The organism is Fusobacterium sp., from assembly GCF_032477075.1.
Classification (GTDB): Bacteria; Fusobacteriota; Fusobacteriia; order Fusobacteriales; family Fusobacteriaceae; genus Fusobacterium_A.
On the sequence record NZ_JAWDXO010000005.1, the window covers coordinates 57,672 to 115,342 of the forward strand.

Annotated in this window: 53 protein-coding genes (2 of these 53 cut by a window edge); 45 read left to right on the forward strand and 8 right to left on the reverse strand. The window is 30.9% G+C overall.

Annotated elements, in window-relative coordinates; genetic code table 11:
- The 20 genes from E6771_RS03775 to E6771_RS03870 form a co-directional block, all read left to right on the forward strand.
- Positions 1 to 1,605, forward strand: partial view of a chromosomal replication initiator DnaA gene (locus E6771_RS03775; protein WP_316089767.1) — the 3' portion only. It extends 186 nt beyond the left edge of the window; only the last 1,605 of its 1,791 coding nucleotides appear in the window; the start codon falls outside the window, past its left edge; it ends in the stop codon at positions 1,603 to 1,605.
- A 185-nt stretch (positions 1,606 to 1,790) separates the two neighbouring features.
- Positions 1,791 to 1,997 (forward strand): S4 domain-containing protein YaaA, encoded by a 207-nt coding sequence (yaaA, locus tag E6771_RS03780; RefSeq protein WP_316089768.1) that lies wholly within the window; start codon positions 1,791 to 1,793, stop codon positions 1,995 to 1,997.
- A gap of 30 nt (positions 1,998 to 2,027) precedes the next feature.
- Positions 2,028 to 3,155: a DNA replication/repair protein RecF gene (gene recF, locus E6771_RS03785; RefSeq protein ID WP_316089769.1), complete on the forward strand. Its 1,128-nt coding sequence runs from the start codon at positions 2,028 to 2,030 to the stop codon at positions 3,153 to 3,155.
- Positions 3,109 to 3,651, forward strand: coding sequence for a DciA family protein (locus E6771_RS03790; protein ID WP_316089770.1), 543 nt, complete (start codon positions 3,109 to 3,111; stop codon positions 3,649 to 3,651). The genes recF and E6771_RS03790 overlap by 47 nt, the downstream gene beginning before the upstream one ends.
- 3 nt (positions 3,652 to 3,654) lie before the next feature.
- Positions 3,655 to 3,924 (forward strand): extracellular matrix regulator RemB, encoded by a 270-nt coding sequence (gene remB / locus E6771_RS03795; protein ID WP_316089772.1) that lies wholly within the window; start codon positions 3,655 to 3,657, stop codon positions 3,922 to 3,924.
- On the forward strand, positions 3,917 to 5,824 hold the full coding sequence (gene gyrB / locus E6771_RS03800; protein WP_316089773.1) for a DNA topoisomerase (ATP-hydrolyzing) subunit B: 1,908 nt from the start codon (positions 3,917 to 3,919) through the stop codon (positions 5,822 to 5,824). Before remB ends, gyrB begins: the two co-directional genes overlap by 8 nt.
- A 112-nt stretch (positions 5,825 to 5,936) precedes the next feature.
- On the forward strand, positions 5,937 to 8,444 hold the full coding sequence (gyrA, locus tag E6771_RS03805) for a DNA gyrase subunit A (RefSeq protein ID WP_316089774.1): 2,508 nt from the start codon (positions 5,937 to 5,939) through the stop codon (positions 8,442 to 8,444).
- Between the two features lie 24 nt (positions 8,445 to 8,468).
- Positions 8,469 to 9,239 carry a hypothetical protein gene (locus E6771_RS03810; protein WP_316089775.1) on the forward strand — a complete coding sequence of 257 codons (771 nt, stop codon included), beginning with the start codon at positions 8,469 to 8,471 and terminating at the stop codon, positions 9,237 to 9,239.
- 20 nt (positions 9,240 to 9,259) lie between these two features.
- A complete protein-coding gene (locus E6771_RS03815) occupies positions 9,260 to 9,718 on the forward strand; it encodes a metallophosphoesterase (protein WP_316089776.1) in 459 nt (152 codons plus the stop codon).
- Between the two features lie 49 nt (positions 9,719 to 9,767).
- Complete coding sequence (gene pheS, locus E6771_RS03820) at positions 9,768 to 10,784, forward strand: phenylalanine--tRNA ligase subunit alpha (protein WP_316089777.1); 1,017 nt, start codon at positions 9,768 to 9,770, stop codon at positions 10,782 to 10,784.
- A 14-nt stretch (positions 10,785 to 10,798) separates the two neighbouring features.
- Positions 10,799 to 13,186, forward strand: a complete 2,388-nt coding sequence (pheT, locus tag E6771_RS03825) for a phenylalanine--tRNA ligase subunit beta (RefSeq protein ID WP_316089778.1) — start codon at positions 10,799 to 10,801, stop codon at positions 13,184 to 13,186.
- An 18-nt stretch (positions 13,187 to 13,204) separates the two neighbouring features.
- Positions 13,205 to 14,413 (forward strand): L-serine ammonia-lyase, iron-sulfur-dependent, subunit alpha, encoded by a 1,209-nt coding sequence (locus tag E6771_RS03830; RefSeq protein ID WP_316089779.1) that lies wholly within the window; start codon positions 13,205 to 13,207, stop codon positions 14,411 to 14,413.
- A 123-nt stretch (positions 14,414 to 14,536) separates the two neighbouring features.
- Complete coding sequence (gene pth, locus E6771_RS03835) at positions 14,537 to 15,097, forward strand: aminoacyl-tRNA hydrolase (RefSeq protein ID WP_316089780.1); 561 nt, start codon at positions 14,537 to 14,539, stop codon at positions 15,095 to 15,097.
- Positions 15,098 to 15,195: 98 nt separating this feature from the next.
- Positions 15,196 to 16,506 (forward strand): electron transport complex subunit RsxC, encoded by a 1,311-nt coding sequence (rsxC, locus tag E6771_RS03840; RefSeq protein ID WP_316089781.1) that lies wholly within the window; start codon positions 15,196 to 15,198, stop codon positions 16,504 to 16,506.
- Between the two features lie 37 nt (positions 16,507 to 16,543).
- Positions 16,544 to 17,488 carry an RnfABCDGE type electron transport complex subunit D gene (locus E6771_RS03845; RefSeq protein WP_316089782.1) on the forward strand — a complete coding sequence of 315 codons (945 nt, stop codon included), beginning with the start codon at positions 16,544 to 16,546 and terminating at the stop codon, positions 17,486 to 17,488.
- Positions 17,478 to 18,011 (forward strand): RnfABCDGE type electron transport complex subunit G, encoded by a 534-nt coding sequence (locus E6771_RS03850; protein ID WP_316089783.1) that lies wholly within the window; start codon positions 17,478 to 17,480, stop codon positions 18,009 to 18,011. Before E6771_RS03845 ends, E6771_RS03850 begins: the two co-directional genes overlap by 11 nt.
- A complete protein-coding gene (locus tag E6771_RS03855) occupies positions 18,011 to 18,622 on the forward strand; it encodes an electron transport complex subunit E (protein ID WP_316089784.1) in 612 nt (203 codons plus the stop codon). Before E6771_RS03850 ends, E6771_RS03855 begins: the two co-directional genes overlap by 1 nt.
- Before the next feature lie 3 nt (positions 18,623 to 18,625).
- Positions 18,626 to 19,210 carry an electron transport complex subunit RsxA gene (gene rsxA, locus E6771_RS03860; protein WP_316089785.1) on the forward strand — a complete coding sequence of 195 codons (585 nt, stop codon included), beginning with the start codon at positions 18,626 to 18,628 and terminating at the stop codon, positions 19,208 to 19,210.
- A 17-nt stretch (positions 19,211 to 19,227) separates the two neighbouring features.
- Positions 19,228 to 20,229, forward strand: coding sequence for an RnfABCDGE type electron transport complex subunit B (locus E6771_RS03865; RefSeq protein ID WP_316089786.1), 1,002 nt, complete (start codon positions 19,228 to 19,230; stop codon positions 20,227 to 20,229).
- Positions 20,230 to 20,565: 336 nt separating this feature from the next.
- Entirely contained in the window at positions 20,566 to 21,762 is a 1,197-nt protein-coding gene (locus tag E6771_RS03870) for an MFS transporter (RefSeq protein WP_316089787.1), read from the forward strand.
- A gap of 38 nt (positions 21,763 to 21,800) precedes the next feature.
- Here E6771_RS03870 and E6771_RS03875 read toward each other — a convergent pair whose 3' ends face one another.
- From E6771_RS03875 to E6771_RS03890, 4 genes are all read right to left on the reverse strand, one after another.
- Complete coding sequence (locus E6771_RS03875; RefSeq protein WP_316089789.1) at positions 21,801 to 22,667, reverse strand: MurR/RpiR family transcriptional regulator; 867 nt, start codon at positions 22,665 to 22,667, stop codon at positions 21,801 to 21,803.
- Between the two features lie 66 nt (positions 22,668 to 22,733).
- Complete coding sequence (locus E6771_RS03880) at positions 22,734 to 23,576, reverse strand: DMT family transporter (protein ID WP_316089790.1); 843 nt, start codon at positions 23,574 to 23,576, stop codon at positions 22,734 to 22,736.
- Between the two features lie 21 nt (positions 23,577 to 23,597).
- Positions 23,598 to 25,268, reverse strand: a complete 1,671-nt coding sequence (locus E6771_RS03885) for an amidohydrolase (protein WP_316089792.1) — start codon at positions 25,266 to 25,268, stop codon at positions 23,598 to 23,600.
- Entirely contained in the window at positions 25,265 to 26,812 is a 1,548-nt protein-coding gene (locus E6771_RS03890; protein WP_316089793.1) for a Na+/H+ antiporter NhaC family protein, read from the reverse strand. Before E6771_RS03890 ends, E6771_RS03885 begins: the two co-directional genes overlap by 4 nt.
- Positions 26,813 to 27,163: 351 nt before the next feature.
- On the opposite strand from E6771_RS03890, the gene E6771_RS03895 reads away from it, so the two are divergent.
- A complete protein-coding gene (locus E6771_RS03895) occupies positions 27,164 to 27,616 on the forward strand; it encodes a GNAT family N-acetyltransferase (protein ID WP_316089794.1) in 453 nt (150 codons plus the stop codon).
- Positions 27,617 to 27,778: 162 nt separating this feature from the next.
- Here the strand turns inward: E6771_RS03895 and E6771_RS03900 are convergent, their stop codons facing one another.
- Positions 27,779 to 29,041 (reverse strand): Glu/Leu/Phe/Val dehydrogenase, encoded by a 1,263-nt coding sequence (locus E6771_RS03900; RefSeq protein ID WP_316089795.1) that lies wholly within the window; start codon positions 29,039 to 29,041, stop codon positions 27,779 to 27,781.
- A gap of 524 nt (positions 29,042 to 29,565) precedes the next feature.
- On the opposite strand from E6771_RS03900, the gene E6771_RS03905 reads away from it, so the two are divergent.
- The 20 genes from E6771_RS03905 (at position 29,566) to E6771_RS04000 (ending at position 51,712) form a co-directional block, all read left to right on the forward strand.
- Complete coding sequence (locus tag E6771_RS03905) at positions 29,566 to 30,561, forward strand: 2-hydroxyacid dehydrogenase (RefSeq protein ID WP_316089796.1); 996 nt, start codon at positions 29,566 to 29,568, stop codon at positions 30,559 to 30,561.
- Between the two features lie 207 nt (positions 30,562 to 30,768).
- Positions 30,769 to 32,271 carry a S8 family serine peptidase gene (locus tag E6771_RS03910; RefSeq protein WP_316089798.1) on the forward strand — a complete coding sequence of 501 codons (1,503 nt, stop codon included), beginning with the start codon at positions 30,769 to 30,771 and terminating at the stop codon, positions 32,269 to 32,271.
- A 153-nt stretch (positions 32,272 to 32,424) separates the two neighbouring features.
- The gene (locus E6771_RS03915) at positions 32,425 to 34,413 is read left to right on the forward strand and encodes a BglG family transcription antiterminator (protein ID WP_316089799.1); all 1,989 of its coding nucleotides are present in this window, start codon (positions 32,425 to 32,427) and stop codon (positions 34,411 to 34,413) included.
- Positions 34,414 to 34,438: 25 nt separating this feature from the next.
- A complete protein-coding gene (locus E6771_RS03920) occupies positions 34,439 to 34,759 on the forward strand; it encodes an OadG family protein (RefSeq protein WP_316089801.1) in 321 nt (106 codons plus the stop codon).
- A gap of 30 nt (positions 34,760 to 34,789) precedes the next feature.
- Positions 34,790 to 35,179 (forward strand): biotin/lipoyl-containing protein, encoded by a 390-nt coding sequence (locus tag E6771_RS03925; RefSeq protein WP_316089802.1) that lies wholly within the window; start codon positions 34,790 to 34,792, stop codon positions 35,177 to 35,179.
- Positions 35,180 to 35,193: 14 nt separating this feature from the next.
- Positions 35,194 to 36,336 carry a sodium ion-translocating decarboxylase subunit beta gene (locus E6771_RS03930; protein ID WP_316089803.1) on the forward strand — a complete coding sequence of 381 codons (1,143 nt, stop codon included), beginning with the start codon at positions 35,194 to 35,196 and terminating at the stop codon, positions 36,334 to 36,336.
- 71 nt (positions 36,337 to 36,407) lie between these two features.
- Positions 36,408 to 37,373, forward strand: a complete 966-nt coding sequence (gene gctA, locus E6771_RS03935) for a glutaconate CoA-transferase subunit A (protein ID WP_316089804.1) — start codon at positions 36,408 to 36,410, stop codon at positions 37,371 to 37,373.
- A gap of 1 nt (position 37,374) precedes the next feature.
- The gene (gctB, locus tag E6771_RS03940; RefSeq protein ID WP_316089805.1) at positions 37,375 to 38,172 is read left to right on the forward strand and encodes a glutaconate CoA-transferase subunit B; all 798 of its coding nucleotides are present in this window, start codon (positions 37,375 to 37,377) and stop codon (positions 38,170 to 38,172) included.
- Between the two features lie 22 nt (positions 38,173 to 38,194).
- Positions 38,195 to 39,952 (forward strand): acyl-CoA carboxylase subunit beta, encoded by a 1,758-nt coding sequence (locus E6771_RS03945; RefSeq protein ID WP_316089806.1) that lies wholly within the window; start codon positions 38,195 to 38,197, stop codon positions 39,950 to 39,952.
- A 24-nt stretch (positions 39,953 to 39,976) separates the two neighbouring features.
- Positions 39,977 to 41,197, forward strand: a complete 1,221-nt coding sequence (gene gltS, locus E6771_RS03950; protein ID WP_410054664.1) for a sodium/glutamate symporter — start codon at positions 39,977 to 39,979, stop codon at positions 41,195 to 41,197.
- A 28-nt stretch (positions 41,198 to 41,225) separates the two neighbouring features.
- On the forward strand, positions 41,226 to 42,020 hold the full coding sequence (locus E6771_RS03955) for an acyl-CoA dehydratase activase (RefSeq protein WP_316089808.1): 795 nt from the start codon (positions 41,226 to 41,228) through the stop codon (positions 42,018 to 42,020).
- 77 nt (positions 42,021 to 42,097) lie between these two features.
- On the forward strand, positions 42,098 to 43,423 hold the full coding sequence (locus E6771_RS03960) for a 2-hydroxyacyl-CoA dehydratase subunit D (protein WP_316089809.1): 1,326 nt from the start codon (positions 42,098 to 42,100) through the stop codon (positions 43,421 to 43,423).
- Between the two features lie 10 nt (positions 43,424 to 43,433).
- The gene (locus E6771_RS03965; RefSeq protein ID WP_316089811.1) at positions 43,434 to 44,582 is read left to right on the forward strand and encodes a 2-hydroxyacyl-CoA dehydratase subunit D; all 1,149 of its coding nucleotides are present in this window, start codon (positions 43,434 to 43,436) and stop codon (positions 44,580 to 44,582) included.
- A gap of 14 nt (positions 44,583 to 44,596) precedes the next feature.
- The gene (locus E6771_RS03970; RefSeq protein ID WP_316089812.1) at positions 44,597 to 45,187 is read left to right on the forward strand and encodes a leucine-rich repeat domain-containing protein; all 591 of its coding nucleotides are present in this window, start codon (positions 44,597 to 44,599) and stop codon (positions 45,185 to 45,187) included.
- A 103-nt stretch (positions 45,188 to 45,290) separates the two neighbouring features.
- On the forward strand, positions 45,291 to 46,271 hold the full coding sequence (locus E6771_RS03975; protein ID WP_316089813.1) for a biotin--[acetyl-CoA-carboxylase] ligase: 981 nt from the start codon (positions 45,291 to 45,293) through the stop codon (positions 46,269 to 46,271).
- Between the two features lie 54 nt (positions 46,272 to 46,325).
- The gene (gene bioB / locus E6771_RS03980; protein WP_316089814.1) at positions 46,326 to 47,309 is read left to right on the forward strand and encodes a biotin synthase BioB; all 984 of its coding nucleotides are present in this window, start codon (positions 46,326 to 46,328) and stop codon (positions 47,307 to 47,309) included.
- Entirely contained in the window at positions 47,299 to 47,985 is a 687-nt protein-coding gene (bioD, locus tag E6771_RS03985; protein ID WP_316089815.1) for a dethiobiotin synthase, read from the forward strand. The genes bioB and bioD overlap by 11 nt, the downstream gene beginning before the upstream one ends.
- Complete coding sequence (gene bioA / locus E6771_RS03990) at positions 47,978 to 49,315, forward strand: adenosylmethionine--8-amino-7-oxononanoate transaminase (RefSeq protein WP_316089816.1); 1,338 nt, start codon at positions 47,978 to 47,980, stop codon at positions 49,313 to 49,315. The genes bioD and bioA overlap by 8 nt, the downstream gene beginning before the upstream one ends.
- Positions 49,316 to 49,334: 19 nt before the next feature.
- Positions 49,335 to 50,150 carry an EFR1 family ferrodoxin gene (locus E6771_RS03995; protein ID WP_316089818.1) on the forward strand — a complete coding sequence of 272 codons (816 nt, stop codon included), beginning with the start codon at positions 49,335 to 49,337 and terminating at the stop codon, positions 50,148 to 50,150.
- A 410-nt stretch (positions 50,151 to 50,560) separates the two neighbouring features.
- A complete protein-coding gene (locus tag E6771_RS04000; protein ID WP_316089820.1) occupies positions 50,561 to 51,712 on the forward strand; it encodes an antiporter in 1,152 nt (383 codons plus the stop codon).
- A gap of 109 nt (positions 51,713 to 51,821) precedes the next feature.
- Here the strand turns inward: E6771_RS04000 and E6771_RS04005 are convergent, their stop codons facing one another.
- On the reverse strand, positions 51,822 to 52,343 hold the full coding sequence (locus tag E6771_RS04005; protein WP_316089821.1) for a GNAT family N-acetyltransferase: 522 nt from the start codon (positions 52,341 to 52,343) through the stop codon (positions 51,822 to 51,824).
- A 104-nt stretch (positions 52,344 to 52,447) separates the two neighbouring features.
- A complete protein-coding gene (locus tag E6771_RS04010) occupies positions 52,448 to 52,933 on the reverse strand; it encodes a GNAT family N-acetyltransferase (protein WP_316089822.1) in 486 nt (161 codons plus the stop codon).
- Positions 52,934 to 53,157: 224 nt separating this feature from the next.
- Between E6771_RS04010 and E6771_RS04015 the strand changes: the two genes are divergently transcribed.
- Entirely contained in the window at positions 53,158 to 54,381 is a 1,224-nt protein-coding gene (locus E6771_RS04015) for a Fic family protein (protein ID WP_316089823.1), read from the forward strand.
- 64 nt (positions 54,382 to 54,445) lie between these two features.
- On the opposite strand, the gene E6771_RS04020 is transcribed toward E6771_RS04015, so the two are convergent.
- Positions 54,446 to 55,549 (reverse strand): replication initiation protein, encoded by a 1,104-nt coding sequence (locus tag E6771_RS04020; RefSeq protein ID WP_316089826.1) that lies wholly within the window; start codon positions 55,547 to 55,549, stop codon positions 54,446 to 54,448.
- Positions 55,550 to 55,805: 256 nt separating this feature from the next.
- Between E6771_RS04020 and E6771_RS04025 the strand changes: the two genes are divergently transcribed.
- The 3 genes in view from E6771_RS04025 to E6771_RS04035 are tightly spaced (at most 13 nt apart) and all read left to right on the forward strand, a layout consistent with a single transcriptional unit that may run on beyond the window.
- Complete coding sequence (locus tag E6771_RS04025; RefSeq protein ID WP_005951865.1) at positions 55,806 to 56,126, forward strand: PTS lactose/cellobiose transporter subunit IIA; 321 nt, start codon at positions 55,806 to 55,808, stop codon at positions 56,124 to 56,126.
- Positions 56,126 to 57,088 (forward strand): N(4)-(beta-N-acetylglucosaminyl)-L-asparaginase, encoded by a 963-nt coding sequence (locus E6771_RS04030; RefSeq protein WP_316089829.1) that lies wholly within the window; start codon positions 56,126 to 56,128, stop codon positions 57,086 to 57,088. Before E6771_RS04025 ends, E6771_RS04030 begins: the two co-directional genes overlap by 1 nt.
- 13 nt (positions 57,089 to 57,101) lie before the next feature.
- Positions 57,102 to 57,671, forward strand: the beginning of a protein-coding gene (locus E6771_RS04035; protein ID WP_316089830.1) for a PTS sugar transporter subunit IIC. The gene runs 741 nt beyond the window's last position; the window shows 570 of its 1,311 coding nt (coding positions 1-570); it begins with the start codon at positions 57,102 to 57,104; the stop codon falls past the right edge of the window.

A 57,671-nucleotide genomic window follows, 5' to 3' on the forward strand; every position in this document is an offset into this window, starting at 1 on the left:
ATAAATATTCCTGTAGAGATGATTGTATTTCCTTTTTTTACTCCACAAAAACAAAATAAAAGAGTAAACTTTCAATATTCTTTTGAAGATTTGGGAGTTACCATGTATTGTACCCTTGTGGCTAAGGATAATGCTGATAAGGTTTTTCAACCTTCAACATTTGAAGAAAAAATATATACATATCTTATATCAATGTATGAGATAAAAAAAGAGATAGAAGATTCAGATGAATATATAGAATTTGAAATTTCAGATTTTATAGTGAGTTTTCTTGGAAATAAAATGAACAGAACTTATTATTCAAAAGTGGAACAAGCTTTAAAGAATCTAAAAAATACTGAATATCAATTTATAGTTTCCAATCATACAAAGCTTGGGAAATATAAATTTGAAGATGAAGAATTCAAATTGTTAACTTATCAAAAACTTAAAAGAGGAAAAAAAATATATTATAGAGTTACTTTAAATAAAAATATCAGGCAGAAGATAAAAGATAAAAGATATATAAAATATAATTCTAAATCCCTTTTGGAGATATTGACAAAAGATCCTATTGCTGGAAGAATATATAAATACATAAGTAAAATAAGATATGAAAGTATGGATGGAAGAATAAATCTTAGAACTCTTGCAGCAATAATACCCCTGAAAACAGAGCAGATTACAGAGAGAGTAAACAAGAATGGAGAAATAAAACAGTATATATTATGTAGAGTTAAACAAGTATTAAAAAGAATAGAAAAAGCTTTTGATGTACTTGTAGAAATGGGATATATTATTAAATATAATTCAGATTATGTAAAAGAAGAGGACAACTATTATATCAATTATATCTTTAATAAAGAAAAAGATGGAGAGTGTCATGTATCTTCATTCCTTGAGAATAAAATAGGCAGAGATATGGGAAGAAAAAGGCCAGCAGCTGTTGCAGCCAAAAATAATCTGGAGATAGAAGACGCTGAAGTAGTAGAATATAATTCAGGAGAAAAAATATCTAAACCTGAAATTAAACATAAAGAGCCAGCTGTGGAATTTCCAAAAGGAATAATGGAAAAAGTACAGAAAGCTAAAAGAAATATTTTTGTACAGAGGGCCTGGGATAGAAGAACTGACAATAAAATAAAGAAAATATATAGAGAAGAGGGAGAAACAACAGCAAAAGAAGTACTTTCTATTTTATATAAAAATCTTAATGGAAATATAAAGACAACCCTTGTACAATATATCAATGGCATACTTAAAAATATATCTACTGATGAAAGCAGCAGTAACAAACAAAATCTTACTCTTTTCAATAATATAGTAAAAGAAAAAGGATTAAAAAGTAAAAAGAAAATTAATCAAGCCAGAAGAAGTGTCAAAAAACCTGTTATAAGCAGTATAAAAGATATAATAACTGATACTGATATTCCTAAAGATTTAATGGCAGAATATAATAATTATGATGAATTTGAAAAATTAAAAATAGAAGAAAAAGCATTAAAAATATGTTCACAGGAAGAGGGAATAGATGTTAATTTTCTTCTTACTATGAAATCAAAATCTAAGAATATATACCTAAATACTATAAAAAGATATATTGAAAGAGTTATAAAAGATGAATAAACAAATTAGCTGATCATAAGGTTTTAAAGACAGATTATTGATCAGCTTTTTTATTAAAAATGATATTTTTATTATTGTGTATATACATATTTTTGAAATATTAAATCTATCAAAATATTAAAAATTATGGTATTATATATAGTGGCATCTTGTTGCTTAAGTATGAATTTTTTAAGGGGGAGAAAATGGAAGAGGTAAAAATATCTACTGAATTTATTAAACTTGACCAATTTTTAAAATGGACTGGGATATGTGATACTGGAGTAGATGCTAAATTTTATATAAATGAAGGAAATGTAAAAGTTAATGGAGAATTAGAGATAAGAAGAGGAAAAAAACTTTACCCTGGAGATAAAGTTGAGGCTGAGGGAAAAGTTTTCATAGTTAAATAGTAAGATATTGATTGGCCTGAGGTGAAAGGGTTGGAAATACTAGAGATAAATTATGTAAATTTTAGAAATCTTCAAGATGGAAATGTAAAATTTTTTCCAAAAATTAATCTTTTTTATGGAAAAAATGGTCAGGGAAAAACAAGTCTATTGGAAGCTTTGTATTTTAACTCTACAGGCAAAAGTTTCAGAACTACTAAAAGCAGTGAAATGATGAAATATGGGCATAAACGAACAGGAGTTTATATAGTTTACAAAGATAATATAGGAGAAAAAACCCTTACTGTAAAGTTCAATAATGAAGATAAAAAAGAATACAGCTACAATGGGAAGAGAGTACAGTATGATGAATTTTATGGAAAACTCAATGTAGTGACATATATTCCTGAAGACATAGTACTGATAACAGGTTCTCCTTCTGTCAGAAGGAATTTTTTTGATGGTGAAATAGCCCAGACTAGCAGTGAATATTTTCAAGAATTGAAAAATTTTAATAAGATCTTGAAAATAAGAAATAAATATCTTAAAGAAAAAAAACATAAAGAACCTGAATTTGCCATATATCAGGATGAGTTTATAAAATATGGAGCTAGAGTAATAGAAAAAAGAATGGAATATGTAAAAAAAATATCCATTATACTTAATCTTAATTATAGAAAACTTTTTGATGACAAAAAAGAATTGAGTATTCAATACCAGTGTCATCTTGGGAATACTAAAAAGATGAATCTGAAAGAAATAGAAGATACTCTCAGAAAAAGAACAGAGGAAAGATTAGCACAAGAATTAAGATATGGATTTTCGCTTTCAGGGCCACAAAAAGATGATTTTTTATTTTTTCTAAATTCTTATGAAGCTAAGTCAACAGCTTCACAGGGAGAGAAAAAATCAATTATTTTTTCTCTAAAACTTTCAGAGATAGATATGGTACTGAGAGAGAAAAAAGAGAGTCCAATACTTATAATTGATGATATATCTTCATATTTTGATTCTAATAGAAAAGATAGTATATTAAATTATCTGGAAAAGAGAAATATACAGGTATTTATAAGTTCTACAGGTGGACTTGGAATAAATACAGAAGATTTCTATGTAGAAAAAGGTGAGATCAGCTATGATAGAGATAGAAAACATAGGGAGAATGATAGAAAGGACAATTGAAAAGAGCAGAAGATTAAAAGAAGGAATTCTCAAAGCTCAATGGAAAAAGATAGCAGGAAAACTTTCTGAAAAAAGTCAGGTCCTTTATATAAGAGAGGATATACTTTATGTTGTTGTAGAAAATTCATCAGTACTTCATTTTATGGAGCTGAATAAAAAAAAATATATAAATAAAGTTAATGAAATATTAAATGGAAATATAATAAATAATATATTGTTTCGTATCTCTAAAATAAATGAAAATGAGATATATGATGATATGTATATAGATAATAATAATTTATCTGAAGAGGAAATTTTAGAGGATAGATGTTCAAATATAGATTTTAATGAAATGGACATATTTCAAAAAATAGAACATTTAAAGAAATCTGCTGAGAAAAAAGAACAAAGATTGATAAATGTGGGATATAGAAAGTGTCCAAAGTGTGGAACATATTTTAAAGGGAACGAAGATATGTGTAAAATATGTCGAGATAAAAAAAATAGAGGTTGAAATATGTATATTTATTTAGAGAATGAACTTGTAATACCAACAGAGAATATTATAATTATTATTGACTATATACATTTGAAAAATACCTGTAACAATGATTTTTATAACAATGAAATAAAAAATAAAAAATTAATAAATTTAGCTCTAGAAGAGGAGAAAAGTGTAGTAATAACTGATAGTGAAATATATATTACATCATATGCATTATCAACTCTAATGAGCAGAGGAAATGAGTATCTTAGAATAAGCGGAGGTAGTAATAGTAATGAGTAATAATTATCAAGCGGAAAATATTACAGTCCTTGAAGGACTGGAGGCTGTAAGAAAAAGGCCTGGAATGTATATAGGTACCACTTCTGAAAGAGGACTTCATCACTTGGTATGGGAAATTGTAGACAATGCTGTAGATGAGGCTCTTGCAGGATATTGTGATAAAATTATAGTAAATATACTTCCAGACAATATTATAGAAGTAATTGATAATGGAAGAGGGATACCAGTAGGGATTCATCCTAAATATAATAAATCAGCCCTTGAGATAGTACTTACTGTACTCCATGCAGGAGGAAAGTTTGAGAATGATAACTACAAAGTATCTGGAGGACTTCATGGAGTAGGGGTATCAGTAGTAAATGCTCTTTCACTATGGACAGATGTCACTGTAAAAACTGATGGAAAAATCTGGTATCAAAAATATAACAGAGGGATACCAGAAGAAGATGTAAAAGAAATTGGGGTAACAACAGATCATGGGACAGCAGTAAGATTTAAGGCTGATCATGAAATATTTGAAACTCTTATTTATGATTATAATACTTTAAAAAATAGATTAAAAGAGCTGGCTTACTTGAATAAGGGATTGGAAATACACCTTAGTGACAGCAGAAAAGAACCATATAAAAAAGAGGAATTTAAATTTGAGGGAGGTATAGTAGATTTTCTTAAGGAAATAACAGAGGATACCGAAAAACTTATACCAGAACCAATATATATGTCAGGAGAAGTAGATAATGTAACTGTAGACATTGCTTTTCTTTATACTGTAAATCAAGCAGAAGTTATATATTCTTTTGTTAATAATATTAATACTCATGAGGGAGGAACTCATGTAAGTGGATTCAGAACTGCTTTGACAAGAGTAATAAATGATGTAGGAAAAGCTCAAGGATATTTGAAAGAAAAAGATGGAAAATTACAAGGAAATGATATTAGAGAAGGAGTTACAGCAATTGTTTCAGTAAAAGTTCCTCAACCTCAGTTTGAAGGACAGACTAAAACGAAACTTGGAAACTCTGAAGTTACAGGTATAGTATCAACCTTAGTTGGAACTAATTTAAAAATAGTGTTAGAAGATAATCCTAATGATACAAAAATAATAATAGAAAAAATATTAAATTCTAAAAAGGCTAGAGAAGCAGCTCAAAAAGCTAGAGAACTTGTACTTAGAAAATCAGTTTTAGAAGTTGGTTCCCTTCCTGGTAAACTTGCTGACTGTTCATCTAAAAATCCAGATGAATGTGAAATATATATAGTTGAGGGAGATTCAGCAGGCGGGTCAGCAAAACAAGGAAGAGACAGATCACATCAAGCTATACTTCCATTGAGAGGTAAAATATTGAATGTGGAAAAGGCGGGACTTCATAAATCTCTTGAAAACAATGAAGTAAGAGCTATGATAACAGCCTTTGGTACAAGTATCGGAGATAGTTTTAATATAGAAAAATTAAGATATGGAAAGATAATTCTTATGACAGATGCTGATGTAGATGGTGCTCATATTAGAACTCTGCTTCTTACTTTTATATATAGATTTATGGTAGATCTTATTTATAATGGAAATGTGTATATTGCACAGCCACCTCTATATAAAATAACTACTGGTAAGCAGATAAGATATGCTTATACTGACAGAGAGCTTAAAGAAATAACTGATGTTTTTGAAGGAGATGACAGAAAATATACTCTTCAAAGATATAAAGGACTGGGAGAAATGAATCCTGAACAGCTTTGGGATACAACTATGAACCCTGATACAAGAACACTTCTACAGGTAACTATAGATGATGCAAGAGCAGCAGATATGCTGTTTGATAAGTTAATGGGAGATAAAGTAGATCCTAGAAGAGAATTTATAGAAGAGAATGCAGTATATGTAAAAAATCTTGATATCTAATAATATGTATACAAATAATAATAAAACATTAATTATTTAATTTTTTTTAGAATTAAAGATGAAATATGCATAAAATGCTCGAGAAGCTGAGAAATTTTAGGAGGATTAATAAATGTCAAATGTTAATAACAGATATATAGAAGACGAGATGAAAGAATCATATCTCGACTATTCCATGAGTGTAATTGTCAGTAGAGCACTTCCAGATGTAAGAGATGGAATGAAGCCAGTTCACAGGAGAATACTTTTTGCTATGAGTGAACTTGGAATGACTTATGATAAAGCATATAAAAAATCTGCCAGAATTGTTGGAGAAGTTCTAGGTAAATATCATCCCCATGGAGACTCAGCAGTATATGGAACAATGGTAAGAATGGCTCAGGATTTCAACTACAGATACTTACTTGTAGATGGTCATGGAAACTTTGGATCAATAGATGGGGATTCAGCAGCTGCTATGAGATATACAGAAGCAAGAATGGCAAAAATAAGTAATGAGCTTATAGATGATATAGATAAGAACACTATTGACTTTAGAAAGAACTTTGATGATTCATTGGATGAACCAACAGTTCTCCCAGCAAAACTGCCTAATTTACTTTTAAATGGAGCAACAGGAATAGCAGTAGGGATGGCTACAAATATTCCTCCTCACAATCTTGGAGAACTTGTAGATGGAATACTTGCTCTTATAGAAAATCCAGAACTTACTCCTTTGGAGCTTATGGAATATGTAAAAGGGCCAGACTTTCCTACTGGAGGAATAATTGATGGTCAAAAAGGTATCAGAGATGCCTATATGACTGGAAGAGGTAAAGTAAGAGTAAGAGGTAAAGTAGAAATAGAGGAGCATAAAAGTGGAAAGGCTTCTATTATTATAAAGGAAATTCCATATCAACTAAATAAGGCTACTCTCATTGAAAGAATAGCTGACCTTGTAAAAGATAAAAGAGTAACTGGAATAACAGATTTGAGAGATGAATCTGATAGACATGGTATAAGAGTAGTTATAGAGATTAAAAAAGGTGAAGAACCAGAACTTATATTAAATAAATTATATAAATATACAGAACTTCAAAATACATTTGGTATAATAATGCTGGCTCTTGTAAATAATGCACCAAGAGTGCTCAATCTTAAAGAAATACTTCATGAATATTTAAAACACAGATTTGAAGTAGTAACCAGAAGAACTAAATTTGATTTGGACAAGGCTGAAAAAAGAGCCCACATATTACAAGGTTACAAAATTGCTCTCGATAATATTGACAGAATAATTGAAATTATCAGAGGATCATCAGATGGAAATCAAGCCAGAGAGCTTCTGATAGAAAAATATGCTTTCTCTGATGTTCAAGCCAGAGCTATATTGGATATGAAATTACAAAGGCTTACAGGTTTAGAAAGAGGAAAAATTGATGCTGAACATGCTGAAATAGAAAAACATATAGCAGAATTGAGAGAAATACTTTCTGATGAGTCTAAGATATATGAAATAATCAAAGGGGAACTTCTTTATCTAAAAGAAAAATACAATGATAATAGAAGAACTCTCATTGAAAATGAGAGAATGGAAATACTTCCAGAAGATCTTATAAAGGATGAAAATGTAATACTTACTCTTACAAATAGAGGTTATGTAAAGAGAATGGAGGTAAGTAAGTATAAAGCTCAAAAAAGAGGTGGAAAAGGAGTAGCAAGCCAAAACACTATAGAAGATGATTTTGTTGAAAGTATAGAATCTGCTTCTAATTTAGATACTCTGATGATATTTACAAATCAAGGAAGAGTATTTAATATAAAAGTTTATGAAATTCCAGAGACTTCTAAGCAATCAAGAGGAAAGCTTATGAGTAACATCATCAGAACAAGAGAAGATGAGAAAATAAGAGCAGTCATTAAAACAAGGGATTTTTCTAAGGATAATGAAGTAGTATTTGTTACTAAAGAAGGACTTATTAAAAAGACTAATCTAAATGAATTTAAAAATATTAATAATTCTGGATTAAAAGCTATCAAATTAAAGGAAGATGATGATATAATATATGTAGGACTCATAGAGAAGATCGATCAGGAGCAGGTATTCATTGCAACAAAACAAGGATATTCTATCAGATTCAACAGTGATAATGTAAGACCTACTGGAAGAGATACTATGGGAGTTAAATCTATAACTTTAAGACCTGGAGATTCAATTGTATCAGCACTTCTGATTAAAGATGAAAATGGAAGTATTCTTACAGTAACAGAAAATGGATATGGTAAGAGAACAAGAATAGATGAATATCCATTACAGGCTAGATCAGGTAAGGGAGTAATAAATATAAGATGTAATGCTAAAACTGGAGCAGTTGTATCAGTACTTCCTGTAACTGAAGGAGAAGAATTAATGGCTATAACATCTTCTGGTATTGTTATCAGAATGCCTCTTGATACTATTGCACTTTATGGAAGAGCTACTCAGGGAGTAATCATAATGAAAGTTGATGGAGCTGAAAAAGTTGTATCAATAACTAGAGTACAGTCTGAAGAGGAAGAGGAAGAAACATCAGAATCTAATTCTGTAGAAACAGAAGATAACATAGAAGAAGCAGAAATAGTGGAATCAAAGGAAAAATAATATTTTAAAAATGGGGTGGTATATATGAGGAGAGCTTTACTATTATTTGGAAATGAAATGGAAAGAGATAATCTTATTGAAAGTGCAGTTTATTTACAAAACAGTTTAGGCTTTAAAATCATGCCTCTTTACATTAAGGATATGTCTAGAGACAAAATAATAGCTGCTTCTACAGATGGAATGATGATGAGTGGAAGATCACCTTTTATTATGCAAGGTTGGGCTGATATGGAGAAACAGGAGATAGAGGATATTGAAAAAATTCTTAAAGCAAAAGAAATTAAAAGTGAGCTTGAAGTAGATATTGGACTTGTTCCTGAAATAGTAACTGACAGAATGAAAAGCTGTGATACTCTTCTTATTGGAAAAAATGAAGCTATTACTGAAAGAATAGTAAGTATTTTAAAAGGAAATTATAAATCTATAATTTTTATAGGAGAAAAGCCTTTAAAAGGAATGGATAAAGTAATTGTTGCCAATGATGATGGAGTAAAAGTTAATAGAAGCTGTTATCAGTTTACTAGTCTTTTTCCAGAAGTTAAAGAATTTACTTCATTTATTATCAATAAAGAAATTGAAGAAAATCATTTGATAGAATATCTTGAAGGAAAAGGGAAGAGTGTAAAGCATGAAGTGCTCAATATAACAGATTATGATGATGTTCTCAAAAAAATAGATGAATATGATTTCTTTATAATGGGAAATCTGAGCAGAAGCTATTTCTTTGAAAAGATAATTGGAAAAAATGGTATAAAATTATTAGAAAAGAGTAAAACACCTATATTTATAGGATAGTTTTTAGATAGGAATAAATTATGAAAATATTAGTTATATCAGATTCACATGGAAGATTGGAAAAATTAATTTCTATTTATGAAAGGGAGAAACCTGACATGGTGATATGTGCAGGAGATTTCAGTGATGATGCTGAGGAACTTTCATATGTATTTCCAGAAAATACCTACCAAATAGTTAAAGGTAACTGCGATTATTATGATATGCAGAGAAGTGATGAGATGGTTATTGAGCTAGGGGGACATAAAGTCTTCCTAGCTCATGGTCATCATTACAAGGTAAAACTTGAGTATGAAACAATAGAAAAAAGAGGACGAGAACTAGGATGTGATGTAGTTATATTTGGTCATACACATAGACCATATCTTGAAAAAAAGAAAGAGATAACCCTTTTTAATCCTGGGGCTGTACTTGGAAATGATTACGGTATAATAAAAATAAATAAAGAAAGTATTGATTTTCTTCTAAAAAGAATTTAAAATAATTAGATATATAGGATATTTTTAGCCTTTGACGTAGGGAGGAAAAATGAAGGAAAAGGTAGCACAATTAAAGGAACAAGCACAATCTAGTATAGAGGGCGCTGCTTCTTTACAGGAGTTAGAAGAAATAAGAGTTAGATTGCTGGGAAAAAAAGGAGAATTAACAGAAATTTCTAAAGGTATGAAAACTCTTTCTCCAGAAGAAAGACCTGTTATTGGTCAACTGGTAAATGAAACTAGAGAATTTATCAGTTCAATGCTAGATGAAAAGAATGATCAATTAAAAGAAAAAGAAAAAAGAGCAAGATTAGAACAAGAAATTATTGATATTACACTTCCAGGTGAAGAGATTGAGTTAGGGACAAGTCACCCTATAACAGAAACAATGAATTTTATGAAAGATATATTTATTGAAATGGGATTTGATATTGCTGATGGACCTGAAGTAGAAAAAGTTGAATATAACTTTGATGCTTTAAACATCCCTGAAACTCATCCATCAAGAGATATTACAGATACTTTCTATATTTCAGATGATGTGATACTCAGAACACAAACATCACCAGTACAGGTAAGATATATGCTTAAACATAAACCACCTTTCAGAATGATATGCCCTGGAAAAGTTTACAGACCTGATTATGATGTGTCTCATACACCAATGTTCCACCAAATGGAAGGATTGATGATAGGTGAAAATATTTCTTTTGCTAATTTGAAAGGAATATTGACTCATTTTGTTAAAAAAGTTTTTGGTGAAACTGAAGTAAGATTTAGACCTCATTTCTTTCCATTCACAGAACCAAGTGCTGAAATGGATGTACAATGTGCTGTATGTAAAGGTAAGGGATGCAGAGTATGTAAAGACAGCGGTTGGCTGGAAATAATGGGATGCGGGATGGTAGACCCAGAGGTTTTAAAGGCAGTAGGTTATGATCCTAATGAAGTGAGTGGATTTGCTTTTGGAGTTGGAATAGAGAGAGTAACTATGCTGAGACACGGAATAGATGACCTTAGAGCATTTTTTGAAAATGATATAAGATTCTTAAAACAATTTAAATAATTCTGGAGGGAATAATGTTAATTTCTTTAGACTGGTTGAAACAGTATGTTGATATAAAAGAAGATATAAATCAGCTTGAAAATGCACTGACTATGATAGGTCAGGAAGTAGAAGCTATAGATGTTCAAGGTAAAGACCTTAACAATGTAGTTATAGGACAGATTGTAGAATATGGAAAACATCCAAATTCAGATAAATTGACTCTTTTAAAAGTAGATATAGGAGAGGAAGAAAAACTGCAAATAATCTGCGGAGCTCCAAATCATAAATTAGGAGATAAGGTAGTAGTGGCCAAGATTGGGGCTATACTTCCTGGAGATTTCAAGATTAAAAAAAGCAAAATAAGAGATATAGAGTCTTGTGGTATGCTTTGTTCACAAGTTGAATTAGGGATAGGAGAAGATAAGGATGGAATAGTAATTCTTCCTGAAGACGCTCCAATAGGAGAAGATTATAAAATATATGCTGGAATGGATGATATTATATTTGAACTTGAAATTACTCCAAATAGACCTGATTGCCTTTCACATATAGGAATAGCTAGAGAAGTGGCAGCTTACTATGGAAGAAAAGTAAAATATCCATCTTATGCTTTAAATGAAGTGATAGAATCTACAAATAACTATGCAAAAGTAAGAGTGGAAGATAAAGAAAGATGTAAAAGGTATATGGGAAGAGTTATAAAAAATGTAACTATTGGTGAATCTCCTGAATGGCTTAAGAAGAGAATAAGAGCAATGGGACTTAAACCAATTAATAATATAGTTGATGTAACAAACTTTGTTATGTTTGAGTATAATCAGCCTATGCATGCTTTTGATCTGGATAAATTAGAAAATAAAACTGTAGTAGTAAGAACTGCAGAGATAGGAGAAAAAATAACCACTTTAGATGGAGTAGATAGAGAACTTAATAATGGAGAACTGGTAATAGCTGATGAAGTAAAACCAATAGCTATTGCTGGTATCATTGGAGGTCAGGCTACTCAAATCGAATCTGAAACTAAAAATATATTCCTTGAGGTGGCTTATTTTACTCCCGAAAACATTAGAAAAACAACTAAAAAACTTGGAATTGTAACTGATTCTGGATATAGAAATGAAAGAGGTCTTGATATTGAAAATATCAGCGAAGTTATAGACAGAGCGGCAGCTCTTATGGCAGAAGTTGCTTCTGGGGAGGTTTTAAATGAGGTAATAGATAAATATATAGAAAAACCTCAAAAGTTTGAAATACCTTTAAACTTAAATAAATTAAATAACTTTATAGGCAAAAAGTTGGAGTTTGATCAAGTAGGAAAAATACTTACAAACCTTGGGTTAGGAATAAAAACTTTATCTCAGGATACTCTCATAGTTGCTCCACCTGCTTATAGACAGGATTTAACTAGATCAGAAGATTTATATGAAGAAATAATAAGAATGTATGGATTTGAAAATATAGAAGCTATAATGCCTGTGGAAAATATTGAATCTGGATTGAAGGATGTAAAAATATCAGTTGCTGATAACTTAAAAGAGATATTGAAAGAAATAGGTCTCCATGAAGTTATAAACTATACATTTATTCCTAAGGAAGCTTTGAATATTCTTAAAATAAGAGATAAAGTAATTGAAATAAGCAATCCATTAAGTGAAGATATGTCTATAGTAAGACCTACTTTAATATATAGTCTTCTTACAAATATCAGAGATAATATCAATAGAAATCAATTCAATCTAAGATTCTATGAAGTATCAAAAGTATTTACACCAGCAAGTGAATTAGCAAATGAGGATTTAAGAATCTGTATAGCAATAGCAGGAAAACCTGAAAGAACTTTATGGAATCCAAAACCTGAGTCATATAACTTTTACACTATAAAAGGATATGTGGAAAAACTTCTTGAATATACAGGTATCAGCAGGTATAAACTTGAAAGGAGTACAAAAGAAATTTTCCATCCAGGTAGAAGTGCTGATATTAGAATAGGAAATGATATTATTGGAACTTTTGGAGAGATTCATCCAGATATTCAGGAAGCTATGGATATAAAAAGAGAAAGAGTATATGTAGCTGATATAGATTTAGCTAGAGCATTAAAATATATGAAAAATGCTGTAAAATATGAAAGGGTAGTAAAGTATCCAGAAGTAACTAGAGATTTGGCCATCGTACTTGATAAAAATGTACTTGTAGGAAATATGATAGATGACTTGAAAAAAGTTTCTCTTTTAATAGAAAAAATAGATATATTTGATATTTATGAAGGAGAAAAAATAAATGCAGATAAAAAATCAGTAGCTATCAGCATAGTACTTAGAGACAAGAAAAAGACTCTTACTGAAAAAGATATAAATAATGTTATTGAAAAAGTGTTAAACACTATCTCGAAAAATTATAATGGAGAGATAAGACAATAAATATTTAGGAGGGTTAAGATGGATTCCTTAAAAGAGTTATTTAAGATAGGAAATGGTCCTTCAAGCTCACATACAATTGGACCAGAAAGAGCAGCAAAAAAATTTAAAGAAAGAACACCAAATGCAGCGAAATATGTAGTAGAGCTGTATGGATCTTTAGCTCTGACTGGAAAGGGACACCTTACTGATTGGATAATAGAAGAAACTTTAAAACCGATTGAAACTGAGATTGTATGGATGCCAGAAGTCGTTTATGACTATCACACTAATGGGATGAAATTTAAAGCTTTAGACAACAATGGAAATACAATAGATGAATGGATAGTCTTCTCAGTAGGTGGGGGAACTATCATGGAATTAGGGCAGGAAAGAAGAGGGCCTTCAAAAATTTATCCATATTCAAAGATGGATGATATCAAAAAATGGTGTGAAGAAGGAAAAAAAGAGTACTGGGAATATGTTGTAGAGCATGAAGGAGAAGAGATATTCACTTTTCTTCAAGAAATATGGGATGCAATGGAAGCAGCTGTTGAAAAAGGAATAGAAAAAACAGGTGTACTTCCTGGAACTCTAAAATTGTCTAGGAGAGCCCAAAGCTTTTATAGAAAAGCAAGAAATAACCATGGAAGAGGTGGATTTCTTGGAAGAATATTTGCATATACTCTTGCAGTATCAGAAGAAAATGGGGCTGGAGGAAGAGTTGTAACTGCCCCTACATGTGGAGCTTCTGGAATTATTCCAGGACTTTTATATGCACTTAGAGAAGAATATGACATATCTGAAAAAGAACTCCTTAAAGGGTTGGCGATAGCTGGTCTTATAGGAAATATAGTGAAAGAGAATGCCACTATATCAGGAGCTGAAGGAGGATGTCAGGCAGAAGTAGGAACAGCATGTGCAATGGCAGCAGGAATGGCATGTTTTCTTTTAGGAGGATCATTAGATCAAATTGAATATGCTTCTGAAATGGCATTGGAACACCATCTTGGACTTACTTGCGACCCAGTAGGAGGATATGTACAAATACCTTGTATAGAGAGAAATGCAGCAGCTTCAGCAAGAGCATTGGATTCTGCAGCATACAGTCTTTATACTGATGGAAAGCATACTATTTCTTTTGATCAAGTAGTTATAACTATGGGTGAGACTGGGAAAGACTTAAAGAGTGAATACAAGGAAACATCTTTAGGAGGACTTGCAAAATTTAGATTTAATGCTGAATGTTAAAATAGTTTTATAAGAATATATCAAGAGGCAGCCTCAAAAAATTGCAGAATTTTTTGAGCCGCCTCTTAAACTTTTTATAGAATATAGAGAAAAAATATAAAATTGAAAAGAAAGGAAAATGATATGAAATTAGTTGTAGGCCTTGGTAATCCAGGAGATAAATATGCTAAAACAAGGCATAATATAGGATTTGAAGTTATCAGTAGATTACAAAAAGACCTTAATATAACAGGGGAAAAGGATAAATTTCAGGGATTTCTTAGTGAGAAAAATATAGATGGAGAGAAAGTTCTTTTTCTAAAACCTCAGACTTTTATGAATCTTAGTGGAAATTCAATATCTGCTGTAGTAAATTTTTATAAAATAGATGTTAAAAATGATATGATTGTAATTTATGATGATATGGATCTTCCTGTTGGAAAATTGAGAGTAAAAGAGAGGGGAAGTTCAGGTGGACATAATGGAATAAAATCTATCATTTCTCATCTAGGTGATGAGTTTTTACGTATTAAATGTGGTATAGGAAAGAGTAAAGATAATACTATAGATTTTGTAACAGGTCAGTTTGATAAAAGTGAACAAGAAACTGTTGATAAAATGATTGAGAATGCATCTGATTGTGCTTTAGATTTAATAAGAGATGTTGAATTAGGCAGAATAATGCAGAAATATAACAAAAAGTAATAACTTATGATGGAAAAAAATAATGAAAACATATTGTTAAATAGATATAAATGTGGTAAACTGATTAGTAGAAATTAACTTTATGAAAGGAGATTCATATGAGATTTTTTGGTTTCAGAGGTGGAGTGCATCCGCCTGAAAATAAACTACAGACAGAAAATATGCCAGTAGAAAAACTAGCAGCACCAAAAATGTTGTATATTTCTTTATTACAGCATATAGGATCACCACTAGATCCAATAGTAGCTATTGGAGATAAAGTACTTAAAGGTCAGAAAATAGCTGACTCTCAAGCATTTTTAACATCTCCTATACATTCACCAGTAAGTGGTACAGTTAAAAAAATTGAAGAACATGTTTTTCCATTAATGGGAAGAATTAAAACTATCATGATTGAAAATGATGGGGAAGAGACTTGGGCAGAACTGCCTAAGATAGAAAATTGGGAAACAGCTGATAAGAAAGATTTATTAGCAATGATCAGAGAAAAAGGAGTTGTTGGTATTGGAGGGGCAAGTTTCCCTACTCATGTTAAACTTAATCCACCTGCTGATGTAAAGATTGACACTTTACTGTTAAATGGAGCAGAGTGTGAGCCTTATCTCAATTCTGACAACAGACTTATGCTTGAACATCCAGAAACTATAATTGAAGGTATTAAAATCATCAAAAAAGTTTTAGGAGTAGAGACAGCTATCATAGGTATTGAAGAAAATAAACCTGAAGCAATAGCTTCTATGAAGAAAGCTGCAGAAGGAACAGGAATAGAGATAGCTCCTTTAAAAACAAAATATCCTCAAGGAGGAGAGAAACAATTAATCAAAGCTGTTTTAGATAGAGAGGTTCCATCTGGAAAACTTCCATCAGCAGTAGGAGTAGTGGTTCAAAATACAGGAACAGCAGCTGCTATCTATGAAGGATTGGTAAATGGGACTCCTCTAATTGAAAAAGTTGTTACAGTTTCAGGAAAAGCAATAGCAAATCCTAAAAATATAAAAATAGCTATTGGAACACCTTTCTCTTATATTCTTGATAAATGTGGTATAAACAGAGATGCAATGGATAAATTAGTAATGGGTGGACCAATGATGGGAATGGCTCAATTCTCAGAAGAAGCTCCAGTGATCAAAGGAACTTCTGGTTTATTGGCTCTTACAAAAGAGGAAACAAACCCATATAAACCAAAGGCTTGTATAGGATGTGGAAAATGTATAGGGGCATGTCCAATGCTTCTTGAACCAATCATGTTTGCAAGACTTGCTGCTTTTGAACAATGGGAAGATATTGGAAAATACAACCTGATGGATTGTATTGAATGTGGATCGTGTGCTTACATATGTCCAGCTAACAGACCATTAACTGAAGCTATAAAGATTGGAAAATCAAAATTAAGAGCAATGAAAAAATAACATACAGTAAAGTTATTAAGTTATTAGGAGGGTACAAGTGACTAATATTTTGAAGATGGGGCCATCACCTCATATAAGAACATCAGAAACAGTTGAAAAAGTAATGTATGATGTAATAATATCTTTAATACCAGCATTTTTAGTTGCTGTATATGTTTTTGGAATAAGAGCATTTATAGTTACTTCAGTTGCTATATTATCATGTATTGTTACAGAGTTTGTTTGTCAGAAAATAATGAACCAGGATATTTCTGTATTTGACGGAAGTGCAATTCTTACAGGTATTCTGTTTTCTTTTGTTATACCAGTAAATATGTCTCTTATTTATGTAATTATTGGATCGATAGTTTCTATCGCTCTTGGTAAAATGGTATTTGGAGGACTTGGACATAATATATTTAACCCTGCGTTAGTAGGAAGAGCATTTGTTCAGGCTTCATGGCCAGTAGCTATTACTACTTTTGCACTAGATGGAAAAGCTGGAGCAACAGTCTTAGATGCTATGAAAAGAGGACTTCCATTAGATGGAGCTTTAATAGAAGGTGGAAATCAATATGTTCAAGCTTTTGTAGGTAGAATGGGTGGATGTTTAGGAGAAACTTCAGCTCTGGCTCTTCTTATAGGAGGAATATACCTTATTTATAGAGGGCAGATAGACTGGAAAATGCCTGCTTTAATAATAGGTACAGTATTTATTCTTACTTGGGCAATGGGAGGAGATCCTATAATGCATATCCTTTCAGGAGGATTATTCTTAGGAGCTTTCTATATGGCTACAGATATGGTAACAAGTCCATATACACCAAAAGGTAAAGTAATCTTTGCATTGGGATTAGGATTACTTATATCTCTGATCAGAATGAAAGGTGGTTATCCAGAAGGAGTTGCTTACTCTATCCTTATTATGAATGGATTTGTTCCTTTAATTAATAGATATACTGCACCTAAAAAATTTGGTGAGGTGAAGTCTAATGAAAAATAGATTTGTAAATTATGGAGCAGTATTATTGATAATAGCTGCTGTATCAGCTGGAATATTAGCTATGGTAAATGATTTTACTAAAACAGTAATAAGAGATAACGAAATTGCAGCTGTAAACTCAGCAAGAAAAAATGTTCTTTCTTCTGCTGAAACTTTTAAAGAAGCAGAGGTTATAAATGCAGGTGGACTGGAGTTTATACCTGGATTTAATACAGCTGGGGAGCTTACAGGATATGTTGTATCTGTTTCTGAAAATGGATATGCAGGTGCTATTAATTTTGTTTTGGGTATTGAAAAAGATGGTAAAATCGCAGGATTGGATATTATAGGAAGTCAAGAGACTCCAGGATTGGGGGCTAAAATCATGGATAAACCATGGCAAGCTATCTGGGCAGGAAGAGATTCATCATATGTCTTTAATAAATCTACAGATGCATTTGCAGGGGCTACTATATCTCCAACAGCAGTTTATACTGGAATGATGAGAGCTTTGACAGTATATGACAAAGAGGTGAGAAAATAGTGGAGAAAAAGAACTTTGGAAAAATATTCTTTGAAGGAATATTTACAGGAAATCCTGTATTTATTCTTCTGTTAGGATTATGTCCTACACTTGGAGTTACAAGTTCAGCAATAAATGGAATGTCAATGGGACTTGCAACCATGGCAGTTCTTGCTTGTTCAAATGTTTTAATTTCAGCATTTAAGAAATTAATACCTGATCAAGTTAGAATCCCAGCATTTATTATGATTATAGCATCATTGGTTACAATTGTTGAAATGGTTATGAAAGCGTATACTCCTGATCTTTATAAAGTATTGGGATTATTTATTCCTCTTATAGTTGTTAACTGTATAGTATTGGGAAGAGCAGAAAGCTTTGCTTCAAAAAATGGTGTATTTGCATCTTTAGTTGATGGAGTAGGAACAGGTCTTGGATTTACTTTATCACTTGCTTTATTAGGTGCTATAAGAGAGATTCTTGGTAATGGATCTGTATTTGGTATCAATTTTGCTCCTGCAAGCTTTACTCCTGCACTTATATTTATACTTGCACCTGGAGCTTTCCTTACAATTGGATGTATCATAGCAACTCTTAACTATTTAAAGTTAAAAAAGAGTAAGGAGGGATAGAAAGTGACTTTTGGAAGTATTTTTAGTATTATAGTAGGTTCTATATTTATAAATAACGTTATCTTTGCTAAGTTTTTAGGTTGTTGTCCTTTCATGGGGGTATCTAAAAAGATAGATGCTTCATTGGGAATGGGGATGGCAGTAACTTTCGTTATTACATTGGCTTCAGGAATAACTTGGCTTGTATATCATTTTCTTCTTGTACCATTTGAATTAGAATATCTGCAAACTATTGCATTTATACTTATTATAGCTTCATTGGTACAATTTGTTGAAATGGCTATTGCTAAGACTTCACCAAGCCTTTATAAAGCTCTTGGAGTATTTCTTCCTCTTATCACAACTAACTGTGCTGTACTAGGGGTAGCAATCATTAATATTCAAGAAGGATATAATTTTATTCAAACATTAGTAAATGGATTTTCTGTTGCAGTAGGATTTTCTCTAGCATTAGTATTACTTGCTGGTATCAGAGAAAGAATAGAATACTCAGCTATTCCAGCACCATTTAAAGGAGTGCCAATTGCATTTATCTCAGCTGGTCTTCTTGCAATGGCGTTTATGGGATTTAGTGGAATGCAAATATAAATATTTTGGAGGTTAATATGAACGCAGTAATAATGCCTGTGTTGGTTTTAGGACTAACAGGTCTTGCTATGGGGTTGTTCTTGGCCTTTGCTTCAAAGAAATTTGAAGTTGAAGTGGACCCAAAAATAGAACAAATAATGGCTATTCTTCCTGGTGCAAACTGTGGAGGGTGTGGATTCCCTGGATGTGCTGGATATGCATCAGCAGTTGTAAATGAAGGTGCAGGAATGTCATTATGTGCTCCTGGAGGAGCTGCTCTAGCTGAAGGAATCGGAAAGATTATGGGAGCTACAGTAGAAGTATCAGATGAAAAAATGGTTGCTAAAGTATTATGCCAAGGAGATAATACAAGAACTACTAAAATATATGAATTTGATGGAGTACTTCAAACTTGTGCTGCAATGATGCTTTATGCAGGTGGAGATAAGTCATGTGTTTATTCATGTCTAGGACATGGAGACTGTGAAAGAGTATGTCCAGTGGATGCAATTAAAGTAAATGATAAAGGAATTGCTGAAGTAAATGAAGATAAATGTATTTCTTGTGGATTATGCCAAAAAGCATGTCCTAAGAAAGTTATCTCTATGCTTCCCCAAAATAAAAAAGTTACAGTACTTTGCTCTTCTAAAGAGAAAGGTGCTACTGCAAGAAAAGCTTGTTCAACTGCTTGTATAGCATGTGGATTATGTAAAAAAGCATGTCCAGTAGATGCTATTACAGTTGAAAATAATCTTGCTAAAATAGATCCAGCAAAATGTATCCAATGTGGTCTATGTGCTGCTAAATGTCCTACAAACGCAATTAAAAGTGAGATAAAGGAAGTTAAAAAAGCTGAAATCATAGAAGAAAAATGTGTTGGATGTACTTTATGTGCCAAGGTTTGTCCAGTAGGAGCTGTAGAGGGAGAACTTAAAGCTAAACATAAAATAGATCAAGAAAAATGCATAGGATGCGGATTATGTTTTGATAAGTGTAAATTAAAAGCTATCAAAATGAATGTAATTGAAAGAAGAGATTAATTGTATATAGACAATAATAAAATAAAGACACTCATATTCTACTGGGTGTCTTTTTTATTGCAGTTATTCAATCAATACCTTAATTTCATAAGGAATATCTTTTTTTGATTTTATATTTGTATCTTCTGGATTAAAAATAATATTAGCATATTCTCCTATTATTTTAAATTATATATTTACTCAAGGAATAAAAAAATTGACAGTTATAATAAAAAATGATATTTTTTAATAAAGAAGTAATTGCCTTAAAATTTAAAATTAAAGAATATTTAAGAAAAAATAAAATTATGATTTTATAAATAAAAATTACTTTCTTCATATAATCTGGGAGGTAAAATGGAGAAAAATATTATATTTAGAAATAAGATTTTTTTTTCTATAGGATTAATTATCACAGTATTAGGCAACATAACTTTTAATTTTTCCACCAATTTATACCTCTTGGAAAAAACAGAAAAAGGGATAGTCTTAGCAACAAATATATCTTTTTCAATTTTACCTTTAATAATATCAGCTCCAATTATGGGAAAAATTATTGATAAGATTCAAGAAAAGAAAAAAGTAATACTTTTCAGTAATTTCAGTAATTTATTGTTAATGGCTACTATGTTTATTTTATGGGACAAAATAAACACAGTTTATATGATATATATAGGAATATTATTAAATAATTTTTTTTCTTTTTTAATATATTTAACATTTAAAGCTTCAAAACCACAGTTATTTCCTAGAGAATGGCTGATAAAAGCTAATTCTATTTCTTCTGCAATTGATTCAATTTGTGGAGTATTGTCACCAATAATAGGAGGATTTTTATATTCTATTTTAAAAATACAATCTATTTTAGAGTTAAACATAATATGTATAATAATAGCTATTTTGACTAATACACTATTAGTTTTTGAAAATAAGACACTTAATGAAAATTATACAGTTAAGGAATATAAAATTGAAGATATAGATATTTTAAAATTGATTGTAATTATAGGAATAATATTTAATATAGGATATGGATTATCATTTTCAGTTACAATTCCATATATAATAAATAAAGTTTTTCAATTAAACAGCAGATTATATGGAGTTATTCAAAGCTTTTTTTATATAGGAATGATAATGGGAGCTATTTTGTTTGCTGCTGGAATAAAGGAGGTTACGCTAAGACAATTCTATGGAATATTTTATAGATTAAGCATAATATTTATACTGTTTTTTTTACCTTTACTTGTCAGCTTTAATTCAAATATAAATATAGTTATTTATATAACAGCAATGATCCTCTTTGGAATAGAAGCATCTTGCTTTGATATTTATTTAATGACATTTGTACAGAAAAAAATATCAGAGAATATTATTGGAAAATATTTAGGAATTTTCATAAGTATAAGTAAAATGTTTTTTTTAATGAGTATATTTATTTCAGGAATAATAATTGATTATATATCTTACAAAATAATTTTTATAATAGGAATAATTTTATTTGTTATCAGTGGTATTATAATAGAATTAGTAAATAAAGATTATAAAAATTAAAAAACAACCCAGCTCCTTAACTATGGAACTGGATTGTTTTAGTATGTAGGAGAAGGGTCTTCATCTTCATAAAGAAAACTCTGATCCTTTTCATTTTGTTTAAAGTATTGAAAATATCTGTTTCTATCCCCTTCAAAAAGTTTTAGAAGAATGACATTACATACTTCAGCATGAAGTATGAAAGAGTTAAAAAAGCTTGTATTATCTGTTTCAACTGGGATAAATATTGAAGCATAGGATGCAATTTTAGTAAAAAGGTTATTTGTGATAACCACAGAAGGAACTTTTTTAGCATGAAGAAGCTCCATCATCTGTACTTCATCTTTCAGATACTTTGGTACACTAAAGAATATTACACAGTCATCTTTTGTTACATGGGCTATTTTTTCAAACAGACCATATCCTCCTTCAGATATAGTTACAGCCTCAAGTCCAAGAACCATGCAATGCCACCCAAGCATTTCAGCAACAGCTCTGCTGCTTCCTACACCAATGACAAATATTTTTTTTGATGTCTGCATAAGTTTTACTACATTATCTATTTCCTCTAAATCAAGATCCATATAGAGTTTCTGCATATTCTTTATATCAGCATTTATCATTTTTTTTACACTGTTATTGTCCTCTCTGTCATTATTCCAGTTATCCAGCATTTTATCAATGACACTTTTTCTTGCCTCTAACTCTTCTGCAAGATATTCTTTAAGTTCATTATATTTAGAAAATCCTATTTTCTTAGAAAATCTTAATACAGTTGCATCACTGACATTAAGCTCTTTTCCAAGTTCCAGTGAAGTCATCATAATAACTTTTTTAGAATTTTCACATATGTATTCTGCTATCTGTTTTTCAGCTTTTGTCAAATGGTTATAGTTCTTCCTATATAGCTTTGCAATTCCGGTCATAGATAATACCTCGCATTTCTTTTCTTTTATCATAAAATAATTTAAAGATAAAAGCAAGGAATATTTCTAGACATTCATGCATATAAGAGCTGAAATAATGATACCTGTTCCTATATATTGACGTATTGTGAGCTTTTCTTTAAAGAAAAGAAAATTCACAAGATTAACTAAAAGTATGACTGAAATACTGTATGCTGGGAATACCAGATAAGCAGGAAGTACAGCAACAGCTTTTAATTGCGCCAATGTGGTAATCTGATTGGGAATACCTATAAAGAAACCAATAAGTATCTCTTTTTTACTCAGATTTTTAATGCTTTTAATACTTAATATAAGACTGAATATAAAGGAAAAAACAAATGTATAAAAGATAAAATGTCCCTGAAGATTTGAACTGCCAAAGTGTCCATATATTTTTGCCAGAGTGTCCACCATACCTCCAGCTAAAAATAAAGCTATGAGAAGGAAGGGAGAAACACTGGCATTTCCATCACTTTTATCCTTTTTGTTGATGTAGTATATAGAAAAAATAGCCAGAATACATCCTATTACCTGCATTTGATTAGGGTACTCCTTAAAAAGGATAACAGATACAAGGATGGGGATAAGAAGCCCCAACCTATTGTATGTAGTAGTAAGAGGAGCTCCATTTTTCTTCATATTTACCTGCATAAGATAGAGGCAGGTAATGTATAATACAGCATTTATCACAGCGAGAAGAAGTGTATATCTGTAATCTCCATTAAAAGAGAATACACTTTCCTTTCTAATGACAAAGTATGCCAGTATACCACCAAAAAGATAATTAAAGGTATTAACATTGAAACGGTTGCTTTTTTTCTTTTCTGACAATCTTATAATGAAAGTCATAAATGTATTTGATAAAACTGCTATGATTAAATACAGCATTCATTCACTTCCTCGACTTCTCTATTTTTGATAGATGATTTTTCCATCAAGCATAGTGAAATCAACTTTGATATTTTTTATCTCTTCATCTGGTACTTGAGAAAGCTCTCTGTCTATAATTACAAGGTCTGCTAATTTATCAGCTTCTATGCTTCCTTTAAGCTTCTCTTCTCCATTAAGGACAGCACCATTGTATGTCATCATTCTGAGAGCTTCTGCCTTAGTTATTTTTTCTTCCTCTCCAAGAGAATATCCCCTTGATCCTTTTCTAGTTACAGCTGCATACATATTTATAAAAGGATTCAGATTTGAACAAGGCATATCAGTAGTAAGAGAAACTATTATTCCATTTTCTTTATAAGTTTTTAATGGAGTAAAAGATGTCTGTTTATCTCTAGGGAGCAGAGAATCGTATCCATCTGCTTCTACATAGATGAAACTGGCTTGTGCAGCTACCATTATTCCTACTTCACTCATTTTTTTAAGAGTTTCCTCACTTGGATAATAAGCATGTATTATAGAGTGCTGATGTTTTCTAGGATTAGCTTTTACAGCTTTATAAATAGCATCTACAGCTTTATCTATAGCAATATCTCCCATTACATGAATACCAATATCCCAGCCAGAGTCATGAGCTGCTTTTATATATTCATCAAGTTTAGTAATATCAAGCCTCAATGGGAATTCTCTCAATGAATCTTCCCCTTTGTAATTCCAAGATTTTAGAGCTGTCATAGATGTAAGCCCCCCATCTATTGCCATTTTTAATGAAGAATAACGTATCCAGTCATTTCCATAACCAGAGGAAAAATTATAATCCTCAAGAAGCTGGTTAAGTTCTTTTTCATTTTGCTGCAATGTGAATCCATGCCAGTTAGGCATAAGATTTATTCTGCATTTAAGTTCATTTTTCTTTAATAAATCATGATAGGCTTTACATACTCCAGAACTTACCCCTGGTTCTGTAATACTTGTAATTCCATATTTATTATATTCATTTATTGCAAGAGATATAGACTTTTCTAATACAGGAATAGAAGGTTCTCCTTCTCCAGCTCCAAAATCATCACTTCCAAAAGGACCAGGCATAACTTTTCTGACTAAAAGAACAGCATTTCCATGAAGAACACCAGTAGGTTCTCCGTTTTCATCTTTTTCTATATGCCCTTTTGGAGGGTCAATAGTATCTTTAGTAATACCAGCTAATTCTAATGCTTTGGAATTTACAGAACATGCCCCAAATATTCTTTCAAGAACAACAGCATTATCAGGTGAAGCAATATCCAAATCATAACGATTAGGAGCTCTGTTTTCTTCAAATTGAGATTCTATCCAGCTGCCTCCCTGTATCCATGTTCCCTCTGGGACTTCTTTTATTCTTTCTGCAATTTTTTCCTGAAGCATTTTCATACTGTCAATACCAAAGAGTACAATTCCTTCAAGCATTAAACCAGTTTCCCATGCATGATTATGGGCATCATTGATACCAGGGATAAGGCTCCTTCCTTTTAAGTCTATCAATACACTGTTTCCAGTTTTCATTGACAATATTTCGTCATTGCTCCCAACTGCTGCTATCTTATTCCCTGATACAGCAGCAGCTTCATAAATACTGTCTTTTTCATCTACTGTATGAACACTTCCATTGTAGAAGATATAATCTGGAAAATATATTTTTGATTTATTCATCATTGTACTCCTCCTAAAATTTTACCATTTCTCTTCTCAGCTATTCTAGAAAATATGAAGAGAGCTGTTACTATTGATATTGCTGTAACTATAAGTCCTAGTATTGGAGAAACAAGTCCACCTACCAGAAAACCTATGATTGAAGATATTCCAACAGTCATACTGTAAGGAAGCTGTGTTTTTACATGTTCTACATGGTCAGAACCAGCTGCTGTAGATGCGAGAATAGTAGTATCAGATATAGGAGAACAGTGATCTCCAAATACTCCCCCACTCAAAGAAGCCCCTATCATAAGTTCCATTGGTACTCCAAATGTGTGTGCTATTGGAAGAGATATCGGCATGATTATAGCCCATACTCCCCAAGAACTTCCAGTTGAGAAACCAACAAAAGCACCAACTACAAAGAGGAATGCAGGCATAAGACCAGCAGCTATATTGTAGTGTGCAACTATATTTATTAAATATCCTTTAAGGTCCATAACCCCTGTCAATGAACCAATAGACCATGCTAATACTAATATGATTGGAATATCAGAGTTTAAAGCTACTCCTTTACAGAACATAGGAACAATATCAGCATATTTAAATATTTTAGCCTTTGCACCCATTATTCCAGCAGCTATTGAAGCAACTAAAAATCCAGTAGTGATAGAAAGAGATATATTAGAATTAACAAAAGCTCCTCCTATACCATTTTCTCCAGCTTTTCCAGTCCATAATATCATAGCTATCAATGTAGCAAATAATGCAAGAAGTGGAACAATAAAACTAGCTAATGTTATATTTGAATCTTTAAATAAAGCATTTTCATCTAAATCATATTTTCCCATTGGATTATCATTTTCACCTATAAGTTCACCAGTTTCAATTGCTCTTTTTTCAGCTTTATACATAGGACCAATATCCAGATTAAATATGATGATGAAGAACAGAGCAAGCATACCAAACATTGCATAGAAATTATATGGTATAGCTTTCAAATATGTAGTCCATGGATTGTCAGTTATACCTAATAAAGCAAATTGTGTAGCTATAAGCCCAATTGCATAAGTACTGTAACTTGTGATAGGAGAAAGAGTTGCAAAAGGACACCCCATAACATCACAAATATATGCAAGTTTAACTCTAGATATTCTAAGTCTCTCAGTTATTGGTCTCATAATAGCCCCAAGTGTGAGAGTAGGTTCTGTAAAAATGAAAGCAAATGCTGCAAAGTAAGCTGTAAGCTGAGCACCCTTTCTTGATTTTACTCTCTTAGAAGCATAATCCCCAAATGCTTTTGCTGCTCCAGAAACTTTTATCAAATATACAAATCCTCCACAAGACACAATAAGCATTATCATTCCTGCATTCCAGCTGTTCCCAATAAGTGGAATGAAGAAATCTGAAATCATTTTTGGGAATCCAACTATTGGATTCCAGTCAGAGATAATAGTTGTTCCAATCCAAAGTCCTAAGAAAAGTGAAAAAACTGTTTGTTTTGTCACCAGAGCCAGTATAATAGCTACCAGCGGTGGAATGACAGATAAAATTCCATATTCCATAATTTTGCCCCCCTTGATTTAAGATAAAAGTTATTAAATTTAACTACATGTAGTGGTTACTATATTTATAATTTAAAAATGTAGTAAAGTCAAGAAGATTTTTTAAAAAACTTTGTAAAAAAAACATTTTAAAGGAATATAAGTTCTAAAAAATCAGAAGGAAAGAATATTTATAATATAAATGAAAAATTAAAATAATATATAAAAAATTGAAAATATTTGATAAGTTTGCTACAATTTAATAAGATAAAATGTCATAAGAAAAAGGGGGAATTTTTATGAAAAGAAAAAAATTGAGTATAAAATTATATATATTTTTAAAAGGGACAATATTATACCAGGAGGAATTGAATGAATGAACAGTTAATCTGTTTGAAAGAAATTAATGAGGAGAATTATAATGATTGTATAGCATTAGATGTCAATGAGAAACAGAGAGCTTTTGTTGCTTCAAATATCTATTCTATAGCCCAAGCATATATTTACAGAGATACAGTTAAACTATTTTGTATATATGTTGGTGATACTCTTATAGGTTTTACTATGTTTAATTTGGAGAAAGAAAAAGATGAATATTGGATATGCCGTTTTATGATAGATAAAAATTATCAGAGGATGGGATATGGAAAGAAAGCTATAATAAAAATAGTGGAGTTTTTAAAAAAAGAAAGAACAGAAAATATAAAAATATCTTTTGAACCAGAAAATATTCTAGCTATGAAATTGTATTCTGCCTGTGGATTTAAAGAAACAGGAGAGGTAGATGAAGATGGAGAAATTATAATGGAAATAAAAATTAAATAGATTAGAATATAGAGAAGTTGATATAGAAAATAATTTAAAGTTTTTTATATTATATAGGAAGAGAAAATATTTATAGTGGAGAATAAAGAAAAGAGAGAGCTGCAGAACTCTCTCTTTTTAGATATTGTAATTATTTAGATATAGTATCCTCTAATATTTTAATTAGTACCATCCTCTAACTTTCATAGCTTCTGCGATTTTCTTAATAGATTTCATATAAGTAGCTTGTCTGAAAGAAACATTCTTCTCAACTTTCAATTCCCAAATTGGTTTGAAAGCATCTACCATAGCTCTTTCTTCTTTTTCTTCTACTTCTGCTTCTGTCCAATAATATCCATATAGATTTTGTACCCATTCAAAGTAAGATACTGTAACTCCTCCAGCATTTGTTAAAATATCTGGAGTAACTATGATACCTTTTTTATAAAGAATTTCATCAGCTTCTGGAGTAACTGGTCCATTAGCTCCTTCGCATATTAATAGAGCCTTAATCAACTCAGCTTCTTTAGCAGTGATTGCATTTTCCAAAGCACATGGAGCAATAGCATCAACATCTAATGCCCAGAATTCCTCCATAGTAATTTCTTTAGAATCAGCAACTTTTGTTAAGCTTCCTTCAGTTTTTGCAGCTTCTAATTCTTCAAAAGTGAAACCTTCTGCTTTGTATATTGCAAAAGCTCCCTTTCCTTTTTCAAATTCAGCAACTGCTACTACTTTTCCCCCTAATTTTATAACATTTTTTGCACTGAACTTTCCAACATTTCCAAATCCTTGAACAGCTACAGTTGCTTTAGCAAGATCTTTTCCTAATGCCTTAAAAGTTTCTCTCATAGTTACTGCAACACCAAATCCAGTAGCTTCATTTCTTCCTGCAGATCCACCATAACTTAGAGGCTTACCAGTGAATACTCCAATTGTTTGTTCTCCAGCTAATTTATTGTATTCATCTTGCATCCATGCTATGATTTGTCCATTTGTATTAACATCTGGAGCAGGAATATCCATTTTTTCTCCCAAGTAACGGAACATTCCACGTACCCATCCTCTAGAAAGCTGTTCTAGTTCTCTTTGAGATAATTCAGAAGGATCAACAGTAATTCCTCCTTTACCTCCACCATAAGGGATTCCAGTTACTTGACATTTAATACTCATCCACATAGAAAGAGCTTTTACTTCATCAGCATTTACATTTTGATGGAAACGGATTCCTCCTTTGAAAGGTCCTACTGCATCATTATGAGCTGATCTGTATCCTTTAAATGTTTTGAGAGAACCATCATCCATTTTTACTGGAATAGAAATCTCAATAATTCTTTGAGGTTCTTTTAATAATTCATATACAGCTGGATCAGCACCTAAAGCATCACATGCTTTTTTTACTTGTGCTTGAGCGCTCAATAGTGGGTTTAAAGTTTCTTTTACCATAAAATCCTCCTTAAGATAATTAAATAAAATATAGATTCCAAATTTATTGTGCCATTACCCTTTACATTGTATTATAATTATAGCTTTAAAAAAAAAATAGTCAATTACATTAAATGAATTATAAAAATAAAAAAAACATATAAATGAAAAGAATATACACAATATATTAAATAACTGAAAAAATCACTTATTTACAGCTTAAATTAAAATATATAATATATACATAATATATAAGTGTTTGAAAATAAGTCTTTTTTTATGAGTATGTTTGAAAATAATCAAGTATATTTAAGATATTAAAGACCAAATAATTTTTTGAAAGATTATATAAATTTACTTCCTAGAAATTATAAATAATAACAAAATAGAAAAATATGATACATAAACTTTAAGTATTTAAGAGAGGTGAGGAAAATAAATTTAAGTGTATGCTATCTTGACGAAATGAAATAAAAATGCTATAAGTGATTAAATAAAAATGTAAATGAAAGTAATTATGTTTTTATATTAAAGGAGGTATTATAATGAAAGTGATTTTTTATGGAGTTCGTGATGTAGAGGTACCTATTTTTGAAGCTGTGAATAAAAAATTTGGTTATGATGTAACTTTGATACCAGAATATCTGACTGATGAAGCTACAGCAAGAAAAGCTCTTGGATATGATGCTGTAGTATTAAGAGGAAACTGTTTTGCTACAAAGGAAATATTAGATATCTATAAAGAAATGGGAGTACAATATGTTATGACAAGAACTGTTGGAGTAAATCATATTGATGTTCCTTATGCAAAAGAGTTAGGATTTAAAACTGCTTATGTTCCTTTTTATTCTCCAAATGCTATTGCAGAGTTGGCACTAAGTTTAGCAATGGGTTTATTAAGAAATGTAGTTTATACTGTAAATAGAACAAAAGAAAGAAACTTTATTGTAGATAAACAAATGTTCTCAAAAGAAGTAAGAAATTGCACTGTAGGGGTTGTTGGATTAGGGAGAATTGGAATGACAGCTGCAAGACTTTTTAAAGGATTGGGAGCAAATGTGATAGGATATGATCTATTTCCTAAAACTGGAGTGGAAGATATTGTAACACAGGTTTCTATGGATGAGTTATTAGAAAAATCTGATATTATTACTTTGCATGCTCCTTATATCAAAGAAAATGGAAGAGTAATCACAAAAGAAACTTTAGCAAAAATGAAAGATGGAGTTATCTTAATTAACACAGGAAGAGGAGAATTAGTTGATACTGCTGCTTTAGTGGAAGCTTTAGAAAGTGGGAAAGTATCTGGAGCAGGTATTGATACTTTGGATAATGAAGTATCTATTTTCTTTAAAGATTTTGGAAGCAACAAATTAGAAGATCCATACTTTGAAAAATTAGTAGAAATGTATCCAAAAGTTTTGATTACTCCACATGTAGGATCTTATACTGATGAAGCTGCTTTAAATATGATAGAGACAACATTTGATAATATAAAAGAATATCTGGAAACTGGGGATTGTAAAAATAAAATAAAATAATTTTTATAAAATCAAAAGGAAATATGTAAGATTGAAATTATAATTTAAATATATCAAACTTTAGACTTAGATATAAATTTATATTTTTTCAATGCAGTTATTATTTAAATGTTAATAACTATCTATGTTGGATAGTGTCAAAAAATTTAAAAAATGGGGAGATTTGTGGAAACAAAGCTCCCTTTTTAAAATAAAAAGATTAAAATTATGAAGAAAGGAAATAAAATGAACTTAAAACAACACTATAAAATAAAATTACAGGAAGATGCAGATAATTTTTCTTGGGAAAGAGAGCTGAGAGAAAGAGGAATATTTTTTGAAAAAAAAGAATATTTTCCTAACTATATCATTTACAAAATAGAAAAACCTAGTGAAGATATTTTAAAAGAGTTTTCCCAAAGAAGAGAGATTTCTAAAATTGAAATCATGCATCACTATTTTTTAAATTTTCAAACTCATGTTATGGAAGTGCAGATGCCTCCTTATGAAAAAGCTTCTGCTGATAAAAAATATCCTGTAGTTGGAGTTTTAGATAATGGAATTGCAAATGTTGAAATGATGAATTCCTGGATATATCATGATGAAAAACAATACTGCCCTGAAAGACAGCATCCTACTCATGGAAACTTTATAGCAGGAGTGATTTTATACGGAGATGAATTGAGTGATAAAAAGTGGATTGCAGGGGAAAAAATAAAAATTTATGATGCAGTCATTGTACCAGATTTTAGTGTCTGTCAATTAGAAGAAGATGAACTTTTATTCAGATTAAGAAAAGCAGTAGAAGAACATACTTGGATTAAAATATGGAATTTATCAATTAGTATTCGTTTTGCTGTTGATTTAGAAAGAATTTCTGAGTTTGGATTATTGTTGGATTATTTACAGGAAAAATATGATATTATTATTTGTAAATCTTGTGGAAATGGAGAATTTATAAAAGATAAAGAGGAAAAAGGGAGTATTTTACAAGGTTCTGATACAATCCGTTCCTTAGTGGTTGCTTCATGTAATCAGGATGGAGAAGTTTCTAGTTTTAGTTTAAGTGGAAGAGGACATAAAATTCTAGAAAAACCAGATATTGCAATGTATGGAGGCGATGTTTTTTGGGATGCAGATGGAAAAAGAAAAATATCAGGAGTCTATTCTTTTTCTCCAAAAGGAGAAATAGTTAGTTCTTTTGGAACCAGTTTTGCCACAGCTAGAATGACTTCTTTATTAGGAAATATTCTTTTTTGGAAGGAAGATGCTTCAGCTCTTTTTTTGAAGGCTATGGCAGTACAAACAGCAAGTCATGGTGAAAAATATTTTTTAGGTTACGGTTGCCCTAAAGATACAGCTGGTATCCAGAAAGAATATGAAAACTCGTATATTCTAGAAGGAAACTTACTAGAAGAAGAGAGAATAACACTAGCTTATAGAAATGGAAAAATAAAATGTACTCTGAGCTCTGATGTTATTTTAGACTATCATCAAGAAGAAGATTATGTTCTTTGTGATATTAATTTAAGTTTTGAAAAAAATGGAAAAAAATATGAAAATGAAAATCTTTTTGGAGAGTATGTAAAGCTGAATAATTTAAAAAAATATGAAATTTCTATGGAAGAGGAAGAAGGAGAAATAGAAATTATTTTTTCAAAAAGATGGGGAAAAGTTGAAAATAAAAAGAAAGATAGAGCACTTTCATATTGTTTTGTTTTTCAAAAATAAAAAAGTGAAAAAAGATTTTTTGAATTTGAAATTTCACAAAAAAGTGAAAAAATTAAAACTACATTTTTTTGAAAAATGGTTGTATAATAAAAGGGAAATGGAAATAATAGTTTCATAATTAAAAATACTGTCTTATTTTTGGAGGGAATTTCTTTGGCACTAAATAAAAAACATTTTGAAATTTTAAAAGAGTTAAAGAAAGAGGATGATTTAAAACGAATTGCAAATATTTTCAATCAAACAGAAAGAAGCATTCGATATAAGATTGCAGAATTAAATGAAAACTTAGGTCAGGAAAAAATTTTCATAAAAAAAAGAAAAATCTTCTGTCTTTTGGATGAAAAAGATATTTCTTCATTGATTAAAGGATTAAATGAATATAATTATATCTATGAACAAAAAGAAAGAATAGATTTATTGATTTTAGAAAGCATTCTTCAAAAAGATGAGTTTCAAATTGAAGAACTGGCAGATTTATTACAGATAAGTAAATCTACATTGAGAGGGGATATTAAAATATTAAGCTCAAAGCTATCTAAAATGGGCATTTATTTGGAGCAATATCAAGACAATAATAAAAAGTGTCATTTAAATTATAAAAATAGTGATTTGATTTATTACTTAGCAATTTTTCTGTATGAGTATGTTATCTTTGATGAAGGAGACAAGAGGATAAGTTTTAAAAATACCAGTTATTTTGAAAAGATGGTCTCTGAAAAATTGACAAAACAATATTTGGAAGTATTAGAAGATAGTTATCAAAAAATTAAGAATACAGATTTGCCTTATATTGATGAGACATTAAACTTATTGATATTATTGATTTCTGTTTTAAAACTGCGAAATTTAAATACAGAAGAATTAGATGTTTTAAATAAAAAAGTTTTGAAAGAAACAAGGGAATTTAAAATCTTACAAAAAACTTTTGTAGAGTTTTCAGAAACACAGCTTTATTTTTTGACAGACTATTTACTTCGTATCTCCTGCGACGAGGAAGAAATTTTTTCAAAACATCGTAACTGGCTAGAAATAGAACTTGGAGTTTACCGTCTAATCAAAGAATTTGAACATTTAAAGAAAGTTCAGCTTGTAAAGAACAAAAGATTACTAGATGATATTTTATATTATATAAAACCACTCATTTATAGAAGCTCCAAGAAAATTGAATTGAAAAACAGCGTTTTAAAAGAAGTGAAGATGTTATATGAAGATACTTTCTACTACTTGAAAAAAGCTTTTCATAGTTTTGAAGTTTTGTTAAATTTAGAAGTATCTGATAATGAGATTGGTTTTTTAGTTCCTATTTTTGAAGTTGCTTTAAGAAATCAGATTAAGCAAGCAAAAAAAATAATAGTAGTTTCTTCATACAAAAGAAATTTAACTAATTTTTTATTAGCCCGTTTAGAAGAAGAGTTTTTAGTTGATATAGTGAAAGTTATTTATGTTAAACAATTGGATAAAATTCAAGAGGAAGAAATTGATTTGCTAGTTACAACTTCTAATTTAACACAGAAGAATTTACCTTATCCAGTTTGTCAAGTCAATCCTATTTTGACAGATGCGGATAAAATTCATTTAAAAGAATTTGGACTTCAAAATCAAGACAAGAAGATTCCTCTGGAAAAATTGATGGGATTAATTGAAAGAAATATAGAGAATGAGAATTGGAATGAAAATAAATTACGTGAGGAATTGCTGCATACTTTTCCTCATAACATACTAGATGAAAGAGAGCGAGAAGTTCAAGAGGAATTACAAATTTCTAAAAATTTAAGAACTTCTATTTGTGCTTTTGAATGGAGAGAAGCTGTTAGAGCAGGAATGGAAATTTTATGGAAGCAAAAATATATTAAAAAATCATATATGGAAGATAGTGTCAATAAAAAAGAAGAAGATAGTTTGATTTTTTTCTTAAATGAAAAAACAGCTCTTTTTTATACAGAACCTAAAGAAAATGTTATTAAAATAGGATTTTCTTTAGTAGAAGTAAGACATCCTTTACTGATAAGAGGAAAAAAGATAAAGTATATTGTGTGTTTTGCTCCAAAAGGAGATGCTGAGGATCAAAGTTTATTATTTCAATTAAATGATTATTTTGAAGAAGAGGGAATTGAACAAAAGTTAAAAAAATACTTTAAATAAATAACAAATAAGGAGGAGGAAAGAAATGATTACAACAGAGTATATTAGTTTTTTAGAAAGCTTATTCAGCTCATTGTTGGGTATGTCAATTGTGTTTATAGCTTTGGTTTTTTTAGCTATTTTCGTTATGATAGTATCGAAAGTAATTGCGATATTAGAGAAAAACCTAATCAAAACAGCAGCTCCAACAGCAAACACAGCAGCAGTATCATCTTCAGTAGTAGGAACAAGCCCTAAGAAAGATAATAAAGAGGGAGTAAAAATTGCTGTAGTTACAGCTGCAATCAGTGAAGAGATGAATCAACCAGTGGACAAATTCATTATTACAAACATTAAGAAAATTTAAAAAAAATAAGATATGAAAGGAGAAGAGATTATGAAGTATGTAGTAACAGTAAATGGAGAAAAATATGAAGTTGAGGTAGAAAAAGTAGATGGAAGATCAGCATCTTTATCTAGAAAACCAGCAGAGAGAGGAGCAAAAGTAAAAGAAGAAACAGTAAGAGAAACAGTAGCAGCAGCAGCTCCAGCAGCAGTAAGTACAGGTGGAGGAGCAAATTCAGTTGTAAGTCCTATGCCGGGAGTTATTTTAGATATAAAAGTAAAAGAGGGAGACAGTGTATCTGAAGGGCAAGCTGTTATCATTTTGGAAGCGATGAAAATGGAAAATGAAATTGTATCAGAATTTGCAGGAACAGTATCTGCAATCAGAGTAAAAAAAGGGGATACTGTTGATACTGATGCAGTATTAGTAGAAATTAAATAACGGAGGGGACTATAATGGAGTTTGTTAAAATTTTAGAAATTATGATGGCGAAATCTGGATTTGTTGCATTAACATGGCAAAATCTAGTAATGTTTCTCATCTCATTTGTTTTAATTTATTTAGCCATTGTAAAACAATTTGAACCTCTACTATTGTTGCCAATTGCCTTTGGAGTTTTCTTAACTAACTTGCCTTTAGCTGGTTTGATGAACGAAGCAGATCCTTGGTATGCATCTGGGGTTTTACGAATTATTTATAATGGAATTAAGAGTAATGTATTTCCTTGTTTAATTTTCATGGGAATTGGAGCTATGACAGATTTTGGACCACTGATTGCCAATCCAATCAGTCTGTTGCTTGGAGCAGCAGCACAATTTGGAATTTATATAACATTTATGACTGCAAATGCATTGCCTTTCTTTTCTGCTAAACAATCAGCAGCAATTGCAATCATTGGAGGAGCTGATGGACCAACTTCTATCTATTTGGCAAATAACTTGGCACCAGAATTGTTAGCACCAATTGCAGTGGCAGCATATTCTTATATGGCACTTATTCCTATGATACAGCCACCTATTATGAAGCTTTTGACAACGAAAAAAGAAAGAGCTGTAAAAATGAAACAATTGAGAAAAATCAGTAAGATAGAAAAAATTGTTTTCCCAATTGGAACAGTTTTATTTACTTCTTTATTATTGCCTTCTGTAGCTCCTTTATTAGGAATGCTGATGTTAGGAAATATTTTTAAAGAATCTGGAGTTGTTCAAAGACTTTCAGATACTGCTCAAAATGCATTGATTAATATAGTAACAATTATGTTGGGAGTTACAGTAGGAGCAACAGCAAATGGAGAATTGTTCTTACGTTGGGAAACAATTGCAATTATTGGTATGGGATTATTTGCTTTCTGTATGTCAACAGTTGGAGGAATTTTACTTGGAAAGTTGCTTTATATAATAACAGGTGGAAAAATCAATCCATTAATTGGTTCAGCAGGGGTATCTGCAGTACCAATGGCAGCCAGAGTTGCTCAGACAGTAGGAGCATCTGAAAATCCAACAAACTTCTTATTGATGCATGCTATGGGACCAAATGTTGCAGGAGTAATAGGTTCTGCAGTAGCGGCAGGATATTTTATGTTAATTTTTGGAAAATAATATTAAAAAATAAAAAACTTTGGTAGATAACATAGTAAACATTATTGACAAAAAAATGGGAGGAGATTACTGTGAGTAAAGTAATGTCATTGCATGATGCAATCAAAACTTATGTAAAATCAGGGGACAGTATTTGTATTGGTGGTTTTACAACTAACAGAAAACCATACGCAGCAGTGTATGAAATTTTAAGACAAGGATTAGGAGATTTTACTGGATATTCTGGGCCAGCAGGTGGAGATTGGGATATGTTGATTGGAGAAGGAAGAGTGAGAAACTTTATCAACTGTTATATCGCAAACTCTGGATATACAAATGTATGCAGAAGATTTAGACATGAAGTAGAGAAAATTGGAAAAATGAACTTGGAAGATTATTCTCAGGATGTTGTTATGTATATGCTTCATGCTTCATCATTAGGATTACCATTTTTACCTGTAAAATTAATGCAGGGTTCAGATATAGTAAACAAATGGGGAATCAGCAAAGAAGTAAGAGAAAAAGATCCAAAACTGCCAAATGATAAATTAATAGAAATTGAAAATCCTTTAGTTCCAGGGGAAAAGGTAATAGCAGTACCAGTACCTAGATTAGATGTAGCAGTTATACATGTTCAAAAAGCTTCGATAAATGGGACTTGTTCTATTGAAGGAGATGAATTCCATGATATTGATATTGCAATTGCAGCAAAAAGATGTATTGTAACTTGTGAAGAATTAGTAACAGAAGAGGAGATTAGAAAGGAACCAAGTAAAAATTCTATTCCGCAATTCTGTGTAGATGCAGTAGTTCATGTACCATTTGGAGCACATCCTTCTCAATGTTATAACTATTATGATTATGATGCTGATTTTTTCAAGATGTATGATGCAGTAACAAAAACAGAAGAAGACTTTAAAGCCTTTTTACAAGAATGGGTATATAACATCAAAGATAATGATGAATATATTGATAAACTAGGAGCAAGCCGATTAACAAAATTAAGAGTAGTACCAGGATTCGGATATGCTGCAAAACTAGTGAAGGAGGCAAAATAATATGGTAAATTATAAAAATTATACCAATAAAGAAATGCAGGCAGTAACTATTGCAAAAGAAATCACAGATGGACAAATTGTAATTGTAGGAACAGGACTTCCATTAATTGGAGCCTCTTTAGCAAAAAGAATCTTTGCTCCAAATTGTAAATTAATTGTGGAAAGTGGACTTATGGACTGCAGCCCAATTGAAGTACCAAGAAGTGTTGGAGATAACAGATTGATGGCTCACTGTGGAGTTCAATGGCCAAACATTCGTTTTATTGGATTTGAAGCAAATGAATTGTTAAATGATAATAACAGAATGATTGCTTTCATTGGGGGAGCACAAATTGATCCTTATGGAAACGTAAATTCAACTTGTATTGGAGAATATTGTACACCAAAAACAAGATTTACAGGTTCAGGTGGAGCAAATGCAATTGCAACATATTCTAATACTGTAATTATGATGCAGCATGAAAAAAGAAGATTTATAGACAAAATTGATTATATAACAAGTGTAGGATGGGGAGATGGACCAGGAGGAAGAGAAAAATTAGGACTTACTGGAAATAGAGGCCCAGTTGCTGTTGTAACTGACAGAGGAGTATTGAGATTTGACGAGGAAACTAAAAGAATGTATCTAGCAGGATACTATCCAACATCATCTATAGAAGAAATTATTGAAAATACTGGATTTGAAATTGATACATCAAGAGCTGTTTTATTAGAAGCGCCAAGTGAAGAAGTTATTAAAATGATCAGAGAAGAAATTGATCCAGGGCAAGCATTCATAAAGGTACCAGTAGAAGAATAAAAAAAGATGGAAGGAGAATAACATGGGAAATTACTCAATGCCCAATTATTTCCAGAATATGGAACAAATTGGAAAAGAATTAACAAAAATTGATGAAGAAAATGAAAAATTAGTAAGAGATGTAGAAGAAGAAATTGGTAAATTAATTGATGAAATGCACGATGCAGGAACTAGTGATGAAAAAATTGCTGAAAAAGGACAAATGACTGCTTTACAAAGAATAGCAGAATTAATTGATGAAGGAACTTGGTGTCCTTTAAATAGTCTTTACAATCCTCAAGATTTTGAAACTGGAACAGGAATTGTAAAAGGATTGGCAAGAATCAATGGAAAATGGGCAATGGTTGTTGCTTCTGATAATAAAAAAATCGTTGGAGCTTGGGTACCAGGGCAAGCAGAAAATTTATTAAGAGCATCTGATACAGCAAAATGTTTAGGAATTCCTTTAGTATATATTCTAAACTGCAGCGGAGTTAAGTTAGACGAACAAGAAAAAGTATATGCAAACAGAAGAGGAGGAGGAACTCCTTTCTATAGAAATGCTGAATTACAACAATTAGGAATTCCAGTTATTGTAGGAATTTATGGAACAAATCCAGCTGGAGGAGGATATCATAGTATCAGTCCAACAATCTTAGTTGCTCATGAAGATGCAAACATGGCAGTAGGAGGTGCTGGAATTGTTGGAGGTATGAATCCTAAAGGATATATTGATCAAGAGGGAGCAGAACAAATCATAGAAGCAACTGAAAAAGCAAAAGGAGCAGAGGTTCCGGGAACAGTATCTGTTCACTATGATGAGACTGGATTCTTTAGAGAAGTATATTGTGACGAAGTTGGAGTATTGGAAGGAATCAAAAAATATATTGACTGCTTGCCAGCATATGACTTAGAATTCTTCAGAGTAGATGAACCAGCAGAACCTGCATTGGATCCAAATGATTTATACTCTGTCATTCCTATGAATCAAAAGAAAATATATAACATTTATGATGTTATTGGAAGATTAGTAGATAATAGTGAATTTAGTGAATATAAAAAGGGATATGGACCAGAAATAGTAACTGGACTTGCTAAAGTAGATGGACTTTTAGTAGGTATTGTTGCAAATTTCCAAGGACTATTAATGAAATATCCTGAATATAAAGAAAATGGAATTGGAATCGGGGGAAAATTATACAGACAAGGTCTCATAAAAATGAATGAATTTGTAACTCTTTGTTCAAGAGATAAATTACCTATCGTTTGGATACAAGATACTACTGGAATTGATGTAGGAAACGAGGCAGAAAAAGCTGAATTATTAGGATTAGGTCAATCTTTAATTTATTCAATTCAAAATTCAAAAGTTCCTCAAATGGAAATTACATTGAGAAAAGGAACTGCAGCAGCTCATTATGTATTGGGAGGACCTCAGGGAAATTCTACTAATGCTTTCTCATTAGGGACTGCAGCAACAGAAATTAATGTAATGAATGGAGAAACAGCAGCAACTGCAATGTACTCAAGAAGATTAGTAAAAGATAAAAAAGAAGGGAAAGATTTAACTTCAACTATTGAAAAAATGAACAAATTAATCAATGAGTACAAAGAAAAATCAACTCCAAAATATTCTGCAGAAACAGGAATGGTAGATGAGATTGTAAATTTATATGATATAAGAGCTTACATGACAGCTTTTGTAAATTCTGTTTATCAAAATCCAAAAGCAATTTGTGCTTTTCATCAAATGCTTTTACCAAGGGCCATTAGAGAATACAACACATTCACAAAAAAATAAAAAAGGGGGAATTTTGTGGAAAGAATGACTTTACAACTAGGGATGTTTGAAACATTGGCTTTAGCAGTTTTAGCTATTTATTTAGGGAACTATTTAAGAAAGGCTTTTCCTGTTTTGAAAAAATATTGTTTACCAGCTTCTGTAGTTGGTGGAACAATATTTGCAGTAGTTTCCATGGCTTTGTATTATTCAAATGTAATGGAATTGAGTTTTGAGTTTAAAGCAATAAATTCATTGTTTTATTGCATCTTCTTTGCTGCTAGTGGGGCAGCAGCTAGTTTATCTTTATTAAAGCAAGGAGGAAAATTAGTTATTATTTTCGCTATTTTAGCAGCAATTTTGGCAGCATGCCAAAATGCTCTAGCACTGTTTGTTGGTAATTTGATGGGAGTGAATCCATTAATTTCCATGATGACAGGAAGTATTCCTATGACAGGAGGTCACGGAAATGCAGCAGCTTTTGCTCCAATTGCAGTGGAAGCAGGAGCAAGTGCAGCAATGGAAGTAGCTATTGCAGCAGCAACATTTGGTTTGATTTCAGGTTGTATTTTAGGAGGACCTTTTGGGAATTTTATCATTAAAAGACATAAGTTAGAAGATCCAAATTTAGATGGAAAAGATGATACTTCAGAAATGGGAGAAGCAGCTCCTACAATAGCAATTGATAAAAACAGTGTTGTTAATGCAATGTTTTTAATGTGTATTGCTTTAGGAATTGGACAAGTAGTAACTTTACTTTTGAAAAAATTTGGAATCAGTTTTCCAATTCATGTAAGCTGTATGTTAGGTGGAATTTTAATCAGATTATTTTATGATAAAAAATCTGGAAACCACGAAGTATTATATGAAGCTATAGAAACAGTAGGAGAATTTTCTTTAGGATTATTCGTTTCTATGTCTATTATTACAATGAAATTATGGCAACTATCTGGATTAGGATTTGCTTTAGTTGTATTATTAGTTGTTCAAGTAGTTTTTATTATGCTATTCTGCTATTTCTTAACTTACAATTTATTAGGAAGAAATTACGATGCAGCAGTTATGGCAGTAGGACATACAGGATTTGGATTAGGAGCAGTTCCTGTTTCTATGACTACAATGCAAACTGTTTGTCAAAAATATAGATACTCTAAGCTAGCCTTTTTCGTTGTTCCAGTTATTGGAGGATTTATCAGTAATATTTCCAATGCGATTATTATTACTAAATTCTTAAATATTGCAAAAGCTATGCTTGGAATAGGATAAGGGTTACAAAAAAGAAAGGGAGCATAAAATGAGTAAATTTACAATGGGAGTCGATGTAGGTTCTACTACATCAAAGGCTGTTATTTTAAAAGATGGAAAAGAAATTATTTCTCAGTCTATAATTCCTGTTGGAACAGGAACAAGTGGACCTGCTCGAGCAATTAAACAGGTTTTAGAAACAGCAGGATTTTCTTCAATTGATGAGTTGGATTGTGCTGTAGCTACTGGTTATGGAAGAAACTCATTGGAAGAGGTACCATTACAGATGTCAGAATTGTCTTGTCATGCAAAGGGAGCTTACTTTTTTTTCCCTAATGTAAGAACAATTATTGATATTGGAGGACAAGATTCTAAGGCATTAAAAGTTGGAAATAATGGAATATTGGAAAATTTTGTTATGAATGATAAATGTGCAGCAGGAACAGGAAGATTTTTAGATGTTATTGCTAAGGTCTTAGAAGTTAATTTATCTGATTTAGAAGTTCTTGATGCAAAATCTAAAGAGGATATTACAATTAGCTCTACTTGTACTGTATTTGCAGAATCAGAAGTCATTTCACAGTTAGCAAAAGGAACAAAATTTGAAGATATTGTAAGGGGAATCCATGCATCAATTGCAAGCAGAGTAGGAAGTTTGGCAAAACGTGTAGGAATCAAAGATCAGGTTGTTATGACTGGTGGAGTGGCTTTAAATCATGGAATGATAAGAGCTCTTGAAAAAAACATCGGTTTTAAGATTTATACAAGTGAATATTGCCAGTTAAATGGAGCAATTGGAGCAGCACTATTTGCTTATCAAAAGTGTTTAAGTGCAAAAAAATAAATAATATGAAGGAGACCTTGCTCATGCTTCATGAGCAAGTTCTTTCTTTTATAAAAAAGAAGTAGGAGGAAACTGAAATGGCTGGAAAAATGGAAAAATTACCTAATAAAAAACCAAGAGCAATTGATGGACATAAGCCTGCTGCTGCTGTTTTAAGAAAAGTAGTAGATAAAGTATACGCAGAAGCCTGGGAAGCAAAAAGAAGAGGAGAATTAGTAGGGTGGAGCTCTTCTAAATTTCCAATTGAATTAGCAAAAGCATTTGATTTAAATGTTGTTTATCCTGAAAATCATGCAGCATCTACTGCAGCAAAAAAAGATGGATTACGTCTATGTCAGGCAGCAGAAGATATGGGATATGACAATGATATTTGTGGTTATGCAAGAATTAATTTAGCCTATGCAGCTGGAGAACCAACAGATGCAAGAAGAATGCCACAGCCTGATTTTTTACTTTGCTGTAATAATATCTGTAATATGATGACAAAATGGTATGAAAATATTGCAAGAATGCATAATATTCCTTTAATTATGATTGATATTCCATTTTCAAATACAGTGGATATACCAGAGGAAAAAGTAGATTATCTAATTGGACAATTTAATTATGCAATTAAGCAATTAGAAGACTTAACTGGAAAGAAATTTGATGAAAAGAAATTTGAAACTGCTTGTGCAAGAGCTAACAGAACTGCTGCAGCATGGTTAAAATCATGTTCTTACATGGGATATAAACCATCTCCTTTGAGTGGATTTGATCTATTTAACCATATGGCAGACATTGTAGCAGCAAGATGTGATGAAGAAGCAGCTATTGGATTTGAATTATTAGCACAGGAATTTGAACAATCTATAAAAGAAGGAACTTCAACTTGGGAATATCCAGAAGAACATAGAATTTTATTTGAAGGAATTCCTTGCTGGCCAGGACTTAGACATCTATATGAACCATTGAAAGATAATGGAGTCAATGTAACAGCAGTTGTATATGCTCCAGCATTTGGATTTAGATATAACAATATAAGAGAGATGGCAGCAGCTTATTGTAAAGCTCCTTGCTCTGTATGTATTGAAACAGGAGTAGAGTGGAGAGAGACTATGGCAAAAGAAAATGGTATTAGTGGAGCTTTGGTAAACTATAACCGTAGTTGTAAACCATGGAGTGGAGCTATGCCAGAGATTGAAAGAAGATGGAAAGAGGATTTAGGAATTCCAGTAGTAAATTTTGATGGAGATCAAGCAGATGAAAGAAATTTCTCAACTGAGCAGTACAAAACAAGAGTGCAAGGTCTAGTGGAAATTATGGAAGAAAGAAAAGCAGAAAAAGAGGAAAAAGGGGAAGATGTATATACAAACTTCGAAAATACAAAAGAAACAGATTGGTCAAAACCAACTTTAAAATAGGAGGATAAAAATGGATGAAATCAAAGAATTGTTAGGACAATTTAAATATTATGCAAATAATCCTAGAAAGCAATTAGATAAATATCTTGCTGAAGGAAAAAAAGCAGTAGGAGTTTTCCCATATTATGCTCCAGAAGAAATTGTATATGCAGCAGGAATTGTGCCTTTTGGTGTATGGGGAGGACAGGGAACTATTGAGAGAGCAAAGGAATATTTTCCAACATTCTATTACTCTTTGGCATTACGTTGTTTAGAAATGGCTTTAAATGGAACATTAGATGGACTTTCAGCTTCTATGGTAACAACTCTGGATGATACTTTAAGACCATTTTCACAAAATTATAAAGTAGGTGTAGGACAGAAAATTCCTATGATTTTTCTAAATCATGGACAGCATAGAAAAGAGGAATTTGGAAAAACTTACAATGCAAGAATTTTCAACAAGGCAAAAGAAGAGTTAGAAAAAATCTGTGGAGTGACAGTTACTGATGAAAATTTGAAAAAAGCTTTTGAAGTTTATAATGAAAATAGAAGTGAAAAAAGAAAATTCATCAAGTTAGCAGCAAAACATCCTCAGACAGTTAAAGCATCTGACAGATGTTATGTATTAAAAAGCTCATACTTTATGCTGAAAGATGAACATACAGCTCTATTAAAACAATTAAATACAAAATTAGAAGCTCTACCAGAAGAATCATGGGATGGAGTTCGTGTAGTAACAAGTGGAATTATTACAGATACTCCAGGATTATTGAAAGTATTTGATGATTATAAAGTATGTATTGTTGCAGATGATGTAGCTCATGAATCAAGAGCTTTAAAAGTAGATATAGATTTATCAATTGAAGACCCTATGCTGGCTTTGGCAGATCAATTTGCAAGAATGGATGAAGACCCTATTCTGTATGATCCAGATATTTATAAAAGACCAAAATATGTTGTTAATTTAGTGAAAGAAAATAATGCAGATGGATGTCTATTATTTATGATGAACTTCAACGATACAGAGGAAATGGAGTATCCTTCTTTAAAACAAACTTTTGATGCAGAAAATCTTCCTCTTATCAAAATGGGATATGACCAGCAAATGATAGACTTTGGACAAGTAAAAACACAATTAGAAACTTTCAACGAAATTATACAATTAAATAGAATGTAGGGGAGGTAGAGGAAATGAGTCAAAATGTATGGGAAAATGATGATTTTATTTTCAAAGGTAATGAGCTGAAAGGAATGACAGATAAAGGAAAAGATAAAGTCAAGACACAAGGCTTCACTGATATGGTAATTCCTCCAACAACTCCTGAAGGTGTAGCAATTAAAAGAATTGGAGATAATGCTTTTTATAGAAGAGGATTAACTTCTGTTATTATTCCTGACACTGTAGAAAGTATTGGTTATGATGCTTTTGGAGTATGTAAATTAACAGAGGTAAAATTACCAAGCTCTTTGGTTGCAATAGAAGGATTTGCTTTTTACCGAAATAAATTGAAAAAAGTGGAATTTGGAAATGCAGTAAAAACTATTGAACCAAGTGCTTTTGCTTTAAATGAATTAGAAGAGATTTTTCTTCCAGAATCATTAGAGCTTATTGATACTTCATCTTTTTATAAAAATGAATTAACAACATTGTGTATTCCAAAATCTATTAAGAAAATTAATATGTACGCATTTTGTAAAAATAATATTAGAGAAGTGGAAATTCCTAAATCTATAGAATTTTTGCATGCAAAAGCTTTTGAAGAAAATACAGAAATAAAATAAGAAATTAAAATAAGGAATTAAAATAAGGAATTAAAATGAAAAAGAGGCTGACTTATTATAAAATGGACAACCTCTTTTTTAATAGAAAATAGAGGTGGGACTTATGGCTTTATATCAATTTGATATTTTGGATTCTACAAATGAGTATATGAAGGAACATAGAGAAAAATTTCAAGACTATGATATTGTCCTTGCTAAAAATCAAACAGCTGGAAAAGGAAGACGTGGAAATATTTGGATTTCTACTGAAGGAATGGCTTTATTTACTTTTCTTGTGAAGAAACATGAGGGAGAAGAGGATATTGACTATATGAAACTACCTTTATTAGCTGGGCTTGCTGCTATTCGAGCATTTCAGAAAATAAAAAAAGCAGAGTATCAATTTAAATGGACCAATGATATCTATTTACAAGGGAAGAAATTGGGAGGAATTTTAGTAGAAAGACGAGAAAATAATTTTTTAATTGGAATAGGATTAAATATTAACAATCAGATTCCTTTGGAAATTAAAAATATAGCCATTTCTTTACAAGAGCTAGGAAAACAGGAGTATTCTATTACTGAAATTGTTTTGGAAGTAGTAGAACAGTTCAAAATTCTTTGGAAAGAATATACAAATGGAAATTGGAAAGAGATTTTAACAGAAATTAATAGAATTAATTATTTACATGGGAAAAGAGTTGCTTTAAGAGCAGGCAATATTTTTGTAGAGGGAATTGCACAGAAGATTAATGATAAAGGGGAAATTGAGATTATATCTGGTGGGGAGATAAAAAGCTTTGCAATGGGAGAAGTAATTCGGGAACGGCTTATTTTTCCTCTAGAAGCCAATGTAGAAAGTTTTGCGAAAGCCTATATTTTAAAGGAAGCAAGCTATGATGTTATTATTTGCTTAGTTGGAGAATTTAATGAAGATTGGCAGGTAAAACTTGAAACCTTGCATTTGAAAGTAGAAAAAGATATAAGTCTAGAAGAAGTGAAGAAAAAATATCAGGCAAAATCTTTCTTGGATTTTCCAAATATTTTTCCTTTAGAGAATTATTCTGAAGAAAAAATTCAAAAAATTGCAAAAATGTTTGTTTAAGAATATATAAATGTGGTAGCATAGAAACAAGGAATTAAAATTTAGGGAGGAAACATGAGAGAGTTTATACACCAATTGAAGGAACAAGTATTAAATGGGTATTTAATAACAAGAGAAAATGCAGCAGAATTATTAAGCTTATCAATAGAAAAAGAGGAAGATTTGGAGGAATTGCTGAAAGCAGCTAATGAAATTCGTGAAAAATTTTGTGGGAACTTTTTTAACCTTTGTACTATTTTAAATGCAAAATCTGGAAGATGTTCAGAAAATTGTAAGTACTGTGCTCAGTCAGCTCATTTTAAGACAGCAGCAGAAATTTATCCTTTAGTAATGAAAGAAGAAGCTCTGGAAGCAGCAAAAGAGGTGGAAGCAGAAGGGGCTCACAGATTTTCTCTAGTAACAAGTGGAAGAGGTCTGAATGGCGGAGAAAAAGAATTAGACCAATTAGCCGAAATTTATCAATATTTACAAGAAAATACAGAATTAGATTTATGTGCCTCTCATGGAATTTGCAGTAAAGAGGCTCTGCAAAAATTGAAAGATGCAGGAGTAAAAACTTATCATCATAATTTGGAAAGTTCGAGAAGATTTTATGGAACAATTTGTACTTCTCATACTTTTGACGATAGAGTAAATACAATTAAATATGCACATGAAGTTGGATTGCAGGTATGTAGTGGAGGGATTTTCGGATTAGGAGAAACAGAAGAGGATCGAATTGATATGGCTTTTGATTTACGAGAATTAGGAGTTCATTCTATTCCAATTAATATTTTAACTCCAATTCCTGGAACACCTTTAGAAGATAATGAAGCTGTAGATCCAAGAGAATTATTAAAAGATATTGCTATTTTTCGATTTATCTTACCAAAGGTATCAATTCGATATGCAGGTGGAAGAGTGAAACTTGGAAAATATGCAAAGCTTGGATTAGAAGGTGGAGTTAACTCTGCTTTGACTGGAAATTTCTTAACTACAACAGGAAATACAATAGAAAGTGACAAACAAATGATTAAGGAGCTTGGATATGAATACTAAAGGGTATTTTATCATAGGAACAGATACAGATATTGGAAAAACTTTTTGTAGTACTTTGCTATATCATGGAGTACGAGAGAAAAAAGGAATGTATTACAAGCCGATTCAGAGTGGAGGAGTTTCTAAAAATGGAAAATTATATGCTCCTGATGTTTTGTCCCTATGTCAAATTGAAGGAATAGATTATCAGGATGAAATGGTAACTTATGTTCTAGAGGCAGAAGTCTCTCCCCATTTGGCAAGTGAATTAGAAGGAACAACAATTGAAATTGAAAAAATTAAAAAGAATTTTATGAAACTTTGCGAACAATATGATTATTTGATTGTTGAGGGAGCAGGAGGTTTGCAGGTACCGTTGATTCGTGATAAATATCATATTTATGATTTGATTCAAGATTTTGGTTTTCCAGTAGTTTTAGTAAGCAGTGCAAAAGTAGGATCTATTAATCATGCTGTATTGACAATAGAATCTTTAGAAAAACTAGGGATCCCTTTACATGGAATTATTTTTAATCGAGTAAAAGATACAGAAGAAAGTAAAATCTATGAAAAAGATAATATAGAGATTATCTTAAAACATTCTCCTACAAAGAATCATTTAGTTGTATTGGAAAATGCAGAGAAAATCCAAGATGAAAAATTAAATTTATTTTTAAAAGGAGAGGCAAATGGCTAAGAGAAGTCAATTACAGGAGAAAGATTTAAAATATGTATTTCACCCTTGTGCTCAAATGAAAGATTTTGAAGAAACGCCCCCTTTGATTATTACCAGGGGAGAAGGATTATATTTATTTGATGAAACAGGGAAAAGATACATGGATTGTATTTCCAGCTGGTGGGTTAATTTATTTGGACATGCAAATCCTAGAATTAATGAAGTTGTTTATAACCAGATTAACACTTTAGAACATGTTATTTTTGCAAATTTTGGACATAAACCAGCAATTGAGTTATGTGAACATTTAGTGGAAGTTCTGCCAGAAGGAATCAATAAATTTTTATTTGCAGACAATGGTTCTTCTTGTATTGAAATGTCTTTAAAATTAAGTTTTCAATATCATTTACAAACAGGAAATCCACAAAAAACAAAATTTATTTCTTTAGAAAATGCTTATCATGGTGAAACTATAGGAGCTCTTGGGGTAGGAGATGTGGATATTTTCACAAAGACTTATCGGCCTTTGATTCAAGAGGGAAGAAAAGTTCGAGTTCCATATTTAGACTCTGCAATGTCAGAAGAAGAATATTCAAAATATGAACAGGATTGTATTTCAGAGTTGGAAAGTTTGATTAAAAATAACCATCAGGAAATTGCATGTATGATTATAGAGCCTATGGTACAAGGAGCAGCAGGAATGAAAATGTATTCCAGCTATTATTTACAAAAAGTAAGAGAATTGACAAAAAACTATAATATTCACTTAATTGATGATGAAATTGCAATGGGATTTGGAAGAACAGGAAAAATGTTTGCCTGTGAACATGCAGGGATTACTCCTGATATTATGTGCTTGGCAAAAGGATTATCTAGTGGATATTATCCAATTGCTCTTGTTTGTATTACAAGCGATATTTTCAATGCATTTTATGCAGATTATAAAGAGGGAAAATCTTTTTTACATTCTCATACTTATTCTGGAAATCCTTTAGGGTGCAGAATAGCAGTAGAAATTTTAAAAATTTTTAAAGAAGAAAATATTATGGATATGGTGGGAAAAAAAGGAAAATTTTTACAAGAGAAGATGAAGGAATATTTTCATGAAAAAAATTATATAAAGAGCTATCGACATTTAGGAATGATAGGAGCAATTGAATTGAAAGAAATTGAAGGAGTGGAACGAGTTGGCCGTCACATAGCAGCTCTTGCTCTGGAAAAGGGAGTGTTAATACGACCAATTGGAAATATTGTCTATTTTATGCCTCCTTATATTATTACAGAAGAAGAAATAGAAACAATGTTGCAGGTTTGTCAGGAATCAATTGAAGATTTTTTAAAGACAGTATAGAGAGGGGAGGATAATTAGAATGAAAGTAGAAAAAGTATGGGCTGCATATTTTAGTGGAACTGGAACAACAGAAAAAATAGTATGTGGACTTGCAAAATCCTTAGCAGAAAAATTAGAGGCAGAATTTTGCTGTTTTGATTTTACTCTTCCTAAAGCAAGACTAGAGAAGAGTCCATTTCAGAAAGAAGATCTAGTAGTTTTTGGAACGCCTACAATTGCAGGAAGAGTACCAAATGTTTTATTAAAATATTTGGCAACTGTAGAAGGAAGAGGAGCTTTAGCAGTTCCCATTTCTCTTTATGGAAATAGAGACTATGATGATTGTTTGATAGAGCTCCGAGATATTTTATTTAAAAATGGATTTTATCCCATTGCAGCAGGAGCTTTTATTGGAGAGCATTCTTTTTCCAGAATTTTGGGAGCAGGTAGACCAGATGTAAAGGATATGGAGATTCTTCAAGAATTTGCAGAAAAAATTGTAAAGAAAGTAGAAACAGAAGATAAGTCTTTAATTGAAGTAAAAGGGACTCCTGAACCTTATCGTTGGTACTATCAGCCACGAGACCGAAAGGGAAATCCTGTAGATATCCGTAAGGTAAAACCTTTGACAAATGATAATTGTACAGATTGTAAAATTTGTGCAGAAGTTTGCCCTATGGGCTCTATTTCTTTTGAAAATGTAAGAGAAGTTCCAGGAATTTGTATCAAATGTTGTGCTTGTATTAAAAAATGTCCTGAAAATGCAAAATATTATGAAGATGCAGGATATTTATATCATCAACATGAATTAGAAGAAGAATATACAAGGCGAGCAGAGCCAGAATATTTTGTATAAAAATTTTAAAAATAATTTTAAAGATATTTTTAAAATCTATAATTTTAATAAGTGTTCGTGTTTATCTATATACACGAACACTTATATAACACTATTATAACCTTTAAAATTTAAATTTTCAAGTTTATTTTTTTTAAAAATTATTTTCAAAAAATATAAAAGCACTTAAAATATCCTATATTTCAAGATTTTTGTTCATGTATATAGATAAAAGAGAACTTTATATTTTATAGGAGACAAAAGAGAATAAAGTTATACAAGTCAAAAAATTGCAAAATCTCCTGATTTAACTGTAGTAAATAGCATTAAAGAAGGACAATATTAAGGATAGCAGCAGTATTTTTAATTATATATGGTAATATGGTTTTAAAAATCTTGTAAAGCTACATTATATTATTTAGGAGGTACAAATGGAGAGTATTGTTAAAGTATTATTTTCTAATGGAGTTCTTATGATTTTTCTGGCATTAATGCTGGGATATCTATTTGGGAGAATATCTTTTGGAGGACTGAAGTTTGGAACATCAGGAGTTTTAATAGTAGCCCTTATATTTGGGCACTTTGGAATGAATGTTCCTGGTATAGTTGGTTCAATTGGACTAGTTTTGTTTTTAGGATGTGTTGGGTTATCAGCAGGACCATCTTTTGTTAGTAATCTTAAGGCTAATTTCTGGGGATTCTTAGGTACATCTTTTGCAATTTTGCTATCAGCTGGGTTAACTGTAGCAATGGCAGTTAAGTTTTTTGCTATTCCTGTTGACTTAGCATTAGGAATTGCAGCTGGAGCTTTGACTTGTACTGCTTCTCTTGCAGCTACTGTTGAAATTACATCATCAACTGTTGCAAGTGTAGGTTATGGGTTAGCATATGTTTTTGGAATAATAAGTATAGTAATGTTTGTACAGATTATTCCTAAATTTTTAAAGGTCAATATTAAAGAAGAGAATGATAAAATGATAGATCCGCCTTTATCTGAAAGATTATCTAGTTTAAAAGACCTAAAACTTATAATAGTTGATGGACCAGGAGTATTTGTTATAGCATTTGCAATAGTGATAGGGGTTATAATTGGTTCTATAAAGATACCTTTAGGTTCTGGAACATTTTTCTCTCTTGGAAATGCAGGAGGAACAATTATTGCAGGTATTATAGTGTCTGCCATTGGAAGAATCGGAAAAATCAGTTTACAGCCTGTAAAAACAACACTTATGCCTGTAAGAGATTTAGGAATTTCTCTTTTTCTATTACAAAATGGAGCAAAGGCAGGGGCAGGATTTGTGGAAACTATATCTAAATATGGTATAAAATTATTTGTAGTTGGAGTAATTATGAGCTTAGTTGCAATTATTGCAGCTTATATAGTTGCTAAAATGGTATTTAAAATGCCATTATTTGCTGCTCTTGGAGCAACAACTGGAGCAATGACTTCAGCACCAGCATTGAATGCTCTTATTTCAGTTTCTAATGATGACAGAGTAGCAGCTTTTTATGCAGCTTGTCAACCGGTTGCAACAGTAGGGCTTGTTATATTACCACAAATTATGGTTTCTATTTTAGGATAAGTAGGAAAAAAAGCTATTGTTAAAAAGTATAGTGAATTTAGAAACTGGACTTTAAAAATTTACTAAAAGGATTAATTTCTGATTAACACAGAAATTAATCCTTTTTATATTATTTACCATATTTGTTTATTAACTTGGGTAAATCTTTCCATATAAGTACTGTTGACATAGCAGAAGTATTATCAAAATAATTGATGAAGTCATTCAGATAAACAGCACCTAAATATTGATAAATCTTTTCAGCTTTATCATTTCCTCTGAGAAAAGATACAGTCATACTACCATAATTGTTTTCCAAAGCAAATTCAGCAGTTTTTATAATAAGGGATTTTCCAACCCCTTTACTTTGAAATTCAGGTGATACATGGAGTGAATCTAAATAAAGGCATTTCTTTATATGTCTATAAGGTTTACTAGCAGCAAAAGAGGTAATAGTTCCTGCATCATCTAAATGAACAAAAATAACATTGCTATCATTTTCTAAATATTCAGTCCATTTTTTCTCTCCCTGTGCATATGTTAGAGAGTTGAGATAATCATCTGGAAGAATATTTTTATATGTTTTCCTGCGACTGTCTATATAAATTTTGGAAATAATTTCTATATCATTTTTTTTAGCTTTTCTAATCATTTCAACTCCTTTTTTAGACATACCAGCAAAAATTATTATTGATTATATACATATTAAATTGATACAAAATTCAAAGTAAAAAATATATTTAAAATATAATTAATCTAAATAGTTTGCTTTAGTATATATTTTTTCATGAGATAATTTGTAAGGTAAACTCCTTTTTTCTCTATCAGTTGCTCCTTTACCAGTAAAAATCCTATCCTTTCAAAGAAAGGTTTAGCAGTGACTGAAGCTTCTGTTATTATTGTGCATATACATATATTTTCAGCATATTTTTCAAGTTCTTTAACTATAGAAGATGCAATTCCTCTATGCTGATAATCTTTATGAATAAATAATCTGTTGAGATAACCATCTTTTTCTATATCACCAAAACCAAGGATATCTCCATTTTTTTCAGCTACAATAGTAAAATTTTCAGAAAGAGATTTCTGCCAGATATCATATTTTTCTTCAATATAATTATCAGGAGCCCATACAGAAAGTTGTCTATCATTATAGTCTTTTCTGTTAATAGTTCTTACAGTATCATAGAAAAGTTTTAGCAAATTAAGACAATCATCAGACTTATATTTTCTTAATATCATAGGCTCACCTCTTTAGAATATTATATAACTAAAATTGAAAGAAGACAATAGAGAGAAAACTAGTAAAATTGAATTATATTTTAAAAAAAGTAGAATTTTTGAATTTATATTATTATTTATCTTTAATTATTTTAAAAAAATGTATATTTTTTAAATTTTAATTCTATATATCTTGATATATTTTGAAAAAAATGTTACTATTTAAGAATAGAGGTGATAAAATTATGGAATATAATTTAAAATATGAGAGTTTAATAAATTTGTTTTATAAAAAAGCAGATATAGAAAAAGAATTAGAAAAAAGACTTTCTAATTACTCAACATTTAAAACAGGATTAAATATAAATCCATTTAATCATGAAAAAAAACAATTGGATAAAACATATGAGCTATTTTATATTTTTTTACTGGAAGCCTCTTTATTTCAAGAAAAAATATTTAGTAATAGTAAAAAAATTACTGAAATATCAAATCAATTACCAGAAGCAGCTAAAGAAAGCTGTTTAATGGAAATAATGGTAAATGAAATAGTAAAAACTAACGATATTGAAGGGGTAGTAAGTACAAAAAAAGAAATATATGATGGAATAAATTATAAAAAAGGAAATAGATTTTCTGGGATAATAAAAAAATATTCAGAGATAAAAAAACAAAAATTTACAACGATAACATCTGTTGAAGAAATTAGAAAACTGTATGATTCTCTATTTTCAGAAGAAATATTAAGCAATCCTGAAACTAAATTAGATGGGAAATTATTTAGAAAAGAGCCTGTTTATATAAGAAATGGAATTAAAAAAATTCATGTTGGAGATTTATCTGAACAAACCATATTAGAAAATTTGAACAAATTAATAGCTTTTATGAATAATAAGGAAATTCCGTTTTTATTAAAAGCTGCAATAACACATTATTTTTTTGAATATATACATCCTTTTTATGATGGAAATGGTAGGTTTGGAAGATTTCTGTTTTCTATGTATTTAGCTAGAAAATTAGATACTTTTACAGGAATGTCACTTTCTTATGCAATAGACTTAAATAAAAAGAAATATCTTGAAAGTTTTTTAGAAGTTTCAAATCCAAGAAATTATGGAGAAGTAACTTTTTTTGCTAAAAATATTTTAGAAATAATAATAGAAGGGCAAAAAAATATAATAAATCTTTTAGAAGAACGAAAAGATAAATTAGATTATGCAAGAGATATTATTACTGGTTTTAAACTTGATGAAGAAAAAAGTAAAATTCTTTTTTATCTAATACAAGTATATATTTTTTCAAATTATGGAATTTTAAAAGATATAGAAATAGGTGAATATATGAAATTAAGCAGACATTCTCTGAATAAACATATTAAATATTTAATTGAGAATGAGTATATTGTACAAATTTCAAAAAGACCTTCTATTCATACAATAAGTGACAGAATAAAAGAAATGATAGATTGATCTAATACTTTATAAATTGAAAATACTATAAATAAAAAAAGGAAGCTAATTTAAGCTTCCTTTTTTATTTTTCTCCTTTTATACCATCTTCACTTATCTTTTGTCTGAACACTTCTATATATGAAAAATCATTTTTGCTGTATGTTATCTTCAGTGAAATATCTTTTCCATCGCACACAGTTGATTCTCCATCTTTTAAAGAATAGATTTTAATAAGAAACTTTAAATTAGATGGATATTGACTTTCTTTTTGTGCAATCTTCATTACCTCCATATGAAGTTCGAAAAGTGTTTTGAACTTCTTTTTAACAGTGAGATAAGCTTTCTCAACAGGAGTATTTTTTAATAAAAGCTGTTCCAGATAGACATCAAAATTCCCTGTGAAATTTTTTAAAGCATAATCTGTATTCTTTCTAACATATTCTTCTCCATGTTCAGCTAGGGCTTTTAACACAATAGAATATATTTCAGTGAAATTAGTAACTTCTTTTCTTATTTTTATCATAATATCATTTATTATAGCAGTATTACTGGTTTCAACTATCTGTTTTTCAAGAGTTATTCCCAATATTTTTGCACTTTTATAATCACCACTTTTGTTCTTAGTGTATAAAAGTGGAAGATATCCATTTTCCTCAAGGTCTTTCAATACTGGCATAAGAAGATTTTTTTCAATATCATAATATCTTTTATATGAATCTTTGATTTCAAGAAGATGCCTTAAAGTTTCCATAGGGATATATATACTGCTTTCAGGAGATTTTTTTACATACTGATACAGACGATATGAAAATTTTTCTTTAAATGTGAGAACTTTATTAATTCCAAGCTTCTCATAATTAGTTCCTTTTTTAAAAGAACTGGCTATTTCGTCAGGAAATATCAAAGTAATCTCATCATCAGATATATAAAAAGACTGAAGGATACTCAAGTAAGATAAATACTTAGAGCTGTCTGAAAAAAGAATGATGTATTTATTCATAAAGGAATTAAGAAATTTTATTCCCTCCTCCTGAGTTTCAAAATCCAGATATTTTAAAAATTCTCTAAGGGAAAGAGTTACATTTTTATCTTTTATAGCTAAAGTTTTGATAAGATTTCTCTCTTTTTTATTGAGATGTTTTGAAAATTCTACTTGAATATCTCTTTGAAGTATATCAAAATTCATAAAAATCTCCTTGTTGAAAAATTTTTTTATATTTTTGAATATTTTTTTTCTGAAAGTTAAACGAAATAAGATAAAAACATTTTCGTTATATCTATCAAATCATACCATATACTATATTTTATTTCAAGAATAATAATTAAATTAGAACTTTAAAAACGATATACGGTCATAAAAATGTGAATTTTGACATTTTATTTCACTAGTGCTAATATAAGTGTGACCTTAAAAAATCAAAAATATCAAGGAGGTAGTGAACATGGATTTAGATTTAGAAGAAGTGGCAATGACAATAGTAGGTAACGCTGGTGAAGCAAGAAGTTTAGCTTATGAAGCATTAAGAGAAGCAAAAACTGGAAATTTTGATAAGGCAGAGGAACTTTTAAAAGAATCAAGAGAAAAATCTCTTGTAGCTCATGGAATGCAGACAGAACTTATATGTAATGAAGCAGATGGAAATGGAATAGCTATGAATCTTCTTATGGTTCATGCTCAAGACCACCTTATGAACTCAATTCTGGCTAGAGAATTAGTTGAAGAACTGATAGATGTATATAGAAGAATAGGAGTGGAAAAATAATGAAAAAATGGGCTATGATAGCTACTTGGAGAATGGCTGTTGAAGGAGTTGCTCTGGGAGCTGATATATTAAAGAATGGCGGAAAATGTCAGGATGCTGTGGAGAGAGCAATAATGGAAGTTGAGGATTATCCTTTTTATAAGTCAGTAGGATATGGAGGACTTCCAAATGAAGTATGTGAAGTTGAGCTGGATGCTGCTTTTATGGATGGAAAAACACTTTCTATTGGAGCAGTTGCTGGAATAAAAGATTATAAAAATCCTGTGTGTATAGCAAGAAAACTTAGTGCAGACAGATTCAATATATTTCTTGTAGGAGAGGGAGCTGAAGCTTATGCTCACAAGAATGGATTTATAAGGCAGAATATGCTTACTGAAAGGGCAAAAAAGACTTGGGAATTGAGAATGAAAGAGATAACTGAAAAAAATCTTTCACCTTATGATGGGCATGATACAGTGTGTATGATAGGGATAGATTCAGAAAAAGATATGGCAGCAGCGACTTCTACAAGCGGCCTTTTTATGAAAAAAAGAGGAAGAGTAGGAGATTCCCCTGTATCTGGTTCGGGATTCTATGTGGATAATGAAGCAGGAGGAGCAGCAGCTACTGGACTTGGAGAAGATATAATGAAAGGCTGCCTTTCTTATGAAACAGTTCAAAGAATGAAAAGAGGAATGTCTCCTTCAGAGGCAGCTCAATCAGCAGTTATTGATTTTTCTGAACAGCTGAAAAAAAGAAGAGGTCACGCAGGAGCTATATCAGTTATAGCAATGAATAATAAAGGGGAATGGGGAATTGGTACCAATGTAGAATTTTCATTTGCTGCAGCTGACCCAGATAATGAACCTAAGGTATATCTTGCAACTCTTGTAGGAAGGAATGAAGTAAAAATAGAGATAGCCTCAAAAGAATATATGGAAGCTTATAGAAAAAACATACAAAAACCATTGGAAGAAATATAAAAAGGAGACGATGATGAGCAAAGTTATAACTATATTAGAGGACAAACTTGTTCCTGTAGCTGCATGGATAGCACAGAACAAATATATCAATGGAATAAGAAGAGCATTTATAATGATGATGCCTTTACTGATGATTGGATCTATATTTTTGATGATTTCAGCTTTTCCTTTACCAGCATATCAAAGAGGTATGACTAATTTATTTGGTGAAGGATGGAAAAATGTTCTTGATATTCCTGTAAGTGCAACATTTTCACTTATAGCTTTATATGTAGCTTTTTTAGTAGCACAGCAGCTGGCTAAACAGTTTGATCTTGACAGCATTGCAGTAGGACTTTTATCTTTAGCTTCTTTCTTGATTCTTACTCCATTGGGACATTCTACTGAACATGGAGCAGTTATCACATTTGACTGGCTTGGAAGCAAAGGAATGTTTGTAGCAATGGTTATTGGAGTAATAACAGTAAAGATATTTCAATTTTTCGTTAATAGAAATATTCTTGTAAAAATGCCAGATGGTGTGCCACCAGAAGTTATAAAATCATTTGAAGCTTTAATTCCTGGAACAGTTATTTTAGGAGCA

What these genes read in the sequence shown, in the direction of transcription:
- E6771_RS03925 (WP_316089802.1), top strand. Translation starts at nt 34,790, where the DNA reads ATGAAGTATGTAGTAACAGTAAATGGAGAAAAATATGAAGTTGAGGTA.
- E6771_RS03870 (WP_316089787.1), top strand. Translation starts at nt 20,566, where the DNA reads ATGGAGAAAAATATTATATTTAGAAATAAGATTTTTTTTTCTATAGGA.
- pheT (WP_316089778.1), top strand. Translation starts at nt 10,799, where the DNA reads ATGTTAATTTCTTTAGACTGGTTGAAACAGTATGTTGATATAAAAGAA.
- E6771_RS03895 (WP_316089794.1), top strand. Translation starts at nt 27,164, where the DNA reads ATGAATGAACAGTTAATCTGTTTGAAAGAAATTAATGAGGAGAATTAT.
- bioB (WP_316089814.1), top strand. Translation starts at nt 46,326, where the DNA reads ATGAGAGAGTTTATACACCAATTGAAGGAACAAGTATTAAATGGGTAT.
- E6771_RS03880 (WP_316089790.1), bottom strand. Translation starts at nt 23,576, where the DNA reads ATGCTGTATTTAATCATAGCAGTTTTATCAAATACATTTATGACTTTC.
- E6771_RS03975 (WP_316089813.1), top strand. Translation starts at nt 45,291, where the DNA reads ATGGCTTTATATCAATTTGATATTTTGGATTCTACAAATGAGTATATG.
- E6771_RS04005 (WP_316089821.1), bottom strand. Translation starts at nt 52,343, where the DNA reads ATGATTAGAAAAGCTAAAAAAAATGATATAGAAATTATTTCCAAAATT.
- E6771_RS04030 (WP_316089829.1), top strand. Translation starts at nt 56,126, where the DNA reads ATGAAAAAATGGGCTATGATAGCTACTTGGAGAATGGCTGTTGAAGGA.
- gctB (WP_316089805.1), top strand. Translation starts at nt 37,375, where the DNA reads ATGGTAAATTATAAAAATTATACCAATAAAGAAATGCAGGCAGTAACT.
- E6771_RS03970 (WP_316089812.1), top strand. Translation starts at nt 44,597, where the DNA reads ATGAGTCAAAATGTATGGGAAAATGATGATTTTATTTTCAAAGGTAAT.
- E6771_RS03905 (WP_316089796.1), top strand. Translation starts at nt 29,566, where the DNA reads ATGAAAGTGATTTTTTATGGAGTTCGTGATGTAGAGGTACCTATTTTT.
- E6771_RS03955 (WP_316089808.1), top strand. Translation starts at nt 41,226, where the DNA reads ATGAGTAAATTTACAATGGGAGTCGATGTAGGTTCTACTACATCAAAG.
- E6771_RS03885 (WP_316089792.1), bottom strand. Translation starts at nt 25,268, where the DNA reads ATGATGAATAAATCAAAAATATATTTTCCAGATTATATCTTCTACAAT.
- bioA (WP_316089816.1), top strand. Translation starts at nt 47,978, where the DNA reads ATGGCTAAGAGAAGTCAATTACAGGAGAAAGATTTAAAATATGTATTT.
- E6771_RS03900 (WP_316089795.1), bottom strand. Translation starts at nt 29,041, where the DNA reads ATGGTAAAAGAAACTTTAAACCCACTATTGAGCGCTCAAGCACAAGTA.
- E6771_RS03960 (WP_316089809.1), top strand. Translation starts at nt 42,098, where the DNA reads ATGGCTGGAAAAATGGAAAAATTACCTAATAAAAAACCAAGAGCAATT.
- E6771_RS03920 (WP_316089801.1), top strand. Translation starts at nt 34,439, where the DNA reads ATGATTACAACAGAGTATATTAGTTTTTTAGAAAGCTTATTCAGCTCA.
- E6771_RS04010 (WP_316089822.1), bottom strand. Translation starts at nt 52,933, where the DNA reads ATGATATTAAGAAAATATAAGTCTGATGATTGTCTTAATTTGCTAAAA.
- E6771_RS04000 (WP_316089820.1), top strand. Translation starts at nt 50,561, where the DNA reads ATGGAGAGTATTGTTAAAGTATTATTTTCTAATGGAGTTCTTATGATT.
- E6771_RS03810 (WP_316089775.1), top strand. Translation starts at nt 8,469, where the DNA reads ATGAGGAGAGCTTTACTATTATTTGGAAATGAAATGGAAAGAGATAAT.
- E6771_RS03890 (WP_316089793.1), bottom strand. Translation starts at nt 26,812, where the DNA reads ATGGAATATGGAATTTTATCTGTCATTCCACCGCTGGTAGCTATTATA.
- E6771_RS03830 (WP_316089779.1), top strand. Translation starts at nt 13,205, where the DNA reads ATGGATTCCTTAAAAGAGTTATTTAAGATAGGAAATGGTCCTTCAAGC.
- remB (WP_316089772.1), top strand. Translation starts at nt 3,655, where the DNA reads ATGTATATTTATTTAGAGAATGAACTTGTAATACCAACAGAGAATATT.
- E6771_RS03790 (WP_316089770.1), top strand. Translation starts at nt 3,109, where the DNA reads ATGATAGAGATAGAAAACATAGGGAGAATGATAGAAAGGACAATTGAA.
- E6771_RS04020 (WP_316089826.1), bottom strand. Translation starts at nt 55,549, where the DNA reads ATGAATTTTGATATACTTCAAAGAGATATTCAAGTAGAATTTTCAAAA.
- gyrA (WP_316089774.1), top strand. Translation starts at nt 5,937, where the DNA reads ATGTCAAATGTTAATAACAGATATATAGAAGACGAGATGAAAGAATCA.
- gyrB (WP_316089773.1), top strand. Translation starts at nt 3,917, where the DNA reads ATGAGTAATAATTATCAAGCGGAAAATATTACAGTCCTTGAAGGACTG.
- E6771_RS03815 (WP_316089776.1), top strand. Translation starts at nt 9,260, where the DNA reads ATGAAAATATTAGTTATATCAGATTCACATGGAAGATTGGAAAAATTA.
- E6771_RS04015 (WP_316089823.1), top strand. Translation starts at nt 53,158, where the DNA reads ATGGAATATAATTTAAAATATGAGAGTTTAATAAATTTGTTTTATAAA.
- yaaA (WP_316089768.1), top strand. Translation starts at nt 1,791, where the DNA reads ATGGAAGAGGTAAAAATATCTACTGAATTTATTAAACTTGACCAATTT.
- E6771_RS04025 (WP_005951865.1), top strand. Translation starts at nt 55,806, where the DNA reads ATGGATTTAGATTTAGAAGAAGTGGCAATGACAATAGTAGGTAACGCT.
- rsxC (WP_316089781.1), top strand. Translation starts at nt 15,196, where the DNA reads ATGAGATTTTTTGGTTTCAGAGGTGGAGTGCATCCGCCTGAAAATAAA.
- E6771_RS03865 (WP_316089786.1), top strand. Translation starts at nt 19,228, where the DNA reads ATGAACGCAGTAATAATGCCTGTGTTGGTTTTAGGACTAACAGGTCTT.
- gltS (WP_410054664.1), top strand. Translation starts at nt 39,977, where the DNA reads ATGACTTTACAACTAGGGATGTTTGAAACATTGGCTTTAGCAGTTTTA.
- E6771_RS03930 (WP_316089803.1), top strand. Translation starts at nt 35,194, where the DNA reads ATGGAGTTTGTTAAAATTTTAGAAATTATGATGGCGAAATCTGGATTT.
- E6771_RS03965 (WP_316089811.1), top strand. Translation starts at nt 43,434, where the DNA reads ATGGATGAAATCAAAGAATTGTTAGGACAATTTAAATATTATGCAAAT.
- E6771_RS03995 (WP_316089818.1), top strand. Translation starts at nt 49,335, where the DNA reads ATGAAAGTAGAAAAAGTATGGGCTGCATATTTTAGTGGAACTGGAACA.
- E6771_RS03910 (WP_316089798.1), top strand. Translation starts at nt 30,769, where the DNA reads ATGAAGAAAGGAAATAAAATGAACTTAAAACAACACTATAAAATAAAA.
- bioD (WP_316089815.1), top strand. Translation starts at nt 47,299, where the DNA reads ATGAATACTAAAGGGTATTTTATCATAGGAACAGATACAGATATTGGA.
- pth (WP_316089780.1), top strand. Translation starts at nt 14,537, where the DNA reads ATGAAATTAGTTGTAGGCCTTGGTAATCCAGGAGATAAATATGCTAAA.
- E6771_RS03875 (WP_316089789.1), bottom strand. Translation starts at nt 22,667, where the DNA reads ATGACCGGAATTGCAAAGCTATATAGGAAGAACTATAACCATTTGACA.
- E6771_RS03945 (WP_316089806.1), top strand. Translation starts at nt 38,195, where the DNA reads ATGGGAAATTACTCAATGCCCAATTATTTCCAGAATATGGAACAAATT.
- pheS (WP_316089777.1), top strand. Translation starts at nt 9,768, where the DNA reads ATGAAGGAAAAGGTAGCACAATTAAAGGAACAAGCACAATCTAGTATA.
- E6771_RS03850 (WP_316089783.1), top strand. Translation starts at nt 17,478, where the DNA reads ATGAAAAATAGATTTGTAAATTATGGAGCAGTATTATTGATAATAGCT.